The 52,948-nt window shown below is 71.3% G+C and carries 52 protein-coding genes and 1 tRNA gene (1 of these 53 only partly in view); 29 read left to right on the top strand and 24 right to left on the bottom strand.

Annotation, left to right across the window (positions count from 1 at the left end):
• From E1285_RS01185 to E1285_RS45275, 4 genes are all read left to right on the top strand, one after another.
• On the top strand, positions 1-997 hold a 997-nt coding region (locus E1285_RS01185), incomplete at its 5' end, for a MinD/ParA family protein (RefSeq protein ID WP_243722459.1).
• A gap of 24 nt (positions 998-1,021) precedes the next feature.
• Positions 1,022-1,396, top strand: a complete 375-nt coding sequence (locus tag E1285_RS01180; RefSeq protein WP_132146710.1) for a signal peptidase I — start codon at positions 1,022-1,024, stop codon at positions 1,394-1,396.
• Between the two features lie 98 nt (positions 1,397-1,494).
• Positions 1,495-1,583: transfer RNA gene (locus E1285_RS01175), tRNA-Ser, on the top strand.
• Between the two features lie 75 nt (positions 1,584-1,658).
• Positions 1,659-1,823 carry a hypothetical protein gene (locus tag E1285_RS45275; RefSeq protein ID WP_165966411.1) on the top strand — a complete coding sequence of 55 codons (165 nt, stop codon included), beginning with the start codon at positions 1,659-1,661 and terminating at the stop codon, positions 1,821-1,823.
• 15 nt (positions 1,824-1,838) lie between these two features.
• On the opposite strand, the gene E1285_RS01170 is transcribed toward E1285_RS45275, so the two are convergent.
• The gene (locus E1285_RS01170; RefSeq protein ID WP_132146707.1) at positions 1,839-2,570 is read right to left on the bottom strand and encodes a M15 family metallopeptidase; all 732 of its coding nucleotides are present in this window, start codon (positions 2,568-2,570) and stop codon (positions 1,839-1,841) included.
• A gap of 161 nt (positions 2,571-2,731) precedes the next feature.
• Between E1285_RS01170 and E1285_RS01165 the strand changes: the two genes are divergently transcribed.
• Positions 2,732-3,154, top strand: coding sequence for a hypothetical protein (locus E1285_RS01165; RefSeq protein ID WP_132146704.1), 423 nt, complete (start codon positions 2,732-2,734; stop codon positions 3,152-3,154).
• Positions 3,155-3,187: 33 nt separating this feature from the next.
• Here the strand turns inward: E1285_RS01165 and E1285_RS01160 are convergent, their stop codons facing one another.
• Entirely contained in the window at positions 3,188-3,649 is a 462-nt protein-coding gene (locus tag E1285_RS01160) for a MarR family transcriptional regulator (RefSeq protein ID WP_132146701.1), read from the bottom strand.
• Positions 3,650-3,816: 167 nt separating this feature from the next.
• Between E1285_RS01160 and E1285_RS01155 the strand changes: the two genes are divergently transcribed.
• Positions 3,817-4,827 carry a pirin family protein gene (locus tag E1285_RS01155; RefSeq protein WP_132146698.1) on the top strand — a complete coding sequence of 337 codons (1,011 nt, stop codon included), beginning with the start codon at positions 3,817-3,819 and terminating at the stop codon, positions 4,825-4,827.
• A gap of 352 nt (positions 4,828-5,179) precedes the next feature.
• On the top strand, positions 5,180-6,373 hold the full coding sequence (locus E1285_RS01150) for an ATP-binding protein (RefSeq protein WP_132146695.1): 1,194 nt from the start codon (positions 5,180-5,182) through the stop codon (positions 6,371-6,373).
• Positions 6,374-6,650: 277 nt separating this feature from the next.
• On the opposite strand, the gene E1285_RS01145 is transcribed toward E1285_RS01150, so the two are convergent.
• Together E1285_RS01145 and E1285_RS01140 are read right to left on the bottom strand one after the other, a co-directional pair.
• Complete coding sequence (locus E1285_RS01145) at positions 6,651-7,490, bottom strand: MauE/DoxX family redox-associated membrane protein (protein WP_132146692.1); 840 nt, start codon at positions 7,488-7,490, stop codon at positions 6,651-6,653.
• A complete protein-coding gene (locus tag E1285_RS01140) occupies positions 7,484-8,563 on the bottom strand; it encodes a hypothetical protein (protein WP_132146689.1) in 1,080 nt (359 codons plus the stop codon). The genes E1285_RS01145 and E1285_RS01140 overlap by 7 nt, the downstream gene beginning before the upstream one ends.
• Before the next feature lie 278 nt (positions 8,564-8,841).
• Between E1285_RS01140 and E1285_RS01135 the strand changes: the two genes are divergently transcribed.
• The 3 genes from E1285_RS01135 (at position 8,842) to E1285_RS01125 (ending at position 12,968) form a co-directional block, all read left to right on the top strand.
• Positions 8,842-9,333, top strand: a complete 492-nt coding sequence (locus E1285_RS01135; RefSeq protein WP_132146686.1) for a SigE family RNA polymerase sigma factor — start codon at positions 8,842-8,844, stop codon at positions 9,331-9,333.
• Between the two features lie 118 nt (positions 9,334-9,451).
• Positions 9,452-11,062, top strand: a complete 1,611-nt coding sequence (locus E1285_RS01130; RefSeq protein WP_243722457.1) for a long-chain fatty acid--CoA ligase — start codon at positions 9,452-9,454, stop codon at positions 11,060-11,062.
• Positions 11,063-11,309: 247 nt separating this feature from the next.
• On the top strand, positions 11,310-12,968 hold the full coding sequence (locus tag E1285_RS01125; protein ID WP_132146681.1) for an RNA polymerase sigma factor: 1,659 nt from the start codon (positions 11,310-11,312) through the stop codon (positions 12,966-12,968).
• Positions 12,969-12,972: 4 nt separating this feature from the next.
• Here E1285_RS01125 and E1285_RS01120 read toward each other — a convergent pair whose 3' ends face one another.
• Complete coding sequence (locus E1285_RS01120; RefSeq protein ID WP_132146678.1) at positions 12,973-13,734, bottom strand: MerR family transcriptional regulator; 762 nt, start codon at positions 13,732-13,734, stop codon at positions 12,973-12,975.
• A 93-nt stretch (positions 13,735-13,827) separates the two neighbouring features.
• Between E1285_RS01120 and E1285_RS01115 the strand changes: the two genes are divergently transcribed.
• Entirely contained in the window at positions 13,828-14,820 is a 993-nt protein-coding gene (locus E1285_RS01115) for an adenylate/guanylate cyclase domain-containing protein (protein ID WP_132146675.1), read from the top strand.
• A gap of 62 nt (positions 14,821-14,882) precedes the next feature.
• On the opposite strand, the gene E1285_RS01110 is transcribed toward E1285_RS01115, so the two are convergent.
• On the bottom strand, positions 14,883-16,259 hold the full coding sequence (locus tag E1285_RS01110) for an alpha/beta hydrolase domain-containing protein (RefSeq protein ID WP_243722456.1): 1,377 nt from the start codon (positions 16,257-16,259) through the stop codon (positions 14,883-14,885).
• A 106-nt stretch (positions 16,260-16,365) separates the two neighbouring features.
• Positions 16,366-17,793, bottom strand: coding sequence for an FAD-dependent oxidoreductase (locus E1285_RS01105; protein ID WP_132146672.1), 1,428 nt, complete (start codon positions 17,791-17,793; stop codon positions 16,366-16,368).
• 120 nt (positions 17,794-17,913) lie between these two features.
• Between E1285_RS01105 and E1285_RS01100 the strand changes: the two genes are divergently transcribed.
• Positions 17,914-18,744: a VOC family protein gene (locus E1285_RS01100; protein ID WP_132146669.1), complete on the top strand. Its 831-nt coding sequence runs from the start codon at positions 17,914-17,916 to the stop codon at positions 18,742-18,744.
• Positions 18,745-18,788: 44 nt separating this feature from the next.
• Here the strand turns inward: E1285_RS01100 and E1285_RS01095 are convergent, their stop codons facing one another.
• The gene (locus tag E1285_RS01095) at positions 18,789-20,204 is read right to left on the bottom strand and encodes an aldehyde dehydrogenase family protein (protein WP_132146666.1); all 1,416 of its coding nucleotides are present in this window, start codon (positions 20,202-20,204) and stop codon (positions 18,789-18,791) included.
• A 107-nt stretch (positions 20,205-20,311) separates the two neighbouring features.
• Here E1285_RS01095 and E1285_RS01090 point away from each other — a divergent pair, with 107 nt between their 5' ends.
• Complete coding sequence (locus E1285_RS01090) at positions 20,312-21,025, top strand: hypothetical protein (RefSeq protein ID WP_243722455.1); 714 nt, start codon at positions 20,312-20,314, stop codon at positions 21,023-21,025.
• Between the two features lie 30 nt (positions 21,026-21,055).
• On the opposite strand, the gene E1285_RS01085 is transcribed toward E1285_RS01090, so the two are convergent.
• Positions 21,056-21,877 carry an IclR family transcriptional regulator gene (locus E1285_RS01085; RefSeq protein WP_132146663.1) on the bottom strand — a complete coding sequence of 274 codons (822 nt, stop codon included), beginning with the start codon at positions 21,875-21,877 and terminating at the stop codon, positions 21,056-21,058.
• 143 nt (positions 21,878-22,020) lie between these two features.
• Between E1285_RS01085 and E1285_RS01080 the strand changes: the two genes are divergently transcribed.
• Positions 22,021-22,467: a nuclear transport factor 2 family protein gene (locus E1285_RS01080; RefSeq protein WP_132146660.1), complete on the top strand. Its 447-nt coding sequence runs from the start codon at positions 22,021-22,023 to the stop codon at positions 22,465-22,467.
• 64 nt (positions 22,468-22,531) lie between these two features.
• Here E1285_RS01080 and E1285_RS01075 read toward each other — a convergent pair whose 3' ends face one another.
• Entirely contained in the window at positions 22,532-22,978 is a 447-nt protein-coding gene (locus E1285_RS01075) for a DUF3598 family protein (protein ID WP_132146657.1), read from the bottom strand.
• Positions 22,979-23,095: 117 nt separating this feature from the next.
• Here E1285_RS01075 and E1285_RS01070 point away from each other — a divergent pair, with 117 nt between their 5' ends.
• The gene (locus tag E1285_RS01070) at positions 23,096-24,064 is read left to right on the top strand and encodes a hypothetical protein (RefSeq protein ID WP_132146654.1); all 969 of its coding nucleotides are present in this window, start codon (positions 23,096-23,098) and stop codon (positions 24,062-24,064) included.
• A 79-nt stretch (positions 24,065-24,143) separates the two neighbouring features.
• Here E1285_RS01070 and E1285_RS01065 read toward each other — a convergent pair whose 3' ends face one another.
• Positions 24,144-25,010, bottom strand: coding sequence for a VOC family protein (locus E1285_RS01065; protein WP_132146651.1), 867 nt, complete (start codon positions 25,008-25,010; stop codon positions 24,144-24,146).
• A gap of 265 nt (positions 25,011-25,275) precedes the next feature.
• On the opposite strand from E1285_RS01065, the gene E1285_RS01060 reads away from it, so the two are divergent.
• From E1285_RS01060 to E1285_RS01035, 6 genes are all read left to right on the top strand, one after another.
• On the top strand, positions 25,276-25,620 hold the full coding sequence (locus tag E1285_RS01060) for a hypothetical protein (RefSeq protein ID WP_132146648.1): 345 nt from the start codon (positions 25,276-25,278) through the stop codon (positions 25,618-25,620).
• A 7-nt stretch (positions 25,621-25,627) separates the two neighbouring features.
• Positions 25,628-26,437 carry an IclR family transcriptional regulator gene (locus E1285_RS01055; protein ID WP_132146645.1) on the top strand — a complete coding sequence of 270 codons (810 nt, stop codon included), beginning with the start codon at positions 25,628-25,630 and terminating at the stop codon, positions 26,435-26,437.
• A gap of 185 nt (positions 26,438-26,622) precedes the next feature.
• Entirely contained in the window at positions 26,623-27,816 is a 1,194-nt protein-coding gene (locus E1285_RS01050; RefSeq protein WP_132146642.1) for an ABC transporter substrate-binding protein, read from the top strand.
• Positions 27,813-28,682 carry a branched-chain amino acid ABC transporter permease gene (locus E1285_RS01045; RefSeq protein ID WP_165966410.1) on the top strand — a complete coding sequence of 290 codons (870 nt, stop codon included), beginning with the start codon at positions 27,813-27,815 and terminating at the stop codon, positions 28,680-28,682. The genes E1285_RS01050 and E1285_RS01045 overlap by 4 nt, the downstream gene beginning before the upstream one ends.
• A 73-nt stretch (positions 28,683-28,755) precedes the next feature.
• Positions 28,756-30,591 (top strand): branched-chain amino acid ABC transporter ATP-binding protein/permease, encoded by a 1,836-nt coding sequence (locus tag E1285_RS01040; RefSeq protein WP_132146636.1) that lies wholly within the window; start codon positions 28,756-28,758, stop codon positions 30,589-30,591.
• Positions 30,588-31,319, top strand: a complete 732-nt coding sequence (locus tag E1285_RS01035) for an ABC transporter ATP-binding protein (RefSeq protein ID WP_132146633.1) — start codon at positions 30,588-30,590, stop codon at positions 31,317-31,319. The genes E1285_RS01040 and E1285_RS01035 overlap by 4 nt, the downstream gene beginning before the upstream one ends.
• Positions 31,320-31,470: 151 nt before the next feature.
• Here the strand turns inward: E1285_RS01035 and E1285_RS01030 are convergent, their stop codons facing one another.
• Positions 31,471-32,196, bottom strand: coding sequence for an SDR family oxidoreductase (locus tag E1285_RS01030; RefSeq protein WP_132146630.1), 726 nt, complete (start codon positions 32,194-32,196; stop codon positions 31,471-31,473).
• Between the two features lie 83 nt (positions 32,197-32,279).
• Here E1285_RS01030 and E1285_RS01025 point away from each other — a divergent pair, with 83 nt between their 5' ends.
• The gene (locus tag E1285_RS01025; RefSeq protein WP_132146627.1) at positions 32,280-33,137 is read left to right on the top strand and encodes a LysR family transcriptional regulator; all 858 of its coding nucleotides are present in this window, start codon (positions 32,280-32,282) and stop codon (positions 33,135-33,137) included.
• Positions 33,138-33,362: 225 nt separating this feature from the next.
• Here E1285_RS01025 and E1285_RS01020 read toward each other — a convergent pair whose 3' ends face one another.
• The 4 genes from E1285_RS01020 to E1285_RS01005 form a co-directional block, all read right to left on the bottom strand.
• The gene (locus E1285_RS01020; protein WP_132146624.1) at positions 33,363-34,607 is read right to left on the bottom strand and encodes a DUF4437 domain-containing protein; all 1,245 of its coding nucleotides are present in this window, start codon (positions 34,605-34,607) and stop codon (positions 33,363-33,365) included.
• A gap of 47 nt (positions 34,608-34,654) precedes the next feature.
• Positions 34,655-36,157 (bottom strand): AMP-binding protein, encoded by a 1,503-nt coding sequence (locus E1285_RS01015; protein WP_243722454.1) that lies wholly within the window; start codon positions 36,155-36,157, stop codon positions 34,655-34,657.
• 134 nt (positions 36,158-36,291) lie between these two features.
• Complete coding sequence (locus E1285_RS01010) at positions 36,292-36,744, bottom strand: DUF3598 domain-containing protein (protein WP_132146621.1); 453 nt, start codon at positions 36,742-36,744, stop codon at positions 36,292-36,294.
• A gap of 78 nt (positions 36,745-36,822) precedes the next feature.
• Positions 36,823-37,890, bottom strand: coding sequence for a nitrilase-related carbon-nitrogen hydrolase (locus E1285_RS01005; protein ID WP_132146618.1), 1,068 nt, complete (start codon positions 37,888-37,890; stop codon positions 36,823-36,825).
• 155 nt (positions 37,891-38,045) lie between these two features.
• On the opposite strand from E1285_RS01005, the gene E1285_RS01000 reads away from it, so the two are divergent.
• Entirely contained in the window at positions 38,046-38,588 is a 543-nt protein-coding gene (locus tag E1285_RS01000) for a MaoC family dehydratase (protein ID WP_132146616.1), read from the top strand.
• A gap of 6 nt (positions 38,589-38,594) precedes the next feature.
• Here the strand turns inward: E1285_RS01000 and E1285_RS00995 are convergent, their stop codons facing one another.
• From E1285_RS00995 to E1285_RS00985, 3 genes are read right to left on the bottom strand one after another with little or no spacing between them, the layout of a single operon-like run.
• Positions 38,595-39,023: a hypothetical protein gene (locus E1285_RS00995; protein ID WP_132146613.1), complete on the bottom strand. Its 429-nt coding sequence runs from the start codon at positions 39,021-39,023 to the stop codon at positions 38,595-38,597.
• Positions 39,020-39,805, bottom strand: coding sequence for an enoyl-CoA hydratase/isomerase family protein (locus tag E1285_RS00990; protein ID WP_132146610.1), 786 nt, complete (start codon positions 39,803-39,805; stop codon positions 39,020-39,022). Before E1285_RS00990 ends, E1285_RS00995 begins: the two co-directional genes overlap by 4 nt.
• The gene (locus E1285_RS00985; protein ID WP_165966409.1) at positions 39,802-40,665 is read right to left on the bottom strand and encodes an alpha/beta hydrolase; all 864 of its coding nucleotides are present in this window, start codon (positions 40,663-40,665) and stop codon (positions 39,802-39,804) included. Before E1285_RS00985 ends, E1285_RS00990 begins: the two co-directional genes overlap by 4 nt.
• A 165-nt stretch (positions 40,666-40,830) precedes the next feature.
• Between E1285_RS00985 and E1285_RS00980 the strand changes: the two genes are divergently transcribed.
• Together E1285_RS00980 and E1285_RS00975 are read left to right on the top strand one after the other, a co-directional pair.
• On the top strand, positions 40,831-41,433 hold the full coding sequence (locus E1285_RS00980; protein ID WP_132146604.1) for an isochorismatase family cysteine hydrolase: 603 nt from the start codon (positions 40,831-40,833) through the stop codon (positions 41,431-41,433).
• A gap of 149 nt (positions 41,434-41,582) precedes the next feature.
• A complete protein-coding gene (locus tag E1285_RS00975; RefSeq protein WP_132146601.1) occupies positions 41,583-42,035 on the top strand; it encodes a DUF1801 domain-containing protein in 453 nt (150 codons plus the stop codon).
• A 10-nt stretch (positions 42,036-42,045) separates the two neighbouring features.
• On the opposite strand, the gene E1285_RS00970 is transcribed toward E1285_RS00975, so the two are convergent.
• On the bottom strand, positions 42,046-44,841 hold the full coding sequence (locus E1285_RS00970; protein ID WP_132146598.1) for a LuxR C-terminal-related transcriptional regulator: 2,796 nt from the start codon (positions 44,839-44,841) through the stop codon (positions 42,046-42,048).
• 73 nt (positions 44,842-44,914) lie between these two features.
• On the opposite strand from E1285_RS00970, the gene E1285_RS00965 reads away from it, so the two are divergent.
• Both E1285_RS00965 and E1285_RS00960 read left to right on the top strand, forming a co-directional pair.
• Positions 44,915-45,367, top strand: coding sequence for a pyridoxamine 5'-phosphate oxidase family protein (locus E1285_RS00965; RefSeq protein WP_132146595.1), 453 nt, complete (start codon positions 44,915-44,917; stop codon positions 45,365-45,367).
• A 103-nt stretch (positions 45,368-45,470) separates the two neighbouring features.
• Positions 45,471-45,944 carry a carboxymuconolactone decarboxylase family protein gene (locus E1285_RS00960; protein WP_132146592.1) on the top strand — a complete coding sequence of 158 codons (474 nt, stop codon included), beginning with the start codon at positions 45,471-45,473 and terminating at the stop codon, positions 45,942-45,944.
• 80 nt (positions 45,945-46,024) lie between these two features.
• Here the strand turns inward: E1285_RS00960 and E1285_RS00955 are convergent, their stop codons facing one another.
• The gene (locus E1285_RS00955; protein WP_132146589.1) at positions 46,025-46,594 is read right to left on the bottom strand and encodes a TetR/AcrR family transcriptional regulator; all 570 of its coding nucleotides are present in this window, start codon (positions 46,592-46,594) and stop codon (positions 46,025-46,027) included.
• Between the two features lie 71 nt (positions 46,595-46,665).
• Here E1285_RS00955 and E1285_RS00950 point away from each other — a divergent pair, with 71 nt between their 5' ends.
• A complete protein-coding gene (locus E1285_RS00950; protein ID WP_132146586.1) occupies positions 46,666-48,168 on the top strand; it encodes an MFS transporter in 1,503 nt (500 codons plus the stop codon).
• A gap of 22 nt (positions 48,169-48,190) precedes the next feature.
• Here the strand turns inward: E1285_RS00950 and map are convergent, their stop codons facing one another.
• Positions 48,191-48,931 carry a type I methionyl aminopeptidase gene (gene map / locus E1285_RS00945; RefSeq protein WP_165966408.1) on the bottom strand — a complete coding sequence of 247 codons (741 nt, stop codon included), beginning with the start codon at positions 48,929-48,931 and terminating at the stop codon, positions 48,191-48,193.
• Between the two features lie 208 nt (positions 48,932-49,139).
• On the opposite strand from map, the gene E1285_RS00940 reads away from it, so the two are divergent.
• Positions 49,140-51,056, top strand: a complete 1,917-nt coding sequence (locus E1285_RS00940; RefSeq protein WP_165966407.1) for a WD40 repeat domain-containing protein — start codon at positions 49,140-49,142, stop codon at positions 51,054-51,056.
• A gap of 52 nt (positions 51,057-51,108) precedes the next feature.
• Here E1285_RS00940 and E1285_RS00935 read toward each other — a convergent pair whose 3' ends face one another.
• Both E1285_RS00935 and E1285_RS00930 read right to left on the bottom strand, forming a co-directional pair.
• On the bottom strand, positions 51,109-51,960 hold the full coding sequence (locus E1285_RS00935; RefSeq protein WP_132146577.1) for a CoA ester lyase: 852 nt from the start codon (positions 51,958-51,960) through the stop codon (positions 51,109-51,111).
• Positions 51,957-52,948, bottom strand: partial view of an acyl-CoA dehydrogenase family protein gene (locus E1285_RS00930; protein WP_132146574.1) — the 3' portion only. 169 nt of this gene lie beyond the right edge of the window; only the last 992 of its 1,161 coding nucleotides appear in the window; its start codon lies beyond the right edge, outside the window; its stop codon occupies positions 51,957-51,959. The genes E1285_RS00935 and E1285_RS00930 overlap by 4 nt, the downstream gene beginning before the upstream one ends.

Genomic DNA, 52,948 nt, shown 5'->3' with positions numbered 1-52,948 from the left:
CCCGCAGCAGCATCCCCAGGAGCAGTATCCGCAGGGTCAGCATCCGCAGGAGCCGCAGAACGCCGACAGCCTCAGCTCCGAGAACCTTCTCGGTGAGCGGCGCATCGCGCCGTCGTCGGGCTGGCGGCGGGCGGTCTACAAGGCGACCGCCGGCGGCATCCACCCGGGTGAGTCGCAGAGCGACGTGCGCCGCAAGGACCTGATCGCCAGGGCGCGCACCGTCGTGTCGGGCGGGCACCACCGGGTCGCCGTCATGTCGCTGAAGGGCGGCGTCGGCAAGACGACCACCACGACCGGGCTCGGCTCGATGCTGGGGTCGTTCCGCGGCGACCGGGTCATCGCGGTGGACGCCAACCCCGACCGCGGGACGCTGTCGGACAAGGTCCGGCTGGAGACCGCCGCGACCGTCCGGGACCTGCTCAACAACCGGGACCAGATCCAGCGGTACGCCGACGTGCGCGCGTTCACCTCGCAGAACGAGGCGCGCCTGGAGATCCTCGCGTCCGACCGGGACCCGGCGGTCAGCGAGGCGTTCAGCGCCGAGGACTACGCCGCGGTCGCCGTCGTCCTGGAGCAGTACTACTCGGTCTGCATCACCGACTGCGGAACCGGCCTGCTGCATTCGGCGATGGCGGGCGTGCTGAGCCTCGCCGACCAGCTCGTCCTGGTCAGCTCCCCGTCGGTGGACGGCGCCCGCTCCGCGAGCGCCACCCTCGACTGGCTGGAGGCCCACGACCACGGTCACCTCGTCCGCAACGGCGTGGTGGTGCTGTCGATGGTCCGCAACCGCACCCGCAGCCAGGTCGACCTGGACAAGCTCCAGGCGCACTTCGAGAGCCGCTGCCGCGGCGTCGTCCGCGTCCCGTACGACGACCACCTGGAAGAGGGGGCGGAGGTCGAGCTGGAGCAGCTCGCCCCGGCGACCCGCGAGGCGTACCTGAACCTCGCCGCCGTCGTCGGCGACGGCTTCGCCTACCAGCGTCCCACCGAGGCGTGACGGTCAGGAGTACGGTCGCGACCTGTGGACGGCGTGTATGTGGGGAAGGCGGGGCCGGACGCCGCCGGTGATCACGGCTGGTTGCTCGGGCACTTCAAACCGGCCGGCGACCTCCGGCACAGCGACGAGGTCGAGATCAAGTGGGGCGTGCATCCGCGGGGGGAGCGCCGCGCCGCGTGGACGAACGGCGAGAAGCGGACCGCGCTGCTCGTCCTGATCAGCGGCCGGTTCCGGCTGGAGTTCCCCGAGGGGGACGTGGTCCTGGCCGAGCAGGGCGACTACGTGGTCTGGGGACGCGGCGTCGACCACTCGTGGCTCGCCGAGGAGGAGTCGGTCGTCATGACCGTCCGCTGGCCGTCGATTCCCGGCTACGCCGTCCCGGACACACCGGAGACGTGAGCCCGCCGCGGCGGTGGCGGTGCTCTGCGTTATGCGGTCGAAGGCAGTGGCCCGTGACCGCTATCGTGGGCGTGGGCCGCTGGGGACGGCGGTCACCAGGAGAGTTCGCATAGTGGACTAGTGCAGGCGCCTTGAAAGCGCCCAGGGCTGGGGACAGTCCTCGTGGGTTCGAATCCCACACTCTCCGCCCGACGTCATGAGTGATATGTCCGTGGGGCAGAACGGACAGACCGCCCGTTGTGTATCCGTTACCCTCGTCGGCATGTCGCAGACACCCAATGATCCGGCGGGCACGACCCACCAGTTCCAGAACTTCGCCAACCAGGCGCAGCCCCAGAAGTCCGGCCCGAACGTCGGCCTGCTCGTCGGCATCGCCGCCGCCGTGGCCGTCGTGGTGATCATCGTTGTCGCGGTGATGGTGATCTGACCGCCGGAACCGGGGCTACCGGCCGTTGCTGCTGAAGTGCTGGTAGTCCTTGGCGCCGCTCCACTCGCCGCCCCAGCCCCAGCCGATCGACTCGAACGCGTCGACGACCTTGTCACCGGCGTGGATCATGCCGGGGGCCTTCCGGTCCCGGTTCTTGTACTTCGAGCACTGCTCGTGGGCGATGCGGCCGTCCGCGTAGACGTACGGGTTCTGGCAGGGGTTGATGTCGACCGCCAGGCCGTAGGCGTGCTGGGAGAACGAGCTGGACCCGGTCGCCTGGCGGCAGTTGAAGGCCGAGGTGTTGTTGGCGTCGATCGAATCGAAGTCGTCGCCCCGGTACTTGTCGACCGGTTCCATGCGCTCGATCGGGTAGCGGGCGTCGTACAGCTTCCGGAACACGCCGACGAGGTCCTCGGCCGCCTCGGCGTTGACGACGAGCCGCCCGCCGGTGTGCGGTTTGTCGTCCATGCCCCAGTAGGTCATCTCGATCATGCGGAGCCCCGAGGGCGGCACCGGGCAGCCCTCCCGCCAGGAGTGCTCGAGGTCGCCGGCGGTGACCTTCTTGATGTCCGACTGGAAGGTCTGCTCGGTCGGCGTCGCCGACGGGGTGGCCGTTCCGTTCGAGGTGGGCGGCGTCGCGGTCGGCGTCGGCTCTTCGGAGTCGCCGCCGCAAGCGGCGGCCGCGGACATCGCGGCGACCAGGGCGATGATCGCCGCCGCGCTGCGAAGAGGCCTTCTACCTGGCATGTTTCCAGGATGGCACGTCGGGTGGCCTATGTGTGCCACCCTTGATCCCCTACCTTGCGTTTGACGGCGCGCCCGCCGGAAAGGGGCCGGACGGACGGGCCGTGAACCTCGTCCAATCCGCCGGGCATGTCGCCCGGCGGTCTCCGGCCTCAGGGAGCGGGATGGCGGAACCTCAGGAGAGGGACCTCCCAAGCCTCGAAGACGAGATCTTCGCCGTGGCACACCATGTGGAGGTCGAACCTGCGGCGGAGGGGCACCCACGCCTGCAGACCGACAAGGCCCAGGTGCTGGCGGAACGCGCGCGCGCCTTCCTCGGCCACGATGTCAAGGCGCTCGCGTCGGGCTTCGGCGTCTTCCTGTTCGTCGACGTCGTGATGATGTCTGCGCCGCTGATGATGAGCCACCGGCCGAGCATGCTGCCGCAGTTCATCACCCTGCTCGTCCTGGCGTTCGGCCTCGGCGGCCTGCTCGTCTGGAGGGTCGGCGGCCGCTGGCGGACGTTCGGCATCGGCATGATGCTCGCCTGGGTGACCCTGACCCTGGTATCCGTCGGCTTCCTGACCGGAGTGAGCGTCCCCCTGTAGGCGCCGTTCCTCCGTGGACCGGGAGGCGGCGGGTCAGGCCGTGGGTCCGAGTCGTTCGAGGACGAGGGCGAAGACGCGGCCGACGGCTTCGAGGTCTTCGGGGTCGATGATGTCGATGAAGTACGTCCGGACGGTTTCGACGTGGTCGCGGGCGGCCCGTTCGAGCGCGGCGTAGCCCTCGTCGGTCAGGTGCGCGAAGACGCCGCGCTTGTCATTGGGGCAGCTGTCCCGCTTGACCAGGCCCTTCGACTCCAGGCGGGAGCAGGTGTGCGACAGCCGGCTGCGCGACTGGCTGGCGTTCTCGGCCAGTTCCGCCATGCGCAGCCGCCGGTCGGGCGCCTCGGACAGCCGGACGAGGATCTCGTACTCGGAGACCGACAGCCCGTGCTTGGTCTTCAGGTCGCGGTCCATGACCTCGGTGAGCCGGACGCTGCCGTCGACGTATGCCCGCCAATCGCGCTGCTGGGTGGCATCGAGCCAGCGAGGTTCGCTCATACTGTCAAGTATACGGGCGCAGGTTGAATCTTCAACTAATCCCGGCTATCTTCACGTTAGCAGGATCCCGCGGCACCGGACCGCCGGAATAGTTGAACCGTCAACTACGTTGTGCCGAGCAGTGCACCGCCCGGTCCTGGACGGGCACCCGTACGAGGGGAGACCCAATGCCCGCCGTGATGGCCGACCCGCTGACCCTTCCCCGCCTGCCCCTTCTGCCGGAGGCCGGCACCGACTGGCGCCGCGTCGCGAAAGTGGTGACCGCCGCACGCCAGATGGAGGGCGAGGGCTTCCAGGTCAGGCGCCCCTTCCCGGGCACCGACCTGCCCCTGGCCGACCCGTTCCTGCTCCTCGACCACATGGGCGCCGTCGAGTACGCGCCGGGCGAGGCGAAAGGCACCCCGTGGCATCCGCACCGCGGGTTCGAGACCGTCACCTACATCATCGACGGGGCGTTCGAGCACCAGGACACGTCCGGCGGCGGCGGCCTCATCTCCGACGGCGCCACCCAGTGGATGACGGCCGCGTCCGGGATCCAGCACATCGAGCAGCCGCCGCCCGAGCTGGTCACCAAGGGCGGCCTGTTCCACGGCATCCAGCTCTGGGTCAACCTGCCCCGCGCCCAGAAGTGGGTTCCGCCGCGCTACCAGGACATCGAGGCCCGCGACGTCAAGCTGCTGGCCGCCGACGACGGCTCGTCCCTCGTCCGTGTCATCGCCGGGTCGCTCGCCGGATACGACGGCCCCGGCGTCACCTACACGCCCATCAACTACCTGCACGCGACGGTCGCGCCCGGTGCGCGCCTCACCCTGCCGTGGCCGCGCGAGTTCAACGCGATGGTGTACGTGCTCTCCGGCCGCGGGACGGCAGGCGTCGAGGAGACCGGGCTGGACGAGGGGCAACTCGCGGTCTTCGCCGGCTCCCACCACCAGGGCACCGGCGACGGCCTGGTCGTCCGCGCCGCCGACGGCCAGCCCGCCGCGAGCTCGAACGGCTGGGAGATCCTCGTTCTCGGCGGCCTCCCGATCCGCGAGCCGATCGCACGGTACGGGCCGTTCGTGATGAACACACGCGAGGAGATCGTCCAGGCCTTCGAGGACTTCCAGGCCGGCCGGATGGGCACCGTCCCCGCCGAGAAGGTCCCGCACCGGTCCGACGCGGACGAGTCACTCGCCTGACCTGCGACTCCCGGCCGCGGGCGGACGCCCGCGGCCGGACCCCGCCGAGCGGCCACGTGCTGCCCACCCCGCATTGGTGGCACGTGGCCGTTCTCTTTTCCGGATCCGCCGACGGGAGTCGCGGGTTCGGATGACGGGGGCGGCGGCGTGCGCTACTGTGTTCGAATAGTCGAACAGAAGTTCGACGGATCTGGACGCGCTCGCCTGGGGAGGCGCCATGGTGGCGACGGTGGCCGAGAAGGGGGTGGACGCTCCCGCGCGCTGCGGGCGGCGGCGGGAGCACGCGACACGCCGCAGCGGTTTCTACGTAAATCTACGCCCTCAGCTATATCGCCTCATAGAGTCCGAGAGCGTGGACCCCGTGCGCAATCCCTATGCCCCTGGCGCCGGGCAGCGCCCCCCGGAGCTGGCCGGCCGCGACCGTGAGCTCAAGCAGTTCGAGGTGGTGATCGAACGGGTGGCCCGCGGCCGTCCCGAGCGCAGCATGATCGTCACCGGGCTGCGCGGGGTGGGCAAGACCGTGCTGCTCAACGCGTTCCGGTCGATGGCGATCCAGCGGCTGTGGGGGACCGGGAAGATCGAGGCCCGCCCCGACCAGTCGATCCGGCGGCCGGTCGCCTCGGCGCTGCACCGGGCCGTCCGGGAGCTGGCGCCCCGGCATCGCGCGCCCGACCGCATCGAGGAGTTCCTCGGCGTGCTGAAGGCGTTCGCGCAGGCCGAGCCGGAGCCGTCCGGCAAGGCGAAGGCCCGGGTGCACCGCTGGCAGCCCGGTATCGACGTGCCCGCCTCGCGCGGACGCGCCGACTCCGGCGACCTGGAGATCGACCTGACCGAGCTGTTCGTCGACGCCGCCTCCGTCGCGACCGATGTCGGCGCCGGGATCGCGCTGTTCGTGGACGAGATGCAGGACATCCCGGCCGACGACGTCTCCGCGCTGTGCGCCGCGTGCCATGAGCTGTCGCAGGTCGGCGGGCCGCTGATCGTGGTCGGTGCCGGGCTCCCGCATCTGCCGGCCGTCCTGTCGGCGAGCAAGTCCTACTCCGAGCGGCTGTTCCGCTACGCGCGCATAGACCGCCTCGACCGCGAGTCCGCCGACTTCGCTTTGCTGGCTCCCGCCGGACGTGAGGAGGTCACCTTCACCGAGGACGCTCTCGACGCGCTGTACGGCGCGGCCGACGGCTATCCCTACTTCGTCCAGGCGTACGCCAAGGTCGTCTGGGACGTGGCACCCGACACCCCGATCACCGCCGACGACATCAAGGTCGCCGCGCCGGAGGCGGAGAGCGAACTCGCGGTCGGCTTCTTCGGCAGCCGCTACGAGCGCGCCACCCCGGCCGAGCGCGACTACATGCGCGCGATGGCCATGCTCGGCGACGACCCGGTGTCCACCGCGTCCGTCGCCGACGAACTGGGCCGCAAACCGTCCAGCCTGTCGCCCGCCCGTGACGGACTCATCAAGAAGGGCCTCATCTACAGCGCCGAACGCGGCCTGGTCGCGTTCACCGTGCCGCACTTCGGCAAGTTCCTCCGCTCCCAACCCGCCTGACAGCCGGACCCTTCGTCTTCATAGAGGTCTCTAGCGAGAATGCTAGAGACGGGTAGAAGGCTGCATCGAACCAGATCGTCAGCCAAGTATTCGGCCATCTAGTGGTGGCCGTAGAAAGCCATAGATTCTCCTCGCATGCCCTCTGGGTTTTTCTAACGCTTTCTTGAATCTCTTGTAGAAATCCCTAGAGAGTTGAAGAGGGGTGCTCGCAGCGTCAACCAGCGGGACATCGCCGCGAGGGCTTTCTAAGGCACTCTTGGACGTGTCCAAGAGTGGGTTAGAGAGCGGAAGGCACGGCCGTTTCCGGTGTTACCAGGGCCGATCGGACGGTCCTGTCCCGTTCGGCGGTCGACACCGCGAACACGATCTCCATGTCCTGCTCGTCCACCCGGGCCGGGTAGACCACGAAACGCCAGCAGCCCTCCCGCCACACGTCCAGCGGCACCGCGCTCGCGATGACGTCCTCGTGCCGCAGCCACGCGGAGCTCTGGTACATGGTCACGTACGTCTCCTGGACCGGGCTGCGCCGCCGCTCGCACGGCATCGCCGGACGGCCGTGACCGTGCGGCAGCCGGCGGCGTTCGAGCAGCGCCGACAGCTCCGGCGACAGCGCCGCGAACAGCGCGAGTTCCGCCGCGAGTACGAGCCCGACCTGCACCTGGACGTCCCGCAGCACGTCCAGGCCGGCGAGCGGCGCCCCCAGCGAGGTGACGGCGGCGCCCGTGAACAGCACGGCCCTCAGCACGCTCCGCCGCCCTACCCTCTTGCCGCTCAGCCCGCCGAAACAGCCGCACCCGGCGTCCGGGCGGCCGACCCGCAGCTCGCTGACCACCCAGGTCGCGGCGACGAACGCCAGCGCCGTCGCGAGCCGCACCGACAGGTGCGAGGTCACCAGCAGCGCCAGCCCGAGGATTCCCTCGCCGAGCCCGAGGCCGAGCATCATCGTGCGGCTGTCGCGCAGCGCCGAAAGCCGCGCGAGCCCGGCCGGCACCGGCACGCCGTGGACGCGGTCGGGCTCGCCCGCCGGCTGCTCCCGGACCGTCAGCTTCGCCAGGCACGCCGCCAGCAGCACCGCCGCCAGCAGCAGCACCTGCGAGTTCTGGAACGTCGTCACCATTGCGCGGTCCTCCCCGCCGCCTCGGACGGCGCACCCGGGCGGACGGCGACGTTGAAGCAGCCCGCCTCCAGGTCGCCGCCGAGCCCCGCGAACGCGGCGGGCGTCAGCTCGACGATCCGTCCGCGCGGGGACGCGTCGCATTCCACGCACCGGTCGCAGAAGCGGGCCGCCATGCAGCCGCACTCCACCACCGGCACGGAGACGGCGCGCTCGCCGCACTCGTTGTGGACGGCGATCTCGCTGCCGAGCGACAGGTACGGGAACGGGACGCAACCGGACGGGGCGTCCGCGCATCCCCCGGCGTCCCCCTCGGAATCGACCGCCGGGTAGGCCGCCCCGTCCGGAGTCTCGCCGGCCGGCGCCCCGAACCAGGTCGCCGTCCCGCGCAGCACGCCGGGCACGGGCACGGCCGCCTCGGGCGCGGCGAGGTCGTCCGCCCGGTAGCCGGGCTGCGACGTGCCCGGACGCACCGCCAGCGGGCCGCTCGGCGACCACACGCAGATCACGTCGATCAGGTATCCGGGCTCCAGCCGCGGATGCCGGACCAGCACCCGCTCGAAGGCGTGCGGAGGGATCACCACATGCGCCCGCCCCCGATGGGGACCCATGTCCACCTCCACGGTGTCCCTCTCGCACGCCAGAATCGTGCCGCTGACCCGGCCGATGTCGACCCAGACGCGGTCGGCGCCGATCCCGCCGTCCCTCATCCGGACGACCACGGACCGCCCCGGCCGCAGCGCGGCGAGGCCCCCGCGCCCGCCGTGCCAGACCGACGCGTCCTCACTCATCGCGACCCGGATCACCCTCTCGCCCGGCGTCTGCCGATCCGCGCTGCCGGGCGACCGTCCTGGTGCACGCGGCGGCTGGTGATCCGCCGTGCGGGGCGGTGGGCGCGGCGGCGTGCTGGGTGTGGTGCCGATGATCAGGAGGTGCGGGCTCGCGTCGAGGATCGTGCCGGTCACTACCTCCAGCGGATCGGCTGTGCGGGCGCGGAGGCCCGCGCGTGGGGGTGGTGCGAGGACGGCCGTGCGGTGGCGGCGGCGGCTCGCTCCGCGGAGGTCGGGTGGTGGCATCGCAGGACTCCGGCGTTGATCACTGTGGGTCACAGGCGGTGAGACAGTGAGTCAAGGGTCACGTGCGGTGACTGGCCTTGTCGACGGATTTGTCGCGATAAGTCAGCTGGTGGAAGAGGTTTGATCTACCTCGGATGAAGATTATCCTCCGGTTGACCCGGATATAGCCTTTATGTAGGCCCGAAATTGCGATCCGCGTGCGATCGTCGACCATACCGGGAGCACGCACGGCCCTGGAAAGGTCGAGGTGGCTCCGCAACCCCTGGCCCGGTGGTCTAGTGAACAGGACGCGGCACGAGGAGTTCCGCTCGTACGTGGCGGAGCGCCGGGCCGTGCTGCTGCGCGCCGCGACCCAGCTGACCAGCGACCGCGTCGAGGCCGAGGACCTCCTCCAGGCCGCCCTCGCCAAGACCTACCTGGCCTGGGACCGCATCAAGGACCGCGCCGCCGTGGACGGCTACGTCCGCCGCGCCATGGTCAACACGCAGATCTCCTGGTGGCGGCGCCGGAAACTGGACGTCTACCCGACCGACCAGCTTCCCGACCGCCCCAGCGCCGACGACCACACCCGCCGCTCCGAGATGCGCGACGCCCTCGGCCGCGCGCTCCGCCGCCTCCCCGAACGGCAGCGCCTCACCGTCATGCTCCGCTACTACGAGGACATGTCCGAAAGGGAGATCGCCGATCTCCTCGGCGTGAGCGTCGGCACCGTCAAGTCCACCGTCTCCCGGGCCATGACCAAACTCCGCGAAGACGACCAGTTGCACTGACCCCGGCCGTCGCCGCGAGCACGCGACGACCCGGGCACTGCCATAAACGCGACAACACTGCAAGAATCCGGTTCTGGAATCTGCTGCGAGCTGGAGGGGCTTCGCTATGTGGAGCACGATGCAGGATTTCCCGCTGACGATAACGACGATCATGCGCTACGGGGCGGACGTCTTCGGGGACGCCCAGGTGTCCACCTGGACCGGGGACGGGGCCAGGCGCCGTACCTACGCCGAAGTCGGTGAGCGGGCCGCCCGGCTCGCCGGGGCGCTTCGCGGGCTCGGCGTGGACGGCGATCAGCGCGTCGCCACGTTCATGTGGAACAACACCGAGCACCTGGAGGCGTACCTGGCGGTCCCGTCGATGGGCGCCGTCCTGCACACCCTCAACCTGAGACTGTTCCCCGACCAGCTCGTCTACATCGCCAACCACGCCGAGGACCAGGTCGTCATCGTCGACGGCTCGCTGATCCCGCTGCTGGCGCCGGTCCTGCCGCAGCTCAAGACGGTCCGGCACGTGGTCGTCGTGGGGGCGGGCGACAGGACGCCGCTGGACGCCGCCGGCAAGGAGCTGCACGACTACGAGGAACTGCTCGCGGCGGCGCCCGCCACGTTCGAGTGGCCCGAGATCGACGAACGGTCCGCCGCCGCGATGTGCTACACCAGCGGCACGACCGGGAACCCCAAGGGCGTCGTGTACTCGCACCGGTCGGCCTACCTGCACTCGATGGCGACGTGCACCGGCAACGCGATCGGGCTGAGCGCCTCCGATGTCGTCCTGCCGGTGGTGCCGATGTTCCACGCCAACGCGTGGGGACTGCCCTACGCGGCGATCATGGCGGGTGCGGCGCTGGTCATGCCGGACCGGTTCATGCAGGCCGAGCCGCTCGTCCGGCTCATCGAGACCGAGCGTCCAACGGTCGCGGGGGCGGTGCCGACGATCTGGGCGGACGTCCTGCGCCACGCGAAGGAGCACGGGTCCGACCTCGGTTCGCTGCGGCTCGTGCCGTGCGGCGGGTCGGCCGTTCCGGCGGCGCTGATGCGCGGTTTCGACGAGATCGGGGTGCGGATCGTCCAGGCGTGGGGGATGACGGAGACCTCGCCGGTCGCGTCGGTGGCGCACCCGCCGGCCGGGGCCGAGGGCGAGGAGGAGTGGGACGCCAGGATCAGCCAGGGGCGCGTCCTCGCCGGGCTGGAGATGCGCATCGTCGGTGACGGCGACGTCGTGCTGGCCAACGACGGCGAGGCCGTCGGCGAGGTCGAGATCCGCGGGCCGTGGATCACCGGTTCGTACTATCTGGACGAGGATCCCGGGAAGTTCCACGACGGCTGGCTGCGCACGGGCGACGTCGGGACGCTGTCGGCCGGCGGGTTCCTGACGCTCACCGACCGGGCGAAGGACGTCATCAAGTCGGGCGGCGAGTGGATCTCGTCGGTGGAGCTGGAGAACCACCTGATGGCTCATCCGGACGTGGTCGAGGCGGCCGTGGTCGGCGTCCCCGACGACCGGTGGCAGGAGCGCCCGCTCGCGTCGGTCGTCGTCCGCGACGGGGCCTCGGTGACGGCGGCGCAGCTCAGGGAGTTCCTGTCCGGGCGGATCGCGAAATGGCAGCTTCCCGAGCGCTGGGCTTTCATCGCCGAGGTCCCGAAGACCAGCGTGGGAAAATTCGACAAGAAGGTCCTGCGGCGCCGTTATGCGGACGGTGAACTGGAGGTCCGGCGCGAAGGGTGACCGGTGGCGGCCGGGGCGCCCGGAGGCGGGCGCCCCGCGGCCGGATCGGGCCGCTGACTCGATTCTGACGCCGAGTCATTGGTACCGTGATCACGGAGAGAAGCGGCATCTCACCCCGGGGTCACCTTAATGGTGATTTCGGCAGACCATGTGGTGCGGATGGGGTTCGCGGGTGTATGCAAGGTGGGCTGAATGTCTGGACGACTCCCATGGGGACGGACACCTCATGCCGCTGCCGGGAGCGTGAATGCCCAGGTTGTCCCCCACGTTGCACACAGCCGACCGAACCCTGGTCAAAGGGCTGAACGAAGGCGACGAGACCGCGTTCGCCGCGCTCTACGACGAGTACGGTGAGCGCCTTTACGATTACGCCCTGTCAATGTCGGGCGACGCGAAAGTCGCCGCCGACATCGTCCACGACACCTTCATCGACGCAGGTCGCCGCGCGCCCCGGATGCGCGACCACCTGCACCTGAGTTCCTGGCTGTACGGGGCGGCCCGGCGCCGCTGCATCCGGCGCGGCCGGGCGAAGGTCCTCTTCTGGGACCGGGACGCCGAGTTCTCCGACATCCCCTTCCTGGACCGTGCCGAACCGGACGGCCCCGTCCCGGACTGGCCGCCTTCGGACGAGCTTCACGACCTGTTCCGCGCCGCTCTCGGCACGCTGGAGGCCGTCGAGCAGGAGGTGCTGCTCCTGGCGTTCCGGCACGGGCTGCGTCCCGCGCGGCTCGGGGCGGCGCTCGGCCTGTCCTCGCGCCGGGCCGCCATGCGGGTGCGCGCCGGGCGGACCGAGATCGAGGCCGCGCTCCAGAAAGAGGTCCAGCGCGCCAACCGGGCCTGCGCCGCCGGAATCGCCGACTCCGCCGGGGAGGCGTCCCCGGTCGCCGTCCCCGCCGGCCACGCCCCCGCCCGGCAGGACGAGGCGGACGTGCCGTCCGCACCGCCGGAGACGACGCCGCAGGAACCGGCGCCGTCCGCCAGCGCCCGCGGGCCGGTCGGCAGGATGCTGCTGCGGGTCCTGCACCGGCGTCCCGAGCCGTCCCCCGTCGATCCGTCCACCGAACTGCACGTCGCCGGCTGCCCCGGCTGCCGTCGCCGCAGCCGGGTGACCGCCGCCGCGCTGTTCAAGCGGGCACCCGCCCCCGTGCTGCCCGCGGCGCTGCGCCACCGCGTCATGCACACCGCCACGGACCCGGAACTGGCCGGCTACCGGGCCGACATCGCCGCGCGCGGCGGCGCGCTCACCCCGTCCGGCCTGCCGAGCCAGCCGGACGTGCCCTCGCCGTTCACCCGCCGATGGCTGTTCACCGGCGGAGGCATGGCGGGCGCGCTGGTCGCCGCGCTCGTCGCCGTGTTCGTCATGGGCCCCGGCATCACCGGCGGCTCGCTGGCGTGGCCGCCGTTCCGCACGGAGCCGCAGCCGTCCATCACGGAACAGTCGCCGCCGAGGGGCTCGGGCCCCGACACGCAACCGTCCCGGGGACCCGAGGCGCGCGGCCCCGGCGACCGTTCGGCGCAGCCGCCCGTGGGCCCCCAGACGGACGAGAAGACTCCGGAGGAGTCCGCGAACCCGACGCGGCCGCCGCCGTCGTCGTCGACCAACCCGCCCGCGCGGCCGGGTGACCTCGTCGTCAACCCGGCCAAGGTCGAGCTCTACGGCACCAAGGAGGCCCAGGTCAGCCTCGCGGCCCAGAGCGGCCCGGTGACGTGGACGGCGATGTCGTCGACCAACCAGATCGTCCTGTCGGAGATGCAGGGCGGCATGCCGGAGGACGGCACTTCCCAGCTGAAGATCACTCTGCGCACGTTCATCATCGGCCTGCCCGGCGAGGGCACCCTGACCTTCACCGACTCCGAGGGCGCGCAGCAGAAGGTGACCGTCGTCTGGGGCGCCTCGCTGCTGTGACGGCTCAGCCGGGCTTCTCGCCGAGGTGGTCCCGGACCGTTTCGAGGTGCTCGCCGAGCGCCTCCTGGACGCGGGTCTCCATCGCCCGCGCGATGAACGGCTCGACGACCATCTTCACCAGCGGCCGCATCCGGCGCACCACCGCCGCGACCTCGGTGACCTTCTCGCCGCCCGGGACGGGCTGCTCCTCCAGCCCGTCGAACACGTGCTCCTGGACGAGGTTCACGAACCGGCCCGCGATCACGTCGCAGTCGTCCCGGATCTGCTCGGCGATGTCGAGCACCGAGTCGAGCGGGATTCCGGCGGCGACCAGCTCGGCGCCCACGTGCAGCAGCCGCGGGCTCGGCACCCGGTACTTGTCGCCGTCCGGCTCGATCAGGCCGAGCGCGATGGTCCGGTCGCGCATGGCGGCGAACTCGGCCTCGTCCAGCCCGGCACCGAAGATCTTGACGAGTTCGTCGTAGGTGGCGGTGCCGGGGATCTCGTCGGACCACGGGTCGGTGAGGACCTTCTCCAGCCCGAGGACCTCCCCGACGTCCCTGCCGGTCTCCCACGCCGTCAGCAGGTCCCTGATGATCGCGAACGTGTAGCCGCGGCCGAGCAGCTTGCCGATCAGCCGGAGCCGCGCCAGGTGCGAGTCGTCGTACAGCCCCACCCGGCCTTCGAGCCGGGGCGGCGGCAGCAGCGCCCGGTCCTGGTAGGCGCGGATGTTGCGCACGGTGCTTCCGGCCAGCCGCGCCAGCTCGTCGATTCGGTACTCGGCCACTGCCCCCGCCTGCCGGACTCGTCCGCCTTGACCTCCGTGATCTTACTCCGGCACTATTGTTACATCGGTCGATGACACATAGAGGCTGGCCTCATGGCGGACCAGGACGACATCGAGGAGACCCTCCTCGGCGGCCCCCTGCGTTACACGCGCAAAGAGGTCGAGGCACTCTCGGGTGTCCCCGACGACTACGCGCGCCGCATCTGGCAGGCGCTCGGCTTCCCCGCGCCCCCCGACGACGAGGTCGCCTTCACCGACGGGGACGTCGCCGCGCTCCGCGAGATCAAGGAGCTGCTCGGCACCGAGCTGGTCGACGAGGGCATGGTCCTCCAGCTGGCGCGTGCCGTCGGCCAGACGATGGGACGCCTCGCCAGCTGGCTCGGGGACGTCTGGCTGCAGCGCATCGGCGAACTCCCGCCGGACGAGCCCGCGGCGGCCGACGTCGTCACCGCGGCCCTCCTCGCGACCGAGGAGCTGCGTCCCGCCTTCGAACGCCTCCTGCTGCACGGCTGGCGCCGCCAGCTCACCGCCGTCGGGATGCGCGCCGCCGCCACGACGGCCACCGCGCAGTCCGACCCCGCCGCCGGCATCGCCCACCTCGCGGTCGGCTTCGCCGACGTCGTCTCCTTCACCCGGCTGAGCCGCCACCTGGACGGCGACGCCCTCGCCGCGTTCATCGAACGGTTCGAGGTCACCACCGCCGAGATCATCGCCGAGCTGGGCGGCCGCGTCATCAAAACGCTCGGTGACGAGGTCCTGTTCGTGGGGTCCGAGCCCCGCGCCGTCGCCGAGATCGGCCTGCGCATAGCGGAACGCTTCAACGAGGACCCCGACTTCCCCGAGGTCCGCGTCGGCCTCGCCTATGGCGAAGTCATCCAGCGCCTGGGCGACGTGTTCGGTACTCCGATCAACCTGGCCGCCCGCCTGACCGCCACCGCCCACCCCGGAACGGTCCTCATCGGCGGTGGCCTGGCCGAGATCCTTCCGGCCGGCGACTACGACATCTCCGCCCTCCGCGCCCGCCCCCTGCAGGGCTTGGGCCGCGTCCGCCCGTTCCGACTCCGCCGCCCCAAACCCCGCACCTGAGAACGAGCCCGCAAAAGGCAGGGCTCCCCGTGCGGGCGGGGAGCCCTGCCAGAGCGGCGAGGTCAGCCCTTGCCGATGTCGGAGCGGGCGGCGTCGATGCGGTTCTGCCGGGCGTCCGCTGGGAGGAGGTAGCCGTCCCGCAGGTTGCGGACGTCCGCCTTCACGACGGCCGCGACATAACGTCCGTGGGACGGGTAGAGCGAGTCGAGCTGCGGCTTTTCGAACGGCACATGGGTACCGAACAGGAAGCAGAACGTCTCGCCCGAGTTGTCGCCGGTGTTGAGGGCCGTGGGCGCCTCGACCTGGGAGAGCCGGATGCCGCCCTTGGCGAGTCCGAGCGGGTCGCGGACCTTGGTGCCGTCCGGGTTGAGCTGCAGCGGTGGTGCTGACGGGGGCGGCACGTCCGTCTTGGTCCACCGCACCAGGTGGGCGTACGCCGTGGCGATCACGTGGTGCAGGGGGACGCGGCTGAACGCGGGCCGGTCGCACTGGTAGGTGGGCGCCTCACCGAGGTCGCGGGTCAGGATCGGGCGCCGGTACTCCTGCCCGTGCCAGCCGGAATGGGCGGTGCCCGCCACCTCCCAGCGGCGGAACGTTTCGGTGTCGGGCGGCCGGGCCGCGGAGCGGACGTCGGTCTCCGAAAGCACCTGGAACACCGGCTCGGGCCCTCGCCGAGCCGGGGCGGGGCCGACGATGAACGCGTACCCGTCGAAGACCTTCTCGCTCTGGGGGAGAACGGCGTCGTAATAGGCGGTCATCCGGGACGCCGATTGCGAGGCGCCGGCACCGAGCACCGTGTCCGCCCTGAGCTTGCCGAGCGGGGCCGATGGGCCGCGTTCACGCAGGGTCCTCGCCACTTGGGCGAAGATGTCGTAGGACAGTTCGTCGTCGGTGAACCGTCCACCGCCCGTGACGTCCAGGTCGCCGTATCGAGCCGGACTCCACTCGGTCAGATGCTGCACGCCGACCCGCTGCGCGGAAATGCCCGCCCAGACGTTTCCGTCCCGGGTGATCTGGTCGGTGCTCCACAAGGCGTCGAGATCGTAGCCGGCCGTGACGTTCTGCCATTCCGCTATGACCGTGCCGTTGAACCTGCTCGGCCTGGTCGGTTTCCGCACGATGACGCGGGTCTTGTACGGGACGCCGGTCGCGAGCCGCTCCCCGGTGGTGCTGTACGCACTGGCTTCGCCCGAGACGAAGAATTCCCGTTCCACGTATCCGAGTGAGGCCAGGCCTGCGTCCGCGGCCATCCATGGATAGGTGTCCTCGACATTCGGCGACGACGGGTCCCCGGGAGGCGCTCCGGGTATCGGCCCTTCCACAAGGGCGCCGGGCGGGCTTCCCGCCTGGGCGGTGGCCGGTGCGGCGGCGAGCCCGACGGCGAGCCCGGCGGGGAGCAATGCCGCGACCAGCAGCCGGGTGACTGGCAAGTACCTCACTTCGTTCCCTCCACGGGATGGCAAGTGACGGAGTTCGATTCATGATCTCCGCACTCGCCGCGGCCCGCATCGGCAGAATCACCGGCCACCTCGGCGGTGGCGCCGGTCAGTGCCGGTCGGAGGTGAGGCGCTGGCCCAGGAGGCGGCCGAAGGTGAGGGCGGGGGTGACGAGCATGCCGCCGCAGAAGCTGTTGCCGCACGTCGCGGCCGCGCCGATCAGCTCGCCGAGCGCGTACACGCCTACCATCGCGGTGCCGTCGGTGCGGCGCACGCGCAGCCGCTCGTCGACGTCGAGGCCGGCGAACGTGATGAGCGTGATGCCGTGGTTCTCGATCGCGAAGAACGGGCCCTCCGAGATGGGGGCGGGCATGTGAGTGCGGTCGAACTCGGCGTCGGTCCCCGCGGAGACGGACGCGTTGTAGCGCTCGACCGTGGCGGTCAGGCCGTCCGGCGAGATGCCGGCCAGCGCGGCGAGTTCGGCGACGGTGCCGGCCTTGTGCACGCCGACGCGGCTGTTGGCCTTGGCCACGACGTCATCGGGGCTCCACCCGACGACCATGGGGACGGACGAGAGCCGTGCCCTGTCGTCGAAGACCGTCCAGAACGTCCCGTCGGTGGAGGCGGCGAGGGCGCGTTCCTTGCGGTCGATGCTGGTGTCGTCCTCGGCGACGAAGCGGTGCCCGGCGCGGTCGACGTAGATCTCCCACGGGAGCCGTTCGGTGGCGACCAGCAGGGGCCGTTCGTCGTAGTACGCCTTGCCGGGGGTGGTGGGGTGCGGGAGGCCGCCGAAGGTCGGCAGGTACTGGCCGCGTCCGCCGATCGCCGCCCCCGCCTCGCGGGCGATGACGAGGCCGTCGCCGGTGGAGGTGGGGTGGGCGGCGCTGACGAGGGGGACGCCCTCGATCTCCTTGAACAGATCCTCGTCGGAGGCGAATCCGCCGGTGGCGAGCACGACGGCCTGGGCCGTCACCTCGATCTCGTCGACTCCGCCGCGCAGGACGGTGACGCTCGGGGCCGAGCCGTCCTGCTCGGTGAGGCCGATGGCGGTGCTGCCGAGCCACAACTCGACGCCTCCGGCCGCGATCTGCTCGTCCAGGAGCCGCTTCAGGACGGCGAGGATGGACAGGCCCGCGTCCTTGCCGTAGTAGGTGCGGGGGGCGCCGTACGGCTCGTGGCCGTAGACGAGGCGGGGGGACTCGGGCGCGAACTCGAAGCCGAGGTCGTCCAGCCAGTCGATGGTCTCGGGCGCGCCCCGGGCGGCGAGTTCGACGAGGTCGGTGCGGGCGGTGCCGCCGCTGATCCGCTCGATGTCGGCGAGGTGCGCCTCGACGGAGTCCTCGATGCCGTGTTCGCGCTGGCGGCGGGTCCCGGCGGCGGACATGTGGCCGCCGGTGGTGTGCAGGGTGCCGCCGATGCGGGAGTCCTTCTCGATGAGCAGGACCCGGGCGCCGCGGGCCGCGGCCTCGACGGCGCACGGGATGCCACCGGTGCCCGCCCCGACGATGACGAGATCGTAGTTCTGGGCCGTCGTCACGCAAGCTCCTCTGTTGTTCCGATTCAAGGAACAGTGTTCCACTATGGTTCATGGTGCTGGTCGCCGGAGGGTGATCGCAAGCGCATCCCAGTCATTGAAACGCTGTTCCAAGGAGGGTTCATGCCGCTCGGAGCCGTCATCGAGGCCGTGGTGGCCACGCGCGACCTCGGCGCGTCCATCGACTTCCACACGCGGGCGTTCGGCCTGGACGTCCTGCACCGGGACGCCGGCGGCGCGCTGCTCGGCGGCCCGGACGGCACCACCGGGCTCCTCCGCCTCGTCGCCGCGCCCGACGCCCCGGAGTCCCCCGACCCCCGGGTCTGGGACATCGGGCCCCGGCTCCTCGGGATCTACTCCCGCGACCTGGAGCGGACCGCCGCCGCGATCGACGCCGCGGGCGGCCGGTCCCGCGAGCGGGTGACCTACCCGTACGGCGCCGCGACCCTCAGCGAGTTCGTCGCGCTCGGCGCGGACGGCATCTGGTGGACGATCCCCCGCGCCGCCGCCGGGCACCGGCCTTCTCCCGCGCTGGAGGGCGACGCCGGCCGGCTGCACGGCGAGCTGCACACGGCGGTGATCGTCCCGGCCGACCACGACGCCGCGGTCGAGTTCTTCACCGCGGCGGGCGGGCTGGAGATCCTGTTCTCGGGGGAGATGTCCGGAGACCCGTTCGACCGGATGACCGGCATCCCGGCGGACGCGTCCCTCCGGCTGACGTTCCTCGTCTCCCCCGGTCACACGCCCGCCCGGCTGGAGATCATGACGTTCGCCGGGGTGGACGCCGAAGACCTCACCGACCGCCCGCTCGGGCTGCGCCGCCTGGTCTTCGCCTCCGACACCCCGGACGAGACCCGCGCCGCCCTGCTCAAGGCGGGCGCCACCGCGCTGGACGGCAGCACGCTACGAGGCCCGGCCGGGATCGAACTCGAACTCCGTCCCGAAGCACCCTGAGCGGCTCGTTACCAGAACCACCCCGGTTACCGGAGCTGTCCCGGTTACTGGAACCACCACGGGGCCTTGTCCTCCGGGGAGCGGATCAGGAAGGAGCGCTGGCGCAGGAAGCGGCGGATGGAGGCGGGGCCCATCCGGGAGCCGCCGAGGCCCGATGACTTGAAGGCGTTCTTCTCGCCGTCCTGGACGAAGCCGGTCAGGGACGCGTCGTTGATGCTGATGCCGCCCGCCTCCAGCCGTTCGCCGACCGCCAGCGCCGCCTCGGTGGTGGCCGCGAACACTGCCGCGGACAGGCCGAACTCGCTGTCGTTGGCCAGCGCCACCGCCTCGTCGGCGTCCTTGAACGGCATGACGGGCAGCACCGGGCCGAACGTCTCCTCCCGCATGACCTTCATCGTGTGGTCGACGCCGGTGAGGACGGTCGGCTCCAGGTAGACGCCGCCGCCCAGGGTGCGGATCTCGCCGCCGCAGCGGACGGTCGCGCCCCGGGCGTCCGCGTCCGCGAGCTGGTCCTCGATGATCCCGACCTGCGCGGCGGAGATGACCGGGCCGAGCTCGCCGTCGGTGATCTCCGGGTAGGCCAGGCCGACCTTGCGGGCCCGTGCGACGAGCAGGTCCACGAACCGCTCGAAGACGGGCTCGGCCACATAGACCCGCTCGATCGACATGCACGAGTGGCCGGTGTTGACCGCCCCGCCGTAGAGGATCGCCTGGGCGGCGCGGTCGAGGTCGGCGTCCGCGCAGACGATCGCGGGGTCCTTGCCGCCGAGTTCCAGGAACGCGGGGATGAACCGGGCCGCCGCCGCCGCGCCGACCGCGCGTCCCGTCCGGACGCTGCCGGTGAAGCAGATCAGGTCGACGGCGTCGACGACGGCCGCGCCCGTCGCGCCGTCGCCGTCGACGACGGTGAAAACGCCGTCCAGCGCCGGCACGGCGGCGACGCAGTCGCGCAGGACGGCCGCGAACCTCGGGGTGATCTCGCTCGGCTTGAGCAGGACGGCGGACCCGGCGAGCAGCGCGGGGACGGCGTCGATCATCGCGAGCAGCAGCGGGAAGTTCCACGGGCTGATCACGCCGGCCAGCGGATACGGCAGCGGGCCCTGCCGCACGCCGATCCCGGGCATCGAGGAGGGGACGGTCCCGGCGTCGGCGAGCAGTTCCGGCGCCCGCCCGCACCAGCGGTCGAGGGACGCCAGGACGCTGTCGACCTCGAGCCGGGAGACGGGCAGCCGCCCGGTGTCGCGGACGAGCGCCGCCACCATCGCGTCGTCGCGTTCGGAGAGCGCGTCCCGGAAGGCGTTCAGCGCGGCGACCCGCCCGGTGACGCCGAGGGCGAGCCACGTCCGCTGGGCGGTGCGTGCGCGGGCCGCCGCCTCCTCGACCTCCGCGGCGTCCGCGCAGGTGAGCGCGTAGTCCGCGCGCCCGGTGCGGGGATCGCGTACGTCGATCTGCCGTGCCATCCGAACCTCCAGGTGAAACGTGTTCCGACGACTGTAACGATGTTCCGCTCCAACCGAAATGATGGTACGAATAATAGTCTGATGTATTCACCCCCAACGGAGGACACGTGACCGGCACGCACGGGTTCACCCTGCACAGCTGGGCGATACTGCTCCACATCGTCCTGTTCGTCTACTGGCTGGGCGGCGACCTCGGCGTCTTCTACTCCAGCCGGTTCATCCTGAAGAAGGAGCTGTCGGCGGAGGCCCGCGGCGTCGCCGTGAAGATCATGCACGTGGTCGACATGGCGCCGCGGATCTGCCTGGTGCTCTTCCTGCCCAGCGGGATCACGCTGATGGCCGCCGATGAGCTGGGCCGCGACATGTTCTACGGCTGGCCGCTGGTCGCCATCTGGGTGCTGTCACTGGTCTGGCTGTGGCTCGTCATCACCGACTACCGCAGCGCCCCCGGCCGGTTCGGCGACATGGTGCACCGGACCGACTTCATCGTACGCGCCGCCCTGGTCGTCGGCCTCCTCGGCGCCGCCGCCTACACGTTCGTGGTGGACGAGCCGTTCGGCGTCACGTCCAACCCCAAGTGGCTCGCGGGCAAGGTCGCCGCGTACGCGCTGTGCATCGCCGGTGGACTGATGATCCGTGTAAAGCTCAGACCCTTCGGTCCCGCCTGGGGCAGGCTGCTCACCAAGGGCAGCGACCCCGAGGTGGAACGCGACATCCGCGGCGCCGTCCAGGGCAGCATCCCCTACGTCATGATCATCTGGACGATGGTCGTCCTCGCGGCCGTGCTGGGCGTGATCAAGCCCGGCACGACGGCGTACTAGATGCGCCCGCCGGGCACGCGCGGCAGGACGTCAGGCGGGATGGTGGCCGAAGCGCTCGGAGAGATGGTGCACCGTCTTGAGGAGGGCGGACGCGCACGCGTCGGCCTCCTCGGTGAACCGCTCGATCGGGCCGCTGACGCTGATGACGGCGATCGGCCGGGCATGCTGGTCGAGGATGGGCGCCGCGACCGACGCCGCGCCCGCCTGCCGCTCGGCATTCGAGCGCGCGTACCCGCGGTCGCGGATCTCCGCGATCTCCCGCCGCAGCCGGGAGCCGCCGGCGATCGTGGCCGGCGTGAGCCGCTCGAGCGCCGGTTGCGCCAGGTAGTGGTCGATCTCCTCGTCGGACAGGAACGCCAGGAACGCCTTCGACGACGCGCCCGCGTGCAGCGGGTACGGGACACCGAGCGTCACCGACATGATCAGCTCGCGGCGCGGGGTCACCTGGTCGATGTAGGAGCGCGTCCAGCCGGAGCGGACCGACAGCGTCGCGGTCTCGGAGGTGGTCTCGGACAGCGCGACGAGCTCCGGGCGGGCGACCGTCCGGACGTCGAGGCGTTCCAGGTAGGCCATCCCGAGCTTCATCGCGCCGATGCCGAGGGAGTAACGGCGCGTCGCCTCGTCCAGTTCGATGAGCCCGTGCCCGCGCAGCGAGGTGAGGATGCGGTGCACCGCCGCCTTCGACAGCCCGAGCGCGTTGGCCACCTCGGTGACGCCGAGGGTCGCCGCCCGCTGCTCGGCGAAGTGCATCAGGACGTCGGCCGCCCGTTCCACCGTGGCGATCGTCTGGCCGGTGGCCCCGCGCTCTTCGGTGCGCGGGGAAAGCTCGCTCGGCTGAGCGGTGCTGCTCATCGACGTGGTTCCTTCCACGTGCAGGGGGACGAATGCGTTTCGATCAGTGTAAAGCCGTTCCGCTAAGCGAATGATCTCGGGCGGACCGTGTAGCCGTCCATCAATGAAACACGATTTCACCGTCAGAACAGGGAGGAACACCGATGAAGACTCCGCTCAGCGCCACCGAGGGCATGCTCCAGGCGGTCATCGACCGTGATCTCGACGCCACCCTCGACGCGTTCTCCAAGGAAGCCGACGCCTACGTCTTCCCCGAGGGGCCCCGCTGGACGACGCGCGGCGGCGACCGCATCGAGAAGGGCTGGCGCGCGTACTTCGAGGCCCCCGTCGGGATCAACGGCTACCGCTGGATCGAAGGCCCGCACGTGTTCGAGAACGACACGCTCGGCCAGGTCACCGGCGTCCTCGACTACGACGTGCACGGGGACGGGCGCGAGGGGCGGCTCCGCATGCGGATGACCTGGCTGCTGCGCGCGGAGCGCGACCGCTGGTGCATCATCCACGAGCACGGCTCCCAGCCCCTCGCCGACCCCTACGGCGCGGGGGACTGGTGGCCGGACGGCGCCCGCCCCCTCGGCACCGAGGCCTGAGCCCCATCGCGGGTTGAGCGAGGACGCGGCCCAGGCAAGATCGTGGCCCAGGCGAGAACGCGGGTCAGGCGACCTTGGACTCGCTGATGATCGTCCGCTTGTAGAGGCGGTCGCCGTCCATCCAGTGCCAGGTGCGGCACTTGTGCCGACCGTCGCGGGAGAGCTGGATGAGCTCGTACAGGTAGTTGTCCGGGTCGGTCTTGTACGACCACGTGAGGACGATCGACTGCTCGTCCACCTGGCTCATCTCGCCGATGATCCGCTCGTTGTCGAAGTGGCAGACGTCGCCCCGCATGCGGCCGCCGAACTCCAGGGACTGCACGGTTCCGTCCGCCCACGTGTAGGTGTTGACCTGGCGGATGTCGTACGAGCCGTCCTCGGGGACCCAGCAGCGCAGGTGCGAGGCGTGCCGGTCGATGATCGTCCCCTCGGCGTCGACGTGGATGTACTCCCCGCGCCACTCGCCGAGGTGCTTGCTGTTGATGGGCATGCCCGGAACTCCGGCGCGCATGGGATTCCTCCTGGTCACAGGGTTGGACGATGGGTCGGCGGCGGTTCGGGAACCGCTGTCCGGGATCCTAGCAATATTGGAACAGTATTCCGCAATATGGAACAAGGAGGTTCGCTGATGAGCGAGCACACCCCTGACCCGCTGGTGGAGGGGATCACCGCCGCGGTCGTCGGTGTCACCGACTTCGGCCCCCACCTCGACTTCTTCGGTGGCCGGCTCGGCTACGAGGTCGCCGCGCAGGGTGCCGTCCCGGCCGCCGCCGCGGACGCGCTGTGGGGAACCGGACCGGCCGACGTCGAGGCCGTGGCGCTCGCCGCGGCCGGCGCCGGCACCGGCCGGATCCACCTCGTCCGCGTCCCCGAGCCGCTCGCCGCCGCGGCGCAGCCGCACAACCTGGACGACGGCCTGATCGGCATCGACATGTACGCCAAGGACATCCAGGTCGCCCACGCGCGGTTCGCCGAGGCGGGCATCGACTGGTCCACGCCGCCCGCCACCTACGGCGTCGCCGTCGGTGAGAACGAGGTCATGGTGACCCAGGGCGTGTGCCCGGCGCCCGACGGCACCGCGGTCGTGTTCGTCCAGCCCGCCGCCGTTCGCGGGACCGCCGCGTGGGACGCCGACCCCGACCGGCTCTACACGGAGCTGACCTCCGTGGTCTGCCACGTCCCGGACGCGGAGGCCGAGACCGCGTTCTGGGGGCCGGACGGCCTCGGCATGTCCGTCTGGTACGACGTGACGTTCTCCTCGCCGGGCTTCGACACCGTCGCGGGGCTGCCCTCGGGCACCCGGATGCGGCTGGCGTTCCTCGCCGGCGCGAAGACGGCGCGCATCGAGGTGACCAGCGCGGAGGGCGAGCACGGGGTCGACCGCCGCCCCCTCCAGCGTCCCGGCCGCTCCCTCGGCCACAGCGGCTGGACGGTCCGCACCCGCGACCTCGGCGCGGCGCTGGAGAGCGTCCGCCGGACGGGCGGCCAGGTCACCGGTGCCCCGGTAGAGACCGACGACCCGCTGCACGGCAAGGCCACGGCCGCGCCCGCCACCACTCCCAACGGCATAGCGGTAACCCTCTACGAAGCCCGCTAAGACGACTCCCGGCCCGGACCCTGGCCAGCGAGGCCGCTCCTGCGAACCATCGGCGGAGCGGCAACCCGAGTCGCGCTGGTCAGGCGGTCCAGAACTCCAGGTCGACGCCGTCGGGGGACGTCGCCGTGAAGGCCCGGCCGCCGCGCAGGGTGCTCTTGACGACGGGGCCGGTCTTGGCGCCGGCGCCGGTCAGGAGGGTGTGGGCGGCGTCCAGGTCGGCGACGGGGAACACGCCCGCGTGCATGCCGGACTTGAAGGCGTCGTCGCCCTTGGGGAGGTCGAGGCCGGGGAAGCTGATCAGCTCGACGCGGGCGCCCTGGCCGTCCCAGAAGAGGTCGAGGACGATCTCGGCGTCCAGGTCGTCGATGCCGATCAGCGCGGCGACCGCCGGGTCCACGAGCCGCTGCGAGTAGAGGGATTCGAGGCCGAGCGCCGTCCAGAAGGCGGCGTCGCAGCCGTAGGTGAGGTGGACGGCGGCCTGCAGTTCCGAGTGGCGTCGCGTCTCGTCGTGGTCGAGGATGCTCGCCCGGCGGGAGCTGCCCTCGACGAGGACGACGCGGATGCCGCCGGGGGCGATGATGCCGCACTCGGCGAAGGGCCGTCCGCCCAGTTCCCAGCGGGCGATCGGGGACGGGGTGCCGCCGGCGGCGGTCAGCTCGGCGACGCTGGCCTCGATGTCGCGGGTGTAGACGTCGACGGCGTAGCCGCCGGAGGCGATGGCGGTGCTGCCCTCGGGGGCGGCGACCAGGAGCAGGCCGCCGGTGTCGGCGCCTTCGGGGAGGAAGAGGACTTCCTCCGCCGGGCCGGTGAGCCCGTACAGGGCGGTGGCGGTGTCCGTGTCCAGGGTGTCGCGGCCCCGTTCGGTGTAGCCGAGGACGGACAGGAACGCGGCGGCGGCCGCGAGGTCGTGGCATCCGAGGACGGCGTACCGGGGGCTGCTGAGCATGGGCTCTCCAGGATCGATGGCCGGGTGATGCTGCGCATGCTAGCTGAAACGTTGTTCCGTATAAAGGAACGATCGCGGGCGACCATCGGAGGGCCAGGCGTCTGACGGCGCACGAGTCTGGTGATCAGAGGCGGGATGCGCGCCTGGATCGTCCGCTTCCTCCGGCCGCAGGTATTCCATTTATCGGAAAGCTGTTACAAGATGGCCTCCGCAAGCGCTGTTACGTGACGACGTTGCGTACAGCGGAACGACTGGAGGACATTACATGATCTACCTCGTATACCGGATGAAGCTCAGCGAGCGGTCCCGCCGCAACCAGAAGGAGTTCTGGGCGTGGCTGGAGGACCGCGAGCGCTGGTTCTACCGCGACCTCCCCATGGTCAAGGAGGTCCGCTGGTACTACAGCGTGATCGGTCAGGTCTACACGATCGAGAGCTGGGCGGCGTTCGAGGACGAGGCGGGCTGGGGCGCCTACCGGGCCGCGCTCGGCGGGCTGAAGGCCGACGCCGACTGGGAGGGCGAGCGCGTCACCCAGGACGACTGGTGGGAGTTCCTGGACACCAGGATCGTCACCGACCCGCCCGTCCCCATCGGCCTGCGCCGGGACTGAGCCGGAAATGACCGCCATGCCCCAAGAGACCCGCGCCACCGAACGGCCTGGCCAGTCGGCCTCGACGGTGGAACGGGCGGCGGACGTGCTGGTGCTGTTCGCCGAGTCCGGCACCCGGACGCTCGGCGTCACCGAGATCGCCGACGCGCTCGGGCTGTCCAAGCCGGCCGTCCACCGGATCCTCACGTCGCTGCGCAGCCGCGGGCTGGTCCAGGTGGACGAGGAGACCCGCAGGTACGCGCTCGGGCTGACCGCGATGCGGCTCGGCCTCGCCTATCTGGACCACATCGACGTCCGCCGGCTGGCGGCTCCGGACCTCGTCGCGCTGTCGCGCTCGACCCGGGAGACGGCGACCCTGTCGGCCCGGGTCGGCGCGCAGCGCGTCTACATCGACCAGGTGACCCCCGACCGGGAGGTCATCATGTCGGTGTCGCTCGGCGTTCCGTTCCCGCTGCACGCGGGCGCCTCGTCGAAGGCGTTCCTGGCCTTCCTCCCGGACGCGGAGATCGACGACTACCTGTCGGTGGACCATCTCAGCCGGCTCACCGACCGGACGGTCGTCGATCCGGAGGCGCTCCGGCTGGAGCTGGCCGCGATCCGGCGGCGCGGGTACGCCCGCTCGTTCGCGGAGCGGCAGTCCGGCGCGGCCTCGGTCGCCGCTCCCGTCTTCGACCATCACGGCGTCCCGGCGGCGGTGGTGAGCGTCTGCGGGCCGGTGGAGCGCTTCCGCGGCGAGGCGGAGGCGTGCGCCGACGCGCTGCTCGCGGTGACGGAGGGGCTCTCCGCTCTGATGGGCCACATGTCCGAGTCGGACTGAAGACCCAGCGCCGCCATCCCGGCCAACTGGCTGCCGTGAATCGGCGGCGTCCATGCAGCTCAACACGTAAGATAACGTCCAGATCCGAAAAAGTCAGACCTATTGACACCGGGTCCGGCCCCTCTATACCGTCCATCGGTACGGAACCGCGTTCCGATAAGAGGAACATCCTGGCGGAGGTACAGATGCGCAGATCAGTTGTCACGGTCGCCGCGGGCATCGCGGCACTCGCCGTGGCCGCGACCGGATGCTCGGGCAAGGCGTCCGGCGACAAGCCGGATATCCAGATCGCGCTGGTCGGTCCCATGAGCGGCCCGTTCGCGGTTCTGGGCATCTCCCAGCAGAACTCCATCAACGTGGAGATCGAGCGGATCAACGCCGCCGGGGGTCTGGACGGCGCCAAGCTGAAGCTCATCACCCGCGACACCGGGCTCGACCCGGCCAAGGGTGTCCAAGCCGCCAACGAGATGGCCGGCGACGAGACGGTTAAGCTGGTCGTGGGCCCGTCCATCACGGCGTTCTACGACGCCACCAAGGGCATCTACGAGAAGAACAAGAAGGTCAACTGCCAGCCCGCCGTCTCCACAGGCAGCTTCGCCGACCTCAAGTACGGCTTCCGTTCGCAGGACCCCTTCGACCTCGACGGCGCGAAGGTCGTGAACTGGCTGAAGTCGGAGGGCGTCAAGTCGCTCGGCCTGGTCTACGAGGCCGACGACACCGGCAAGGCCACCGACAAGCTGATGAAGGAGCTGCTCCCCGAGGCCGGAATCGAGTACCTCGGCTGGGAGACGAGCCGCGACGACGACCAGAGCCACCGCGCCTACGTCGAGAAGTTCAAGGACGCCGGAGCGATCATGGTGTCCAGCTCCGTCGGCGGTTCCAAGACGATGGCGGCCGCGGCGCAGACCGGCTTCAAGGGCGAGATCGTCGGCGCCGGCTCGGGCATGCAGAACATCTCGTTCATCGAGGCCGCCGGTGACGCCGCCGACGGCGCCGTGTTCCCCGCCGCGCTCTACGAGTACCCGAACCGCAAGGACCGGTCGGAGTGGCAGCCCGGGTACCGCACGCACACCGAGGCGATCGAGAAGAAGTACGGCAAGAACGTCGGCCCGAAGAGCGGCGCCGAGTCGCCGAAGGGCACGGCCATCGCCGCCGACTGCATCTTCGCCTTCGAGCAGGGCGTGAAGGCCGCGGGCGGCGTCGACGACCCGGACAAGCTCGCGTCCGCCATCGAGGGGCTCGACCTCCCGGCGGACAAGACCCCGTCCGGGAACGCCATCAAGCCCGGTGACCGTCACGAGTTCTACAACGACGTCCACCTGTACCAGTGGAAGAAGGACGACCAGGGCTGGTACACGGTGGAGCTCAACGCCTCGTGAGTGCCCAGGTCTGGATCGACGGGCTCTTCTCCGGGGCCGTCTACGCCCTGGTCGCGCTGGCGCTCGCGATCGTGTTCCAGCCGACCCGGGTGATGAACTTCGCCCAGGGTGAGCCGATCGTCCTCGGCGCGGCGATCAGCTACCAGGTGGTGGCGCTGTGGCAGTGGGGGTGGCCGGCCGCGCTGGCCATCACCCTGCTGTTCGGCGTGGGAATGGGCCTGCTCAGCGAACGAATGATCATGCTTCCGGTGCGGCTGTCCGGCTCCCGGTACGCGTGGATCATCGCGACCCTCGCGGCCGCGCTGATCTTCCAGTCGCTGTTCACGATCAGCTACTTCGACGTGGACTCGCTGCGTCCCAAGGCGCTGGCCCCAGGCCAGCTGGAGATCTTCGGGGTGACGCTGTCCTGGCAGCAGCTGCTCACCATCGTCGTCGCGCTCGCCGTGATGGCCGGATACGACGCCTTCCTGCGGCTCACCGCGTACGGACGTGCGATCCGCGCCGCCTCGCACGACGGGGAAGCCGCCGTGATCATGGGCATCCCGGTCCGCCGGGTCGTCGTGTTCAGCTTCGTGATCGCGGGCGTGATCTGCGCCTTCGCCGGCATGCTGGCCGCGCCCATCCTGTTCATCGGCCCCGCGTCCGGCCTGATCTTCACGATCAAGGGGTTCACCGCCGCGGTCATCGGCGGTGTCGGCTCCCCGCGCGGGGCGCTGGCCGGCGGCCTGATCGTCGGGATGCTGGACTCCGTGGTCCGCAACGTCGCGGGCGCCACGACCGGCGACTTCGTGGTCTTCGGGCTGCTGGCGCTGATCCTGGTCCTCTTCCCCTCCGGCCTGTTCGGCAAGCCCATGGAGGCCCACTGATGAAGCGCGCTGCGACGCAGGACGCACTGGCGCACGGCGCATCCGCGCCCGGGGTGCTGATGGAGGTGCACCGATGAGCGCATCGGCGAAAACAGAGGCGCCGGCCCGGACGTCCGTCCAGAGCCTCGCGCTGCGGTGGCTTCCGACGGCGCTGACCGTCGTCGCCGTGGCCGTGCTGGTCGCCTGGCCGTCGATCACGAACTTCTACAGCTACAACGCGTCGTACTACAACGGCATCGTGGCGTCCGCCGCGATCAGCGCGGTCCTGACGATCTCGCTGAACATGTCGATGGGGTACGCCGGGCTGCTGTCGATGATGCACACCGGCCTTCAGCTCGTCGGCGGATACGCCGTCGCCTACACGACCGTGAACGCGGGCCTGCCCTGGTACCTAGGCATGGTGCTGGCGATGGCGCTCGGAGCCGTGTTCTCCGGGCTGGTGCTCAGCATCAGCCTGCGTGCCACGTACCTGTACTTCGGCATGATCACGCTGGCCGCCAACCTGATCATGGTCGAGACCGGCAATGCCTGGGAGGCCGTCACCGGCGGCGTCACCGGCATCGTCGGCGTGGCCCCGGGCGGCCTCAGCAAGGTGCAGTTCTACTACGTCACGATCGCCGTGCTGGGGATCGTGTACATCATCCAGCGCAACCTGGTCCGCAGCGGTGTCGGACGCGCCGTGATGGCGGTCAAGGAGAGCCCGGACACCGCCTCGGCCCTGGGCATCAGGCCGACCCGCACCAAGATGCTGATGTTCACCCTGGCCGGTGCGATCGCCGGGCTGTCGGGTTCGATGTACGCGCTCCAGCTCGGGTTCATCAACCCGGACGTGGGGATCCTGGACAACGGCCTGGTGTTCTTCGTCGGCCTGTTCCTCGGCGGGATCGGTACCCTGGTCGGCCCGGTGATCGGCGTCACGGTGATCGCCACCGTCGTCGAGCTGATCAAGGACCATGCCCGGTACACCACGCTGATCCTCGGCTGCACGCTGCTCCTCGCCATGATGATCATCCCGAAGGGCATCGTCGGGACCTGGCGCGCCAGCAAGCTCGGCCGTCCGGCCGAAGGCGAGGACACCGAACCGACCGGGGGCCTGCCCGAGTCGGTGCTGCCCGGCGCCGTCGACCCGGACGTCCCGGCGCTGGAGGGCCGCGGGCTCGTCAAGCACTTCGGCGGCGTCAAGGCCGTCGACGGCGTCGACATCTCCGTCGCCGCCGGCAGCGTGCACGGCATCATCGGCCCGAACGGCTCCGGCAAGTCGACCACGGTCGCCTCCCTCACCCGCTTCCTCAAGGTGGACTCAGGTGAGGTGCTGATCTGCGGCGAGCCGGCGCCCGACAAGCCGTTCGCGGTCGCCGAGCGGGGCGTCACCCGCGTCTTCCAGGTACCGCACCTGTTCGCGCAGCAGAGCGTGATGGACAACGTCCTCGCCGGGATGCGCCGGCGGGAGCGGTACGGCGTGCCGTCGGCGATCCTGCGGCTGCCCCGCTACCGCGACCGCGACGCGACCTCCCGCGAGGAGGCCGCCCAGCTGCTCGCGTTCGCCGGTCTGTCGGGACGGTCCGAGCAGCTCGCGGGGTCCCTCTCGCACGGCCAGAAGCGCCTGCTCGAAGTGGTGCGGGCGGTCGCGTCCGGGCCGCGCGTGCTGATCCTGGACGAGCCGGCCACCGGCCTCGTCCCCGCCGAGATCGACGCGCTCACCCGGCTGTGCCGCGCCTTCCGCGACCACGGCCTCGCCGTCGTGCTGATCGAACACAACATGGACTTCGTCATGAAGGTCTGTGACGAGCTCACCGTCATCGACAGCGGCAAGGTGATCGCCTGCGGCCCGCCCGCGGAGGTCCGCGCCGACCCGGCGGTGCTGGAGGCCTACCTCGGCCGCCCCGACCTGGTGGAGGACCTGTCATGACCGCATTGCTGGAGATGACCGGCGTCCAGGCCGGATACGGGGGCGTCCGGGTCCTGGACGATGTGAGTATCACGGTCGGGGAGGGCGAGTTCGTCGTCCTCCTCGGGCCGAACGGCGCCGGCAAGAGCACGACCCTCAAGGTGCTGTCGGGACTGCTGAAGCCGTCCTCCGGCTCGGTGTCGTTCGCGGGCAAGGACATCACCCGCGTCCCCGGATGGCGCCGCACGGGTATCGGCATCGGCCACGTCCCCGAGGGCAGGCGGATCTTCCCCGACCACACGGTGCTGGAGAACCTCCAGCTCGGGAGCTTCCCGCTGCGCCACAGCCGCGCCCGCACGCAGAAGCTCATGGACGAGGTCCTGGAGCTGTTCCCGGTCCTGGCCCAGCGCCGTGACCAGGCGGGCGGCACGCTGTCCGGCGGCGAGGCGCAGATGCTCGCCGTCGCCCGCGCCCTGATGAGCGAACCGAAGCTCCTCATCCTGGACGAGCCGTCCCTCGGCCTGGCCCCGCTCAAGGCCGCCGAGCTGTTCTCCTACATCAAGCGGCTGCACTCCGAACGCGGCATCTCGGTCCTCCTGGTGGAACAGCTGGCACTCATCGCCCTCCGCCTGGCCGACCGCGCCTACGTCCTCGAAAGGGGCCGGATCGGCCTCTCCGGGACGGCGAAGGAAGTGGAAGCCGACCCCATGGTGAAAACCCTCTACCTGGGCGGCGACACCGCCGCCTGAGCGCCTGTTCCCGAACCCGGAGCGCCGGAGCCCACGGCCGCGTCGGACGCGGCCAGGTCTCCGGCGCCCTCCTGATCCTTCGCCCTGACCCGGGGCGTCGATCGAGCCGGGACGCTCCGGGGTTGTCGGCGCGGCGCCGCGGCGGACGGGGTCACCAGGGGACGGTGCCGTCGTCGTCGAAGAAGCCGCCGCGCGGTCCGTCGTCTGGGAGGGTGGCGAGGCGGATGGCGATCGCGGCGCCTTGCTCGGGTGTCCGTGGCGCGTTGAAGCCGGTGAAGTCGGTCGCCACGTAGCCGGGGCAGCAGGCGTTGACGATGACGTTGGTGTCGGCGAGTCGGCGGGCGTACTGTGCCGTGAGGCTGTTGAGCATGGTCTTCGACGGTGCGTACGCGGCCATGATCGGGCCGGTCTGCAGCGTGAGCGAGCCCATGTTGCTCGACATGTTGACGATGCGCGGTGAACTGGCGCGACTCAGCAGCGGGAGCATCGCGTTCGTCACCCGCACGACCCCGAACACATTGGTGTCCAGGACGGTGCGGACGCCGTCGAGGTCGAGCGTCGTCGGATCCTGTGCGCCCTGGTCGGTCCGGCCGGAGATGCCGGCGTTGTTGACCAGGACGTCGAGCCGCCCGGCCGTCCGCTCGATGGTCGCCGCGGCGGCGGCGACGCTGTCGTCGCAGGTGACGTCGAGTGCGACCCCGAACGCCCCGGCGCCCGCGGCACGCAGGCGCTCGACGGCCTCTTCGCGCCTGGCATCGTCGCGGGCCCCCACCGCGACCGTGAAGCCTCTCGCCCCGAGGCCGTGGGCGATGGCGAGACCGATTCCCTTGTTCGCACCGGTGACCAGCGCGGTTTTCGTGTCCTTCACGCCGTCCATACTTGGCGAACCGCGGATGCGGCGTCCAACACCGAACCGGTCGGCTGTGATACCCACCAGGTATCAGGAGTTAGGGTGGACGCGTGGACGATCTTGAGACCCGCGAGCTCAGGTACTTCGTCGCCGTCGCCGAGGAACTGCACTTCGCACGCGCCGCCGGTCGGCTCGGGATCGCACAACCGCCGCTCTCCCGCGCCATCAGCCGGTTGGAGCGGCGGCTCGGCGTCCGGCTCCTTGACCGGGACCGCCGCAGCGTGGCGCTCACCGATGCCGGCAGGGTGCTGCTTCAGGAGGCCAGAGCGGCCCTGGAGGCGGTCGGGGCCGCTGCCCGTCGCACGCGCCGAGCCGGGGACCCCGAACGGCCGCTGGTACTGGCGACCAAGGCCGGGGCCTCCCACGAACTGCTGCGACGGCTCCTGGCCGCGGTGGCGAGCGAGCCCGGTGCGGCACCGCTCGAGGTCCTTTTGTGCGAGGTCGGCGAGCAGGCCCGGCTGCTGCGCGACGGGCACGCCGACGTGGCACTCATGCATCACCCCTTCGACGACCTGGCCGGATTCGACACCGAGAACCTCCGCGTCGAAGGCCAGGTCGCGATCCTTCCCGCAGGGCATCGGCTCGCGTCACGCGACCTGCTCACGATGGCGGACGTCCACGACGTGCCGGACCTGCCCATCGCTCGCTGGCCCCGGCTCGACGGGACCTACCCCGACGGGCCCGGACCCGAGGTCCACACCCAGTCACAACTCGCCCAACTCGTAGCACTCGGCAGAACGCTGCTGGTCATCCCCGCCTCCAGCCGCGCCTGGCAGTGGCCCGAGCACGTCTCGGTGCCCGTCGTCGACGCCCCAGAAGTGACCACGATGATCGCTTGGCCGCTCAACAGCCGCTCCCAAGCCGTCGCGTCGCTGGTCAGCATCGCAAGCAGGGTGGCGGCAACCTGACACCGGAGCGACGAAGCCGAGCAGCCGCCCCCTCCATTCACGGCACCCGGCAGGTCGCGCGGCTTTCGTTCCCTGCGAGCCCCGCCCCTGTCCAACGTGCGAGTTCGCCTCGTTGCGGTTCGACCTCGACGGTGGATCAGCCGTCTGCTGGCGGGGGCCGCGCGGCACAACGAGAAGTGCCCCGGGCCGTCGGGCCCGGGGCACTCTGCGTGGTGCGGTCTGGAGTTACATGCCGTCGCCGTTCCAGCGGCCGGCGCTGCGGCTGCGGACCGGGCGGCTGGAGAGGATCGGGGCGGGGATCGGGTCGCCCTCGTTCCAGCTGCGGCCGGCGCCCCAGACGTGCGCGAGCTCGTCGGTGCGGTCGTCCGGGTGCTCCAGGGAGCGCGGCTCGGCGCCCCAGTCGGCGCTCACCGGCTCGTGCTCGTGGTCGTGGTCATGGTCGTGGTCATGGCTGTGACCGGGGCCGTGGCCGCCCTGGAGGTTGGCGGCGTCCATGGCCTTGGCGATCGCGATGAGGCTCTTGTCGGTGCCCGTGCCGTGCTGGACGTAGGGCTCGTCGATCTGGCCCTGCTTGCGCTGGAACTCGATGGAGGCGCGCAGGTTGGCCATGTCGCTCTCGCTGCGGCCGGGGGAGCCGACGCCCAGGTCGTGGGACGAGGCCGACCAGCGCATGCGGCCGTCGTCGCTCGGGCCCCAGTTGATGGCCTCGCCGCCCCAGCGCACCCATTCGCTCTGGGTGTACCAGTTGAACAGCTCGCCGTCGGAGCGCAGCAGCCAGGTCGCGCCGCCCTCCATGCTGGTGAAGTGGCCGTGCTTCACGCGGGCGGGACGGAAGAAGTAGGTGCCGAGGTCCAGGGTGCCGAAGTTGTACTCCATGTGGCCCTGGACGGTGTAGGCCTCCTCGTAGCACGGGTGGTGCGCGAGGCGGTGGTCGGTCCAGCCCTCCTGGGCGTGGACGAGCCGGGTGTAGAAGCCGGTGACCGGGTCGACGTGCAGGTACTTGATGAAGAGGCCGGGCATGGGACCGGGGTTGGGCACCGCGTCCCACTTCATCGCCTCACTGTCGATGACGAGGACGTCCTCCTTGGAGTCCTTCCACCGCGGGGCGTTGGTGTTCTGGACGGCGTCGAAGCCGGCGTCGCCGTACTCGCGGTAGTGCAGGATGACCGTGCCTTCACTGAACGTGATGGCCTCGGTGGGGACGCCCTTGGGGGCGTACACGTACCCGCCCTTGCCGATCTGCTTGCCGTTGTAGGTCATCGACCCTTCGAGCACGTAGTACTCGGTGTTGGCGTGGTGGATGCCGGGGCCGCGGCCCCAGTCGGTGTGGAAGGCGATCCGGAGCGAGCAGGAGCCGTCCTCCTCGTCGACCGACAGCCTGCGCTCGCTGGCGCGACCCTCGCCGCCGACGAGTTCGGCGGCATGCCAGATGTAGTCGTTCTCCTGGATGAGTTCGACATGGGGACGCATATGGGCACCTCTCTCAACTCAAATTGGTGATTGGCCGGGGGTGGGGGTCAGCGGTCACGGAGCTCGCGCTTGAGCACCTTGCCCGCGGCGTTGCGTGGAAGGGCGGGGAGGAGTTCGATGCTGCGCGGCACCTTCGGGCCGGACAGCCGGTCCCGGCAGTGGGTCTCCAGCGCGCCGGTGTCGATCGACGTGCCGGGGAGGGCGACGACGTACGCGGCGACGCGCTCGCCCCACTGCTCGTCGGGAAGCCCGACGACGGCGCAGTCGGCGACGCCGGGGAACGTGGCGATGACGTCCTCGACCTCGCGGGGCGCGATGTTGATCCCGCCCGAGATGATCATGTCTTTCTTGCGGTCCACGATGTAGATGAACCCGTCCTCGTCGCGGACGACGATGTCTCCGCTGGTGAGGAAGCCGTCGGGGGTCGTGCAGCCGTCGGTGGCGGCGGTGTCGCGCAGGTAGCCGTTCATGAGGAACGGGGAGCGGCTGAACAGTTCGCCGCGCTCGCCGGGCCCGACGGGGTCGCCCGCGCCGTCCACGACGCGGACCTCGGTCATGTACCAGGGGAGGCCGACGGAGCCGGCGCGGTCGGCGTCGGCCGGGCGGCAGTTGGTGACGACGCCCGCCTCGGTGGAGCCGTACAGCTCGTGGACGCCCGCGTGCGGGAACGCCTCCATGACCCAGTCCTTCAGGACGGCGGGCAGCGCCGCGGCGTTGAAGTAGAGGGTGTCGAGGCTGGACGCGTCGTAGCGGCCGAGGGCGCCGGACGCGCGGAGCGTCTGCGCGTGGGTGGGCACGAGGAACGCCGACTGCGCGCGGTGCTTCTCGGCGAGGGCGAGCATGTGCTCGGGGTCCCATTTGGGCAGCATGACCACGGTGCCGCCGGCGACGACGGGCGCGTAGTCGAAGACCATTCCGGCGCCGTGGTACATCGGCGCGACGGCGAGGCTGACGCGGCGGGCGCCGAGGCCCCATTCCATGGCGGACAGGTAGCACATGAGGGTCCGGGCGCGGTGGCTGCTGAGGACGCCCTTCGGCTTCCCCGTCGTGCCGGACGTGTAGTACAGGCAGCAGGCGTCGTTCTCGTCGATGGCGACCATCGGGTCGGTGGCCTGCGCGGACTCCAGTGCCTTCTCGTACGATGCGGCGCCGTTCGAGTCGATCCGCAGGACGGTCTCGACCGGGCCGGACGGCTCGCCGTCGGAGATGTGGGCGCGGGCGCCCGAGTGCTCCATGATGTAGGACTCTTCGGCGTCGGTGAGCCTGGTCCCGATGGGGACGAGCACCAGCCCGGCCTTGGCGGCGGCGGCGATGACCTCGGGGAACTCCAGCCGGTTGCCGAGCCGGACGGCGACGCGGTCGCCGGGCCGCAGCCCGCGTGCGAGGAGGGCCTGGGCGAGCCGGCTGGCCCGGTCGTCCAGGGCCCGGTAGGTCAGGCTCCGATCGCCGTCGATGACGGCGAGGGTGTTCGGCGTGGAGGCGGCGAACTCACGGACGCCACCGGCCATCGACAGTGGCGCGCCGCCCCGGAACAGTGTCACGACGCTCACCTCCATGTTCCGTAAATCGGAATCGAGTTCCATCCTGTGTTATTTCGAGAGCTTGCCGGGTGCCCGCGGGCGAGTCAATGCCCGCACGTGAGAAAGTCAGACGTATAACACCCGGCCCTCGGCGGCGGCCTCGTTCAGCCGAGTTTGACCTCGTTGATGAGGGTGCGCTGGTAGCAGACGCCGTCCCGGACCCACTGCCACACGCGGTTGCGGTTCCGGCCGTCCTCGCTGAGGTGGATCAGCTCGAACAGCCGCAGGTCCTCCCCTTCCGCCTTGTAGATCCAGTTCAGGTAGACGATGCGCTCGTCCACCTCCCAGAACTCGCCGCGCAGCCGCTCGGTGTCGAACGTGCAGTGCCCGTTCCCCTGGTAGACGCCGGGGAACACCCGCTGCTCGGTCCGCCCGTCGGCCCAGGTGTAGTCGTTGACCTGGTGGTAGTCGTGCTCGCCGCCGCCCGGGAACGTGCAGGTCAGCAGCGAGTCGTGCCGGTCGGTGACGTTCCCGTCGGCGTCGACGTAGATGTAGGTGCCCTTCCACTGGCCCTCGTGCCGGGCGAGCAGCGGCATGTCCTCGCGGATCGTTCCCATCGTGTTCCCTTTCGTGCGGGCGTCTGCGTGTCAGCGGGTCTGCGTGTCAGCGGGTCTGCAGGTCAGCGGGTCTGCCGGTCAGCGGGTCTGCGTGTCGGCGGGTCCGGGAGCCGGCCGGCCGGTGACGCGGTCGATCGACTCCTGCTGCCTGCGGGCGAACCAGGAGCGCTCGGGCGGACGTCCGTCCAGCCCGTTCGGCCGCTCGACGTCGTGCCGGGCGTACTCGTCCGCCCACAGGCCCGGCTTCACGCGGGACAGCAGGTTGCCCATGCCGGGGCGGGCCCGGTTGCGGCGCAGCGCGGCCACGTCGACCTCGGCGTAGGCGACGACGCTCTCCCCGCCCCCGGCCTCGACCAGCACCCGGCCCTCGAAGTCGACGATCTTCGAGCCGCCGGACGTCGAGTCGCCCGGGATGGGGATGCCGTGCAGGCCCCCGCTGTTGGCGGACACGACGTAGGCGATGTTCTCCACGGCGCGGGCGCGCCGGCCGATCTCCTTCGGGGTCAGCGCCGGGCTGGTCACCTCGGACGTCGAGTGGCAGAACACCTCGGCGCCGCGCAGCGCGAGCGCGCGGGCGAGCTCGGGGTAGAGGATCTCCTCCGAGGCGATGCAGGCCAGGTTCCCGATCTCGGTGCGGGCCACGGGGAACACCGCGTCCATGCCGTAGAGGTCCAGGTAGCGGTCCCACACGTCGTAGGGGGACGGCGAGTACAGGGAGTGCAGGCGGCGGTAGCGCAGCACCACCTCGCCGGCCGGGTCGATCACGAAGGACGCCTGGAAGTACAGGCCGGGGAAGTTCGGGTCGGTCTCGTAGGCGTTCCCGGACAGGAACACCCCCTCGCGGGCGGCCACGGCGGCGAGGGCCTCGTACTCGGCGCCGCCGGGGGCCAGCGCCGCCATCTCGCTCCAGCGCTCGATGGGCTCGCCCATGGGGAAGCCGCTGAGGACGTACTCGGGCAGCACGACCAGGCGAAGGTCGGGTCCGACCCAGCGCTTGGCGGCGGCGACCTCGCCGCCGATCCGGGCGATGGACGCGGCCATCGCCTCCCGCGCCTCGTCCGGGGACAGGCCGTTGACCGCCCGCGTCCGCGTCTGCAGTGCGAGTGCGCGGTAGGACGGCCCCGCGGGTGTCGCGGTCTGACCCATGCCCTCACCTCTCCCTGAACCACCCGGAACGCCGTTACGTTATGCGGAATCTAGGTGCGTGTGCAAGGGTTCTGACCCCTTGACGACCAAAAAGTCTGATGTTTACCTACAAAGGTAGCTCCTCCGAGGGGGAGCGGGACCGGAGGAGGTGCGGGTTGACCGTCTACGAAACCCAGACAGGCCGGTACTACGAGGACTTCGCCGTCGGCGACGTGTTCCGGAACCCGTACGGCCGGACGGTCGGCGAGACCGACAACGCCCTGTTCTCGCTCCTGAACACGGACGCGAACCCGGGCGACCCCGGCGCCGGTCCGGCCGGACCCGTCGGATCGGCCGGCCCGGCCGGACCCGTCGGCCCGGTCGGCCCGGTGGGTCCGCCGGACGGCAAGGTCGTCGTGAACTCGGGACTGACGGTGGCGCTCGTCCTGCACCACTCGCTGATCGACATCGGCCGGGACGCGCTGACGAACCTCGGCTGGGACCAGCTCCGGCTCACCCACCCCGTGTTCGTCGGCGACACCCTCTACGCCGAGTCGCAGATCACCGACATGTACGACTCCGCGTCCCGCAGCGACGCGGGCATCATCACCGCCCGCACCCGGGGCCTGAACCAGGACGGCGACGAGGTCGTCTCCTGGACCAGAACCGTCATGCTCCACAAACGCCGCACCCGCCAACGCCGCACCCACCGCCGATGAACGTGCTCAGCCGTCGTCCGGGCGCATGAGCATGAGGGCGGTGGCCTCGACCATCGCCTCGCCCGCGGCGTCGACCGCCACCCACCGGTACTCCTGGACGAGCTTGCCGCTCCCCGTCTCGCGGGACGGGCCGGGGGTGAGCCGGACGCGCAGGCTCGTCCCCGCCGTGACCATCTTCAGGAACCGCACCTCGCGCAGCTCGATCAGCGCGATCGCGCGGCCGAGCAGCCCCGACCGCTCCACCAGGCCGCCCATCAGCAGCAGGACGCCCTGCCCCGGCATCGGCGCGCGGGCGCCTCCGGCCCGCTCGTCCAGGCCGGGGTTGAACAGCGGGTGGGTGTAGCCGCCGAGGCCGACGAGCCCGTCGATGAGGGGCTGAGTGACCTCGACCGCAGGCGTGACGGCCGTCTCGCCGCCGGACGGCGCGTCCGTCATCGGCGGTTCCAGACGGGGTCGCGCTTCTCCACGTAGGCCCGGTAGCCCTCGTCGGCGTCCGCGACCTCCTCGTGGAAGCGGGTGAACAGCTCACGCTCCAGCCGCAGCCCCTCGGCCAGCGTCACGTCCGGCGCCGCGTTCAGGAGCCGTTTGAGGGTCGCCGTGACCGCCCGCGAGCGGTTCCCGAGCGAGTCGGTGAGGCGGGTGACCTCGTCCATCAGCTCCGCCCGCGGGACGCTGGAGAGCGCCAGGCCCCAGTCGGCGATCTCGGGGCCCTTCAGCCACCGGCCGGCGAGCAGCAGCGCGCGGGCGCGCTGGTCGCCGATCTTGCGCGGGGCGCGCTGGGACGCCCCGGCACCCGGCACGATCCCGAAGTCGCTGTGCGTGTCCCCCACCTTGGCCTCGTCGGCCGCGATGACGAAGTCGCAGGCCAGCAGCAGTTCGAAGCCGCCGGCGCGGGCGAGGCCGTTGACCGCGGCGACGCTCGGCAGCGGGCACGCCTCCAGCCGGTCGAGGAACGCGTGGTAGCGGCGGATGAACGGCACGAACACCCCGGGCGGGTCGGCGAAGCACTCGCCGAGGAAGCCGATGTCCATGCCGACGCTGAACGTCCGTCCCGTCCCGGTGATCACGAGGGAGGTGAGCGAGCCGTCCCGTTCGGCGGCGTCCAGGGCGGCGTCCAGGCCGTCGAGGGTGTCCGGGGACAGGCTGTTCATCCGCTCCGGCCCGTTCAGCGTGATGGTCATGACCGTGCCGGTCACCTTCACGTCGACCTTCGTCATGTGCGTGGGGCCCCCTCTGGGTCGGTGACGTCCCGGACGAAGTCCAGGAGCGCCGTCGCGAAGTCGTCCGGGGCGCGCAGGTGCGGCTGGCCGCGCAGTCCGGACAGGATGACGAGCCGGGCGTCGCGGGCGAGGTCCATCGCGAGCGCGTCCTTGGCGGCGAGCCGGTCGAACTCCGCGTTGAGCAGGAGGACCGGCGCGTCCACCGCCGCGAGGGCGCCGGACGGGTCGTACCGGAACGCGGCCTGGTAGCCCCACGCGTAGCGGTCGGCGACGCGCATCAGCTCGGCCACGGCCAGGTGGAGCATGTCCTGCGGGACGTCCGGTCCCCAGGTGCGGAGGTAGCGCTCGACGGCCCAGGGGAACTGCGAGCCCTCGGCGTCGATCGGCGCGTCGGGCGTCCAGTTCGCGAGGAAGGCGGCGCGCTCGTCCTCGTCGAACAGCGGGACGCCGCTCAGCATCAGGCCCGCGGCGGGCCGGAGACCTGCGGCGGGCAGGTGGGCGGCGGTCGCGAGCGCGATGGACGCCCCGCTGTGGACGCCGCCGAGAACGGGACTCTCCATCCCGATCCCGGCGGCCGCCTGTGCGAGCACCCGGGCGTAGTCCGGGATCTCGAAACCGGGCCCCGGCGGCGGGTCGGACGCGCCGTAGCCGGGGGTGTCGAACGCGACGGCGCGGGCGTGCCTGCCGAGCGCGGGCAGCAGGTCCTCGTAGACCCGGGAGGAGAGGGGCGACTCGTGGAACAGTCCGATCCACGGGCCGGAGCCGCCGTTGATCCGGTAGTGGACCTGGCCCCAGTCGGTGTCGGCGTAGCCGCCTTTCGTCTTCATCGCGTGCCCGCCGTTCGAAGTCGAATACATCAGACATAAGAGTAACGGGCGGCCATGAGGTACTGTCAATGGATACGAAGAGACCCGCTTGCAGGTCAGGTGAAGTGGGCAAAGATGACGTGATGGTTGCTTGACGCACTGTTGGCAATACATCAGATTTATCGGCCGACCAGCCACGGAATCGGGAGGTCCCCGGTGGACATCGCGCGAGAGAACACCGCACTGCTCGTCGTCGACATGCAGAACGGCTTCATCGAGGACAAGGGGTCCATGGCCAAGGTCGGCCTGCCGCACGAGGAACTGCGCCCCGCGGTCCCCGGCTGCCGCACCCTGATCGACGCCGCCCGCGCCGCCGGCGTCCCGGTGATCTTCACCCGGTACACCTTCCAGCCCGGCTACGTGGACGGCGGCCTGCTGCCGAATTACATCGTCCCGGCGATGAAGGAGGTCGGGTCCCTCGCGGCGGGCACGTGGGACGCGGAGATCGTCGACGAACTGGCACCGGCCGAGGGCGAGATCGTCATCGACAAGTCGCGGCCGAGCTCCTTCTACGGCACCCGCCTGGAGCCGGTGCTCACCGGCCTGGACGTCCGCTCCCTGGTCATCTGCGGCGTGACCACGAACATCTGCGTGGAGACCACGGCACGGGACGCGGGCCAGCGCGACTACTTCACCCACGTGATCAGCGACGCCACCGCCGAGTTCGACAAGGCCCGGCACGAGCACGCCCTGACCGGCATCGGCTTCCTCTTCGGCTGGATCAACACCGTCGACGACGTCGTCAACGCCTGGTCCTGATCCGGGCCCGGCACCGACTCGTTCATCCGTGGTGGTTTCCGTGCTCGGCACGGAGGCGGCCCGCGCCCTGGCCGGGCGAGGCTGTGACCACAGCGATCAGCCCGGCGGGCATGCCGGGCCGACCACGACCCACCACCACGGGAGTGACCATGGCCGCCAGTGGAAGCAGCACGTACGAGGGATTCACGGCCGAGGAGCGGGCCGCGATGAAGGAGCACGCCCAGGACCAGAAGAAGGCGGCGCGCCGCTCCTCGCGCGAGGACAAGGCGGCGGAGGCCGCGCGGGACGTCCTCGCGAAGATCGCCGAGCTGGACGCCTCGGACAGGATCATGGCCGAGCGCGTCCACGCCGTCGTCACCGCCGCCGTCCCGGCCCTCGCGCCGAAGCTCTGGTACGGGATGCCCGCCTACGCGCTGGACGGCAAGAACGTCTGCTTCTTCCAGAGCGCCGCGAAGTTCAAGGCGCGCTACGCGACCCTCGGGTTCAACGACCCGGCGAAGCTGGACGACGGCCCGATGTGGGCGACCGCCTTCGCCCTGACCGAGGTGACGCCCGAGGTGGAGGAGCGGATCGCCGCGCTCGTGAAGCAGGCCGTGAGCTGAGCCGAGCGCGCTACCGGACGGCCATGGGCGCGAGGCCGAGCCCGGCGAGCGCGGCCTCACCGGCGGCGGCGTGCTCGCCCCCGGCGAGCACCAGCGTCCGCGCCGACTGGTAGCGGCAGCCCGCCGCGTCGAACGCCGCCGCGGCGGCGAGCTGCCGTGGCAGGTCCCCGTCGAGCAGCGCCTCCGCCCGGTCCACCTGGGCGGAGGCGACCGGGTTGCCGGCGACCATGGTCCGGGCGGCGCCGATGCGGTCGCGGGCGTCCGGGTGCCCGGCGAGCACCGCCGCCTCCGCCCTGAGCGCCGTGTACCAGTGCAGCCAGACCCAGCAGACCCACTTCCACACCCGGTCCGGCTCAGGCGCGACGCGTGCCAGCGCCGCGTCCACGTCCCCGTGATGGAGCTGGACCATGGCGTCGAAGACCGCGCCGTAACCCAGCCGGTGGTCCAGTTCGGGACCGGCCTCGTCGACGATCGCGAGCCAGGACGCCCGTTCGTCATGGCCGCCGCGCAGCCCGTGGATCATCGCGACCGACGCGGCGGCCGGGCCGAGAGAGCGCGTCCGCAGCCGGCCGCTCTGCTCCCACGCGTCGAGGAACCTCACGCTGCCCGTGAGCACCTCGCCGGCATCGCCGGTGAACGCGTCCGCGACCAGTAGCCAGGACGTGGCATGGTGGCCCGCCTCCACCAGCAGCGGCTGATCGGCGAGCCGCCTGCCCCACCGGCGGGCTTCGGGCAGCTCACCCACGCCGATGGCGGTTCCGGCGGCCATGGCGAGGGCGTCCATCAGCTCGTGCGTGCCGGCGGGCGTCGGCGGTACGGAGGCCAGGATGTCGATCCGGCGCCGGGCCGCCGCCGCTGCGGCGAACGGGTCACCGGCCCAGCTCTGCGCGCCGGACAGCGCGTCGAGCGCCGCGGACTCCGCCACCGGGTCGGCCGTACGCCGCGTGAGCTCGACCGCCCGCCCGGCGCACTCCACCGTCTCCCGCGCGGTGTTGTCCGGGTCTCCCTGGACGGCGCCGAACGCGTCCGCGACGACCGCCGCCTCGGCCAGCGCGACCGCCGCCTCCGCGTCCGGGGCACCGGCCGACAGCTCCCGCGCCTCCGCCAGCATGGCGGTCACCTCGTCCACCGGGGGCGTCTCGGCGAACGAACTGGAGAACCGGTAGGCGACGGTGGCCGCCGTCGCCAGGTCGCGGCCGGCGCCGGTGGCGTCCCCGGCCCGGCGAGCCGCCGCCGCGGCGGCACGGTGCAGCCGGAACATGTCGCCGTCGAGGCTGCGGCATCCGGCCACCGCGGCGGCCTGCCGCAGCGCCACGGCACCGCCGGCGTCGTCGGCGGCGAGCCGGGCCGCCTGCTCGAACCGCTCCTGGGCCTCGCCGAGCAGGTTGCGGGCGAAGGCCAGCTCGGCCATGACCACGGCGAGCCGGTGGGCGTCCGCGCGCTGGTCCGGCTCGTCGGCGGCCCAGGTGAGCGCGGCCCGGATGTCCTCCGCCGCAGCGTCGAACCGGGCGCGCCAGTCCGCGCCCCCGGTCGCGCCGAGGGCGGTCGCACTGGCCAGGGACCACCGCAGATGACGGGATCGGACGTCGGTCAGCGTGCCGGCGTCGGCGAGCCGCTCCGTCCCGTACTGGCGGATGGTCTCCAGCGCGTGGTACCGGGTGCCGGACGCAGCCGGTGTCACGGTGAGCAGGCTCTGCTCGGCGAGCCCGCCGAGCCCGTCGACGACCGCCGCCGGGTCCAGCAGGCCGAAGCCGGCGACCTCGATCGCCGCCTCGGCGGTGAACGGCGCGACGAACACCGACAGCCGGTGCAGCAGTCCCTGCTCCTCCGGCTCCAGCAGGTCATGGCTCCAGTCCAGGACCGCCCGCACCGACCGGTGCCGGTCGTCGGCGCGGCCGCCGCCGGTGAGGAACCGCAGCTGATCGGAGAGCCCGGCCGTGAGGCCGTCCAGTCCGAGCGTCGGCCACCGCGCCGCCGCCAGCTCGATCGCCAGCGCCATCCCGCCGAGCCGTTCGCAGATCGCGAGGACCCCCTCGCTCACCGCCGGGCCGGTCGGCCGGCCGGCCGATGCCGCCCGGTCCATGAACAGGGCCACCGCGTCCGACTCGTCCCCGCTGTCCAGGGACAGCGGCGGGACGGGGAAGACCCGCTCGAACGGCACCATCAGCCTGGCCCGGCTCGTCACGAGCACCCGCAACCGCGGGCAGGTCGCCAGCATGCGCTCCAGGCACGGCCCCGGACCGCCCCGCACATGCTCGCTGTTGTCCAGCACCAGCAGCGCCTCGCGATCCGCGAGCGCGGCCGGCACCACCTCGTCGATGTCGCGTCCGGGCTGCTCGCCCACTCCCACCGCCGCCGCGATCGCCGCCCCCACCCGGGCCGCCTCGCTGACCGGAACCAGGTCGACGAACCACGCCCCGTCCGCGAACTCTCCGGCGAGGTCCGCCGCCACCGCCAGCGCGAGGCGGGTCTTGCCGACGCCGCCCGGCCCCGTCACGGTCACCAGCCGCTGCGCCCGCACCGCCTCGGCCAGTTCCCCGCGCTCCCGCACCCGGCCGACGAACCCCGTCAACGGGGTCGGCAGGGCGGACGCCGCCTGCGACCGCTCGCCGCGGGCGTCCTCGACGGCGTGCCGGGCGAGCGCCCGCCGGTCCGGCAGCAGCAGCTTGCGCAGCAGCGACGAGACGTGCGACTCGACGGTGCGCACGGAGATGACCAGCCGCGCGGCGATCTCCGCGTTGCTGAGGTGCTCCCCGAGCAGCGCGAGCACTTCGGCCTCGCGGGCCGAGATTCCTGGACTGGACACCGGCCCATTATCGGTGGCGGTTTCCGTGGCGGGCACGGAGGAGTCCCGCGCCCCTCGGCGAGAGGCTGTGACCATGACCTCCGAGCCCCGATCTCGTGCCCAACGCCGTCACGACACCGAGCACCGCCTCACCCATGACGTCGACATCTGGGTGGCCACCGCCTCGGCGGACGGCACGCCGTACCTGGTGCCGCTGTCCTTCGACTGGGACGGGAGGAAGCTACTTGCGGCCACCCCGGCGGACAGCCCGACAGGCAGGAACCTGACCGCCACCGGGACCGTCCGCCTGGCCCTCGGCCACACCCGCGACGTCACCATGATCGACGGCGAGGTCGAAGTCCTGGACATCGATGCGCTGCCGAAGGAGCGCGGTGACCGGTTCGCCGAACAGACGGGCTTCGACCCGCGCGCCCAGGCCGCGCCGTACCGCTGGTTCCGCATCACCCCACGCCGCATCCAGGCCTGGCGCGAGGTGGACGAACTACCCGGCCGCGACCTGATGCGCGAGGGCCGCTGGATGCCTTGACCTCGCCGCCTTGAGACGCAGGTCATACGCAACCGATGTCACGTTCTGCCGAGCCGTTCTTGTCTTCGGGGTTGTCAGCATCCGAACGGCCAAGGAGACCACTATGGAAGCCCGTCTGGACGCCTACAGCAGCCCCGTCGCGGCCGATTACGTGAAGCACCTCGTCACGGCGAACGCGGCGCTGTCGCGCTCGACCCTGCCCGCCGCGACGCAGGAACTGGTGAAGATCCGCGCCAGCCAGATCAATGGCTGCGGTTACTGCACCGACATGCACACCAAGGACGCCGCGTACGCCGGGGAAACCTCGCAGCGGCTCAACCTGGTCGCGGCGTGGCGCGAGGCGACGGTCTTCACCGAGGCAGAGCGCGCCGCCCTGGAGCTGGCCGAACAGGGGACCCGCATCGCCGATGCCGCGGGCGGTGTCCCCGACGACGTCTGGGCGAGCGCCGCCAAGCACTACGACGAGGACCAGCTCATCGCCCTGGTGACTTTGATCGCCCTCATCAACGCCTTCAACCGCCTGAACATCATCATCCAGCAGCCGGCCGGGGACTACCAGCCCGGCCAGTGGAGCTGACCCGCACCCGGCGCCAGACCAGGGGCGGGACGAGCCACACCGTCCCGCCCCACCGTCCCGCACCACCGGGCGGCACCGTCTCAACTGTCGTCAGCGAGGGTCCGTACGGCGTCGAGGACTTCTCCGGCCGTCGGCATCGACTCGGGTGACATCAGGGACTGCAGGACGAAGCCGATGGTGAGGGCGTGCAGCACCGAGCCCAGGCCGCGGGCGTCGGCCGCCCCGACCGACGCGGCGTCCCGGCCCAGGATCATCGCGGCCAACTCGGTGCGGGCGCGTTCGGCGCCCTCGACGAACGGCCGGCGCACGTCCTCGCTGACCACGGCCTCCCCGTAGGCCTGGGCGCTCGCCCGCAGCAGGTCCCGCTCGTGTGGGACGGCCTCGAACAACGCGCGGAGCGCGGCCTCCAGCTTCTCGGCCGGGGTGTCGCCGCCGGCGCCGCGCACGGCCGCCTCGATCTTGTCGCCCCACTCGCTGCTGGCCTCCAGCACGGCGGTGTTCATCAGGTTGTCCTTCGAGCCGAAGTGGTAACCGATGGACGCCAGGTGCGCTCCGGAGGCGGCGGCGATGTCGCGTGCGGTGACGTGGCCGTAGCCCTTCTCCGCCAGGCAGGCCCGCGCCCCGGCCAGGAGGTCGTCGCGTTGTCCCATGGGCCCGATCCTAGCCAACTGGGACGTACGTACGTTTGACGCACGGATTTGTACGTACGTACGATCAACCCATGCAAGCCTCCACGCGCGCCTGGTGGGGCCTGGCGGTCCTGCTGCTGCCCGCCCTGCTGACCTCGATGGACCTGTCGATCCTGTTCGTCGCCGGACCGACACTGGCCGAGGAACTCGCCCCGACCTCGTCCCAGTGGCTGTGGATGATGGACATCTACGGCTTCGTCATGGCGGGCCTGCTCGTCACCATGGGCGGGCTGGGCGACCTGATCGGCCGCCGCCGGCTGCTGCTCGCGGGCGCACTGCTGTTCGGTGCGGCGTCGGCGCTGACCGCCTGGGCCAACACGCCCGAAATGCTCATCCTGGCCCGCGCCCTGCTCGGCATCGGCGGCGCCACCCTCGCCCCGTCCACGTTGTCCCTGATCCGGGGGATGTTCACCGACGAAGCCAAGCGGCGGACCGCGGTGGGCGCGTGGACGGTCGCGTTCACCGGCGGCTCGGTCGCCGGGCCGATCGTCGGCGGCGTCCTGCTGGAGCACTTCTGGTGGGGCTCGATCTTCCTGATCAACATCCCCGTCATGGCCGTGCTGCTGGTCGCGGCGCCGTTCCTCATCGAGGAGTCCCGGAACCCGGAACGCGCGGCGTTCGACCTGCCCGGGGCCGCCGCCTCGCTGGTCGCCGTCCTCGCCCTGGTCTTCACGATGAAGCAGGTCGCTGAGCACGGCCCCGACCGCACCGCCGCCCTGGCGGCCCTCCTGGGCCTGGCCGCCGGGACGGCGTTCGTGATCAGGCAGCGCAGGGCCGCGTACCCCCTCATCGACCTCGGCCTCTTCCGCCGCCCCGCGTTCAGCGCCGCCGTCGGCGCCAACACCGTGGCGGCCCTCGCGGCGGCGGGCCTGGGTGTGCTGGCGTTCACGTTCATGCAGTCCGTCCACGGCCTGACCCCCCTGGAGGCGGCACTGCACGCGCTGCCCACGTTCGCCGGGACGTTCGCGGGCGCGCTCCTGGCCACCGTTCTGGGCGCCACCCGGCTGCCGCCCGCCGCGCTGATCGCCTCCGGTCTCCTGGTCGCGGCCACCGGCTTCGCGTCCATCGCCACCCTGGACGCCGGCACGGGCGTGTGGGCGTTCGTCGGCGCCTACACGCTGCTCACCTTCGGGATCGGCGCCATCGGCACCACCGCCAACTCGCTGATCCTGACCACCGCCCCACCCGAACGGGCCGGGGTCGCCGCGGGCGTGTCCGAGACGAGCAACGAACTCGGCGCCGCCCTGGGCATCGCCGTCCTCGGCACGATCGCGAACGCCGCGTACCACTCCGATATGGCCGCGAACGCACCTGCCGGAACCGAACCGTCCGCGATGGACACCGTCGCGGGCGCCGCCGCCGCGGCCGAACAGATGCCCGCGGACGCCGCGGCGCACCTGCTGGCCGTGGCAGCCGCCGCCTACACCGAAGGCACCACAACGGCGGCACTGCTCAGCGCGACGACGATCGCTCTCGTCACCATCCCGATCACCCTCGCCCTCCGCACTCGAACCCGAACCCGCACCCGAACATGAGGCCAAGGGCGTCTCGTTCGCCTTAGAGGCCGGTGAGGATCTCGGTTCCGGTTGCCGTGACCAGGACCGTGTCGCAGAACGCGGCCGTCTTGGTCCGGTCCTTGGTGGCGACGTTCCAGCCCTCGGCGTCCGTCTCGATCTCGGGGCTGCCGAGCGTGAGCATGACCTGCACCGTGAAGATCATCCCTTCGGAGATCACCGTAACGGCGGCGGGGGCGTCATGTCCGGGAACGAAAGGGTCCTGATGGAGGTGCGCGCCGATGCCGTGCCCGCCGAAATCGCGGACGACGCCGTACCCGAAGCGCCGGGCGTACGACTCGATCACCCGGCCCACGACATTGATCTGGCGGCCCGGTCGGACGGCGGTCACCGCGCGGCGCAGCGCCTCCCGGCCACGCTCGACGAGCTGGACCGCCTCGCCGTCATCCTCGGCTCCCGGGACGACATGGCTGGTGGCGGCGGCGCTGTGCATGCCGTCGACGTTCCCGGCGAGGGCCAGCGTGACCAGGTCACCGGGCGCGAGCGTGCGGTCGTCGGGAAAGCCGTGGCAGACGACCTCGTTGACCGCGATGTCGCACGCCGCCGGAAATCCCCGATAGCCGAGGAAGGAGGGCCGCGCCGGGGCCAGGTGCTCCTGTGCGGCCGCGGAGATGTCCGCCAGAGTCGGACCGGACGCGGTCAGTCCGGCGGCCGACCTCTCCAGCGCCGTGGCGACGAGCGTCCCCGCCCGGCGTACGGCGTCCAGCCCGTCCTCAGCCTCCACCGCGTCCTCCAGAGTCGATGCGCTTCGGACGGGAACGTCCTGATCATTAGGACGGAGCGTCCCCGGCCCATGTTCCGATCTGACCGGAGACGGCCGTTCGGTGCTCGCCGCGACCCATGCTCCGCCTCCATGCCTTCGACCGGGTCAGCGCTCGCGATCTCCACGGATGGCGCGGTGCGGGTCCGACGCGCGGTGCGATGATGCGCCGATGATCGAAGTTCGCGGGGAGTGGGACGTCGTCTGGGCGCATTGGCGGCCCGCTGCTCGGCACGCGCTTCTGGAGCATCCCCTGCCGGTCGGAGCCGTGGTCGCCGGGACGGTCGAGGGGCGGCCGGTCGCAGTCACCGGGACCAATGACGGAGTCGTCCGGGTATGGGACCTGGCTGCCGAGCGGCCGGAAGGTGTGCCGATGCCCGGCCACAAGTTCCGGATCGGCGCGGCCGCGATCACCGTCCTGGAGGGCCGCCCCGTCGCGGTGACCTGCGGGCGCGACCGGACCCTCCGCATCTGGGACCTGCTGGAGCCCGGCGTGACCGCGCGAGTGGACGGCGAGGGCGCCTGGATGAGCGCGCTGGCCGTGGGCGAGGTGGACGGTCAGTGCTTTGCAGTGACCGGAGGCAGCAACGACGGCACCGTGCGGATCTGGGACCTGGCGGCCCGGCGCCCGGCCTGCGACCCGCTGGCGGGGCACTCGGGCTGGGTGAACGCGGTCGCGACGACCGGCCCGGTGGCGATCAGCGGCGGTTCCGACGACGGCACGATCCGGCGCTGGGACATGCGCACGGGGGAGCCCATCGGCGAGCCCGTCTCCGCTCACCCCAAGGGGGTCGCCGCACTGGTGGCCGGTGATCTGGACGGCACCGCCATCGCCGTCTCCACCGGTTATGCGGAGACGATCGCGCGTGTGTGGGACGTCGCGACCGGGCGGCCTGTCGAGGACGTCGAGCTCGACGGGGAACCGCACGCCATCGCCATGACCGATGTGGAAGGACGTCCCAGGCTCGTCATCGGCGTCGGGAAAGAAGGCCGCCTCCACGTGTGGGACCTGGCGGCGCGACGGTTCGAGGCAGGACCCCTGCCGGGCCCCGGTTCGAGGGTGAACGCCGTGGCGACGGCCGAACGCGACGGTGCGCTGATCGCTGTCACCAGCGGCGACGACGGAAAGGCCCGGGTCTGGGACATGGACGCGGATCGTCCCGGCCCGTCCGGAACCGATGGGTCAGCGGAGGGTCATCCCGGCGCGGTGAGTGCGGTGGCCTTGAGCACGTCCGGTGGCCTTCCGGTCGCCGTCACCGGCACTGCCACCGGAACCGTCCAAGTGTGGGACCTAGCCACGGGACAGGCGCTGGGAGACCCGCTCCCCGGCGGGGGCACGTGCCCTGTGGCGACCGTCGAGCCGATCGTGCTGGACGGTCACCCTGCCGTCGTAACTGGAGGCCGGGACCGGATGGTCCGCATCCGGGGCATCGGCGGCGCCGCCGGTACCTCGGTCGACCTGCGGGGAGTGGACGCGTTCGCCACCACCGTCCTGGACGGCCGTCTCATGCTCATCGCCGGGCGGCCGAACTTCACCACGCAGGTCTGGTCGCTGCACCCGGATCCGGCCATGCTGGGCACGCTCACCGGCCACACCGCCCGGGTGAAGGCGATCGCGGCGGGGCGCGCGAAAGGCCGCCCGATCGCCGTCACGCTCGGCCACGACTCGACCGTGCGGCTGTGGGACCTGCGGACCTTGGAACCGGCAGCGGCGCCGTTCAGCGCGGTCACCGGCGACGGGGGCTACATGAACGCGATGGCGATCGGTGAGCTGGACGGCCGCACCGTCCTGGCCGCGGGAAGCAGCGACGGCACCGTCGGGATGCGGGATCTGGCCACCGCGCTCCCCCTGGGCGACCCTGTGATCCGGCACGCCGGCATCGTGAACACCGTCGCCGTGGGCCGCCTCGCCGGACGCCAAGTCGTGGCCTCCGGCGCCGACGACGACACCGTACGGATCTGGGACCCGTCCGAAACGATGACCCGGACCCTCCGCCTCGGCTCCAAGGTCTCCGGCATCGCGATCACCGAGGACGGCACCCTGCTCATCGCGGCCTACGCGGGGATCGCCCACCTGCGTCCCACCTGAGCCGGAACCTCAGAACCCGGCCTCGGCGACCGGGAGCCGAAGACCACCTCGGCTACGTCGCGGCGGTGGCGAGGGTCCGCTGCGCCAGGCGGATTACGGCCGGGTCGATCAGGTGGCCCTTGGCGTCGAGGACGACGCCGGAGCCGGTCGCGGTTGCCGCCTCGTATCTTGCGAGGACGTCCTTGGCCTGGGCTATCTCTTCCGAGGTCGGGGTGAAGGCCTTGTGGACGACCGGGATTTGGGCGGGGTGGATGCAGGCTCGGCCTACGAAGCCCTGGCGGCGGACGCGGTCGGTGGAGGCCGCGAGGGCGTCGGGGTCGGAGGTGATGGTGGAGACCGGGCCGACCGGTGGGTGGAGGCCGGTGGCGGCGCTGGCCATTACGGTCATGGTGCGGGCGAACGCCAGTTCCGCCTCGTCCGGGCCGGGGTCGAGGCCGGCGTCGGCGGCGAGGTCGACCTCGCCGATCTGGAGGCGGTGGACCCTCGGCGCACGGGCGATGTCCCGGACGTCCAGAATCGCCCCCGCCGTTTCCAGCAGCGGCATCAGGTGGGTCGTCGCGTCTCCGAGGTCGGACAGGAGGGCGGCGACCGATGTGACCTGTGCGGCGTCCTCGGCCTTGGCTAGCACGAGACCGGTCAGCGCGGGCAGGCCGGCCAGGGCGCGGACGTCCTCGTGCGCGGCCTCGCCGCCGTTGATCCGCACCCAGAGTTCGGTGCCGCCGGTTTCCGGAGCCGAGCGGAGCCAGTCGGCGACCGTGCGTCGGGCCGTGTCCTTGGCGTCCGGTGGTACCGCGTCCTCCAGGTCGACGATGAGGGCGTCGGCGCCGCGGGTCAGGGCCTTGGCCAGCTTGTCGGGGGCGTTCGCCGGGACGTACAGGTAGCTGCGGGGCAGCCGTGCGGTCATCGGACGACCGTCTCGCCGCGCAGGAGGGACTTGGCGACGACCGTGCGCAGGACGTCGTTCGTGCCCTCGCCGATGCTCATCAGGATCGCGTCGCGGTAGAGCCGCTCGACCTCGTACTCGGTGGAGTAGCCGTAGCCGCCGTGGACCTTCATGGCCTCGATCGCGGCCTGGAGGGCGACCTCCGAGCAGAAGATCTTCGCCATGCCGGTCTGCCCGTCGGCGCGGCCCTGTCGGACGGCGTCCGCGGCGAAGTAGGCCATGAGGCGGGCGGCCTGGAGCTGGGTGGCGACGGTCGCGAGCTGGAGTTGGACGGCCTGGAAGTCGCCGATGGCCTGGCCGAACGCCTTGCGCTGCCCGGCGTAGGCGAGGGCCTCGTCGTAAGCGCGCTGGGCGATGCCGACCGAGCGGGCGGCGATGTTGACCCGGCCCCATTCGAGTGCGGAGAGGGCGTGCTGCATGCCCTTGCCTTCGACGCCGCCTAGCAGGTTCTCCTTCGGCACCCGGACGTTGTCCAGGACGATCTCGCAGGACTCCGTGCCCTTGTAGCCGAGCTTCGGGATGTCCTTGAGGATCTCGTAGCCCTCGGTGTCGGCGTCCACGAGCAGGATGCTCATGCCCTTGTGCGCGGGGGACACCGACGGGTCGGTCTTCACCAGCACGGGCAGCGGGTCCGCGTACCGGGCGTTGGTGATCCACATTTTGGACCCGTTGACGACGTAGTGGTCGCCGTCGAGGCGGGCCGTGGTGCGGATGCCCTGGAGGTCGGTGCCCGCGTCCGGCTCGGTGAGGCCGATGCCGGTGCGGCGCTTGCCGGTCGCGAGGTCCGGGAGGTACTTGCGCTTCTGCTCGTCGGTGCCGCGCATGGCGATCATGCGGCAGGCCAGCGAGTGGCTGCCGAGGATGCCGGCGATGCCCATCCAGCCGCGCGCGATCTCCTCGAAGACCAGCGCGAACGAGACGGGGTCGAGGTCGAGGCCGCCGTACTCCT

It is taken from the genome of Actinomadura sp. 7K507 (assembly GCF_004348425.1).
Taxonomy (GTDB): domain Bacteria; phylum Actinomycetota; class Actinomycetes; order Streptosporangiales; family Streptosporangiaceae; genus Spirillospora.
This window is presented reverse-complemented; position numbering and strand designations above follow the sequence as displayed.

What these genes read in the sequence shown, in the direction of transcription:
- E1285_RS01080 (WP_132146660.1), top strand. Translation starts at nt 22,021, where the DNA reads ATGAAGACTCCGCTCAGCGCCACCGAGGGCATGCTCCAGGCGGTCATC.
- E1285_RS01055 (WP_132146645.1), top strand. Translation starts at nt 25,628, where the DNA reads ATGACCGCCATGCCCCAAGAGACCCGCGCCACCGAACGGCCTGGCCAG.
- E1285_RS01020 (WP_132146624.1), bottom strand. Translation starts at nt 34,607, where the DNA reads ATGCGTCCCCATGTCGAACTCATCCAGGAGAACGACTACATCTGGCAT.
- E1285_RS01125 (WP_132146681.1), top strand. Translation starts at nt 11,310, where the DNA reads ATGCCCAGGTTGTCCCCCACGTTGCACACAGCCGACCGAACCCTGGTC.
- E1285_RS45275 (WP_165966411.1), top strand. Translation starts at nt 1,659, where the DNA reads ATGTCGCAGACACCCAATGATCCGGCGGGCACGACCCACCAGTTCCAG.
- E1285_RS01085 (WP_132146663.1), bottom strand. Translation starts at nt 21,877, where the DNA reads ATGAGCAGCACCGCTCAGCCGAGCGAGCTTTCCCCGCGCACCGAAGAG.
- E1285_RS01140 (WP_132146689.1), bottom strand. Translation starts at nt 8,563, where the DNA reads ATGCCACCACCCGACCTCCGCGGAGCGAGCCGCCGCCGCCACCGCACG.
- E1285_RS01115 (WP_132146675.1), top strand. Translation starts at nt 13,828, where the DNA reads ATGGCGGACCAGGACGACATCGAGGAGACCCTCCTCGGCGGCCCCCTG.
- E1285_RS01145 (WP_132146692.1), bottom strand. Translation starts at nt 7,490, where the DNA reads ATGGTGACGACGTTCCAGAACTCGCAGGTGCTGCTGCTGGCGGCGGTG.
- E1285_RS00985 (WP_165966409.1), bottom strand. Translation starts at nt 40,665, where the DNA reads ATGTATTCGACTTCGAACGGCGGGCACGCGATGAAGACGAAAGGCGGC.
- E1285_RS01095 (WP_132146666.1), bottom strand. Translation starts at nt 20,204, where the DNA reads ATGGCACGGCAGATCGACGTACGCGATCCCCGCACCGGGCGCGCGGAC.
- E1285_RS01060 (WP_132146648.1), top strand. Translation starts at nt 25,276, where the DNA reads ATGATCTACCTCGTATACCGGATGAAGCTCAGCGAGCGGTCCCGCCGC.
- E1285_RS01065 (WP_132146651.1), bottom strand. Translation starts at nt 25,010, where the DNA reads ATGCTCAGCAGCCCCCGGTACGCCGTCCTCGGATGCCACGACCTCGCG.
- E1285_RS01170 (WP_132146707.1), bottom strand. Translation starts at nt 2,570, where the DNA reads ATGCCAGGTAGAAGGCCTCTTCGCAGCGCGGCGGCGATCATCGCCCTG.
- E1285_RS00935 (WP_132146577.1), bottom strand. Translation starts at nt 51,960, where the DNA reads ATGACCGCACGGCTGCCCCGCAGCTACCTGTACGTCCCGGCGAACGCC.
- E1285_RS00965 (WP_132146595.1), top strand. Translation starts at nt 44,915, where the DNA reads ATGACCTCCGAGCCCCGATCTCGTGCCCAACGCCGTCACGACACCGAG.
- E1285_RS01005 (WP_132146618.1), bottom strand. Translation starts at nt 37,890, where the DNA reads ATGGGTCAGACCGCGACACCCGCGGGGCCGTCCTACCGCGCACTCGCA.
- E1285_RS00990 (WP_132146610.1), bottom strand. Translation starts at nt 39,805, where the DNA reads ATGACGAAGGTCGACGTGAAGGTGACCGGCACGGTCATGACCATCACG.
- E1285_RS00940 (WP_165966407.1), top strand. Translation starts at nt 49,140, where the DNA reads ATGATCGAAGTTCGCGGGGAGTGGGACGTCGTCTGGGCGCATTGGCGG.
- E1285_RS00955 (WP_132146589.1), bottom strand. Translation starts at nt 46,594, where the DNA reads ATGGGACAACGCGACGACCTCCTGGCCGGGGCGCGGGCCTGCCTGGCG.
- E1285_RS00950 (WP_132146586.1), top strand. Translation starts at nt 46,666, where the DNA reads ATGCAAGCCTCCACGCGCGCCTGGTGGGGCCTGGCGGTCCTGCTGCTG.
- E1285_RS01050 (WP_132146642.1), top strand. Translation starts at nt 26,623, where the DNA reads ATGCGCAGATCAGTTGTCACGGTCGCCGCGGGCATCGCGGCACTCGCC.
- E1285_RS01130 (WP_243722457.1), top strand. Translation starts at nt 9,452, where the DNA reads ATGCAGGATTTCCCGCTGACGATAACGACGATCATGCGCTACGGGGCG.
- E1285_RS01030 (WP_132146630.1), bottom strand. Translation starts at nt 32,196, where the DNA reads ATGGACGGCGTGAAGGACACGAAAACCGCGCTGGTCACCGGTGCGAAC.
- E1285_RS00960 (WP_132146592.1), top strand. Translation starts at nt 45,471, where the DNA reads ATGGAAGCCCGTCTGGACGCCTACAGCAGCCCCGTCGCGGCCGATTAC.
- E1285_RS01010 (WP_132146621.1), bottom strand. Translation starts at nt 36,744, where the DNA reads ATGGGAACGATCCGCGAGGACATGCCGCTGCTCGCCCGGCACGAGGGC.
- E1285_RS01035 (WP_132146633.1), top strand. Translation starts at nt 30,588, where the DNA reads ATGACCGCATTGCTGGAGATGACCGGCGTCCAGGCCGGATACGGGGGC.
- E1285_RS01070 (WP_132146654.1), top strand. Translation starts at nt 23,096, where the DNA reads ATGAGCGAGCACACCCCTGACCCGCTGGTGGAGGGGATCACCGCCGCG.
- E1285_RS01160 (WP_132146701.1), bottom strand. Translation starts at nt 3,649, where the DNA reads ATGAGCGAACCTCGCTGGCTCGATGCCACCCAGCAGCGCGATTGGCGG.
- E1285_RS00995 (WP_132146613.1), bottom strand. Translation starts at nt 39,023, where the DNA reads ATGACGGACGCGCCGTCCGGCGGCGAGACGGCCGTCACGCCTGCGGTC.
- E1285_RS01155 (WP_132146698.1), top strand. Translation starts at nt 3,817, where the DNA reads ATGCCCGCCGTGATGGCCGACCCGCTGACCCTTCCCCGCCTGCCCCTT.
- E1285_RS01165 (WP_132146704.1), top strand. Translation starts at nt 2,732, where the DNA reads ATGGCGGAACCTCAGGAGAGGGACCTCCCAAGCCTCGAAGACGAGATC.
- E1285_RS00975 (WP_132146601.1), top strand. Translation starts at nt 41,583, where the DNA reads ATGGCCGCCAGTGGAAGCAGCACGTACGAGGGATTCACGGCCGAGGAG.
- E1285_RS01100 (WP_132146669.1), top strand. Translation starts at nt 17,914, where the DNA reads ATGCCGCTCGGAGCCGTCATCGAGGCCGTGGTGGCCACGCGCGACCTC.
- E1285_RS01040 (WP_132146636.1), top strand. Translation starts at nt 28,756, where the DNA reads ATGAGCGCATCGGCGAAAACAGAGGCGCCGGCCCGGACGTCCGTCCAG.
- E1285_RS01075 (WP_132146657.1), bottom strand. Translation starts at nt 22,978, where the DNA reads ATGCGCGCCGGAGTTCCGGGCATGCCCATCAACAGCAAGCACCTCGGC.